Origin of the sequence: Ornatilinea apprima (genome assembly GCF_001306115.1) — a bacterium.
Classification (GTDB): domain Bacteria; phylum Chloroflexota; class Anaerolineae; order Anaerolineales; family Anaerolineaceae; genus Ornatilinea; species Ornatilinea apprima.
Map to the genome: position 1 here is coordinate 1 of NZ_LGCL01000043.1, position 56,756 is coordinate 56,756.

Genomic DNA, 56,756 nt, shown 5'->3' on the forward strand with positions numbered 1-56,756 from the left:
CGGCGACAACATCAACATGACCGCTGAACTGATCGTTCCGGTTGCGCTCGAGCAGGGTTCCAAATTCGCGATCCGCGAAGGCGGTCTGACCGTGGGCGCCGGCGTTATCACCAAGATTCTGGCTTAGTTAAGGAGAATCAGTCCCGGAACGGGCTGAGATAGAAAAATATGGCATCTAAGAAAAAAGATATCCGCCCGGTTATCACGCTGGCGTGCACGGAATGTAAAGAACGCAATTACACCACCGAGAAGAACCGCCGCAATGATCCGGGGCGCATGGAACTGAAGAAATACTGCTCGCGCTGCAAAAAACACACCCCGCACCGTGAGACCAAGTAAGTAACAATGCAACAATCATGTGGGGTGCACAGGCACCCCACATGCAGCATAGGCGAGTAGCTCAATTGGTAGAGCAACGGTCTCCAAAACCGTAGGTTGTGGGTTCGATTCCTGCCTCGCCTGCCTTCAGTCTTCTAGCGCCGTCCATCGAGGCGGCGTTTTAGACATAAAATAAAGGAGACACTGCCCGTGTCAGACAAAAACGAAACCAAAAAACCAAACCCGATCGCAAAGTGGTGGCGAGAAACCGTCGGCGAGCTTCGCAAAGTCACCTGGCCCACCACCCATGATGCCTGGCGGCTCACCAAGATCGTTTTGCTCACCATGGTCGTGATGAGCGCAATTCTTGGCGTTTTGGACTTTGTCTTTTCAAAGCTGGTCGGTCTGATCTTTGCATAATCGGCAAGCTTTTTGGATTGAGGTGGCATAATAATGGACGCTCACAGCGAATTCGATTCTGAATTCAACGAAGATGATATGACCTCCCACACCCCCGAATTGGATAACTTCGCGGATGACGTGGAAGGTCTCGACGCGTCCCAACGGGATGTATCGACGCTTTCAGATCATGAGGCACAACCTGAAGGTGAAGGAGACGACCGCTCTTGGTATGTCATTCACTGCTATTCGGGCTACGAAAACAAAGTGCGCCATAATCTTGAACAGCGCATTGAAACCATGGGAATGAAAGACAAAATCTTTGACGTGGTGATCCCCACCCAAGAAGAGATCGACGTCAAAGATGGCAAGCGCCGCGTGGTTGAACGCCATGTCTTCCCCGGCTATGTGCTGGTCAACATGGTCCTCACCGAAGAATCGTGGTATGTGGTGCGCAACACCCCCGGTGTAACCGGTTTTGTTGGCATGGGCAACGACCCCACTCCCCTGCGCCCCGAAGAGGTAGTCCAAATCCTCAAGCGCATGGAAGCCGAAGCGCCACACATCAAAGTTACCTTCAAAGTTGGCGAGCGCGTGCGCATTATCGACGGCCCATTCAACGATTTCCGCGGCACCGTTTCGGAAATCGACATGGAACGCACCAAGGTTCGTGTAATGGTCAATTTCTTCGGGCGTGAAACCCCCGTTGAATTGGACTTCTTACAAGTAGAAAAGTCGTAAACCAGCTTGCCGCCTGGCGAGCTGAGATTCGTGGGAGGGTGAAACCGCCCGCTAACACCACAAAGGAGATAAGTTGTGGCAAAAAAGTTAAAAGCAGTTGTCAAGTTGCAAATCACTGCCGGTAAAGCCAATCCGGCACCGCCCATTGGTCCTGCCCTGGCCGGGCATGGTATCAATATCATGGCTTTCTGCAAAGAATATAACGCCCGCACCCAAAACCGCATGGGCGAAATTATTCCCGCAGAAATCACCGTCTACACGGATGGTTCTTTCACCTTCGTGCTCAAATCTTCACCCACCGCGGTTCTGCTGCGCAAAGCGGCTGGCATCGAGCGTGGATCAGCCGTTCCCAACCGGGAAAAAGTCGGCAAAGTGTCCCGCGCCCAGGTGCGTGAAATCGCCGAAATCAAGCTGAAAGACACCAACGCCATTGATATTGAAGGCGCCATGCGCCAGGTCGAAGGGACCGCCCGCAACATGGGTATTGTTGTAGAAGATTAGTTAACAGTGGGAGGTCCTGTCTTTTCGGGGCCGTTACTACCACAAAGGAGCCGTAATGCCGAAACACGGAAAGAAATACTTAACCGCCCGCGAAAAACTCAACCCCGGGCAATACTATACCCCGCAGGAAGCCGTGGATCTGGTTAAACAAACCAGCACCACCAATTTTGACGCGACTGTGGAAGTTCACATGCGCATGGGCCTCGACCCGCGCCAGGCTGACCAGCAGGTGCGCGACGTGGTTGTTTTGCCCCACGGTTTGGGTAAAACGGTGCGCGTGCTCGTCTTCGCCCAGGGTGAAGGCGTTCAATACGCTGAACAGGGCGGCGCCGATTACATCGCCGACACGGACGAATGGATCAAGAAAATTCAGGATGGTTGGTTCGATTTCGACGTGGCCATCGCCACTCCCGATATGATGGGTAAAGCCGGCCGTCTGGGCCGTGTGTTGGGCCCCCGCGGTCTGATGCCGAACCCCAAAGCGGGCACCGTTGTGCAGCCCTCTGACCTGCCGCGTGTCATTCAAGAATCGAAAGCCGGTCGCGTTGAGTTCCGTCTCGACAAAACCGCCAACCTGCATGTGCCGATTGGCAAAGTGTCGTTCGATGCCGACAAACTGTACGAAAACCTGGCCGCGCTGATGGAAGCCATTAAGAAGGCTCGCCCCTCGGCTGCCAAAGGCTCGTACATCCGCCGCGTAACGGTTACCTCCACTATGGGCCCTGGCATTCGTGTGGATGCCAACCTTGCCCAAAGCATGGAAAATCGCGAATAATCGAGTATAATAGATGGGTTGGGCGCGCCCTTCTGCTTCAGAAAAATGCGCCCACAGAAATCAAAAAACTTTGGCTTCGCCCATGACAGCCGGTGCCGCAAGGCTTAATATCCAGCCCAGGTGAAGACGATCACTCAAAAAAGGCCGTGCTGCTTCAGCGCGCCTGTGAAAGTCTTTGCCTGGCATAGAACCAGACAAAGACTTTTTATTTCTAATTCTAAAAACGGAAGGAGGTGAAAACCCTTGGCATTCACCAAAGAGCAAAAACAGAAAATGGTGGCTGAATACAGCGAATTACTGCAAAAGAGCCAGGCCGTCTTCATCATCGAGCACGGCAAGATGAACATGAAAGAAATCGACACGTTCCGCGCGAAAGTGCGCGAGGCCGGTGGCGTGGCCCATATTTGTAAGAACACGTTGTTCACCATCGCCCTCAAAGAACAGGGCTACGAAGTCAAGTCGAAACTGGCTGGCACCTCGCTGGTCGGCTTCGCCCTGCAAGACGCCCCCGCTCTGGCCAAAGCTTTTGATGAAATTACCGCGAAATCAGAGATCTTTGCCCTGAAAAAAGGCTTCCTGGACAATAAGGAAATCAGCGCTCAGCAGATCAAAGCCCTTGCCGACCTGCCCCCGCTGCCTGTTATGCGCGCCACGCTGCTGGGCACCATCATGGCCCCCGCATCGCAATTGGTCCGCACCCTGGCCGAACCGGCTCGTGGTTTGGCCGCTGTTATCAAAGCTTACTCAGAAAAAGACAGCGCCCCCGCTGCTGCGTAAGCACCGTTTTTTGAACAAATGTAGTAACCAACTTTTACAAACAAACACCTGATAAGGAGTATTTACAATGGCTGATCTCGACAAAATTATTGAACAATTGAGCGCCCTCACCGTGCTCGAAGCTGCTGAACTGGTTAAGGCTCTCGAAGAGAAGTGGGGCGTTTCCGCCGCCGCTCCTGTGGCTGTTGCCGCCGCCGCCCCCGTCGCCGCCGCTGCCGAACCCGAAGAAGAAAAGACCGAGTTCGATGTCGTCCTCAAAGACGCTGGCCCCAAGAAAATCGAAGTCATCAAAGTCATTCGCCAGCTCACCAGCCTGGGCCTCGTGGAAGCCAAACAAATGGCCGAAACCGCTGGCTCCAAGGTCCTCACCGCCGTCAGCAAAGAAGCTGCCGCCGATGCCAAGGCCAAACTGGAAGCCGCTGGTGGCGTGATCGAACTCGCGTAGTTCTTTCAACCCCAAACAGCAAAGAAAATCCCCCGACAAAATCGGGGGATTTTTGTTATCGTTTCGCGGGCGTTGATTTTGCGGAAGAAGAACGCCTACATGGCTACGTTACGAACCTGGCGGATGACCATCACCACTTTACCCATAATGCGCACCTGTTTGGGGTTATCCACATAAATCGGCTGCATAGTGGGGTTCGCGGGCTGCAAGCGGATGCGGTCTTTTTCTTTGTAGAAGTACTTCAGCGTGGTCTCATCATTATCGTCCAGCCATACGGCCACCATTTCGCCGTTGTTGGCCTGCTGGGCGCGCTTCATAATCACAATATCACCGTCGTTGATCATCGCATCAATCATTGAATCGCCGTCCACTTCCAGCGCGAAGAGATCGTCCACATTCTCGCGCGGAGGGAGCAGGCTGCGGGCAATATCCACACCGCTTTCCGCGTCAAAATAGTTAAAATCCGAAGCGGGCATGGGCAGCGGCGCGCTGGCCACAATACGGCCCTGCAGCGGGATGGTGATGACATCGGTCAGCGTGGCGGCCACGCTCTTGGCAGCGCTCACCACCTTCTCACCCACAGAGGTGGGCAGGGGCTGCAGCAGGCGAATGCTGCGCGACACATGCGAATCGCGCTCAATGTATCCAAATTCTTCCAACTGCTTCAGGTAATAATCCACCAATGAGGTGGACTTCACCCCAATGCTTTCGCCAATCTGCCGGATGGAGGGCGAATACCCGGAATCTTCCTGAAATTTCTCCAGGTAGCGCATAATCTTCTTATGCCGCTCGCTCAGGCCGGCTTTCTTTCGTGCCATCATAAGACGCTCCTTATGTCCAGTTACCGCAAAATCAAACATTTGTACTACGAATATAATACACGAACATCCGTTCTGTGTCAAGCAGTTTTTTTCTACCCATAATCTCCTTTCCCTCCTTTTTTAACCAACTCTCATCCGCCAAATCTTGACGCGTGCGTAAGATATGCTATACTCCAGTAGAGTATATATCCCCTTGCCAAGGAGCGTTTTCTTCCATGCCTCTTTACCGATACCAATGTGAAGAATGCCTGTACGAATTTGAAAAACTGGTCTCTTACTCCGATTCCGACAAGCTTCCTCAATGCCCCAATTGTGAAAGCAACGCCACCCACAAGCAAGTAACCAGCTTTTCTTCCTTCGGTTTTTACTCGCCCAATTCATCTTCCAATTCAGGCTCTTGCGGCGGTAGTTCCAGCCGCTTTCGCTGAGGTTAAGCTCTATTGGGCTGCGGCGCAGCCCACCCAGTGTATATAACCGTATCCGATGAGGAGAAAATCAGGTGCAGCCGTGAAGATGCAAGACCCACAGGTTCAGAAGCAATTAATCAGCCGCCTGCGCCGCATCGAAGGTCAGGTGCGCGGCGTGCAAACCATGATCGACGAAAACCGCGACTGCCATGAGATCATGCAGCAAATGGCGGCCATCCGCTCGGCGGTGCAAAGCGCCAGCCAGGCCATGCTCGAAGAGTTCTCCGAGAACTGCCTCATCAACCTGGCCGGCACCGATGACCTGCAAGAGCGTAAGCTGCTGCTCAAAGATCTGATCGCCCTCATCGGTAAAGCCCCCTGATTCAAAACCCACAGAAAGAAGGACACCATGAGTTCAGCACAAGTGCGTTGGATTGGCGGCGGAAAATTTGTAGGCGTTGATTCCACCCAGCATTCCGTGGTCCTTTCCACCCCCTCCGAAGGCATCGGCATGAAGCCTTCGGAAATGCTCCTCGTCGCATTGGCCTCTTGTACCGCCGTGGACGTTGTCTCCATCCTCGAAAAGCGCCGCAAACCGCTGGCCTCTCTTGAAATCCAGGCAACCGGCGAGCAAGACGCCGACCCGCCCTGGCCGTTCCGCAAAATCCACCTCAAGTACATCCTCTCCGGCAAAGACATCACCCCCAAAGACGCCGAAACAGCCATTCAGCTCTCCGAAGAAAAATACTGCTCGGTGGCCGCCACGGTGCGGGGTGTGGCCGAAATCACCACCAGTTACGAGATTCTCCCTCTTTCCTAGCAGCTCTTCCTTATAAAGCATTGGTATAATCATGCCAGGTTTTCACAACTGGCATGATTTTTTATTGATGAGGAGAACAGCATCATGGCATATAACGGCGTATTGGCCCAATACGGCCACCTGATGGACCTGCCCGCCCACACCCTGCCCATCACCCTGCTGGAAGGCAACACCCCGCTCATCCCCATGCCCGGCCTGGCGGCCGAGTTGGGCGGTGGGTTTGAACTGTACGTCAAATTTGAAGGCCTCAACCCCACGGGCAGCTTCAAAGATCGCGGCATGACCGCCGCCGTCTCCGAAGCGGCCGGGCGCGGCGCCAAAGCCGTCATCTGCGCCTCCACCGGCAACACAGCCGCTTCCGCGGCCGCCTACGCGTCGCGCGCCGGTATGCGCGCCGTGGTCATCATCCCCGACGGCAAAGTGGCAACCGGCAAGCTGGCCGGCGCTATGGCCTACGGCGCAGAAGTTATTCAGATCAAAGGCTCATTCGACGACGCCCTTAATCTGGTGGTGCAGATCAGCCAACGCCACCCCATTGCCCTGGTCAATTCCCTTAACCCTTATCGCCTCGAAGGTCAAAAATCATCCGCCTTCGAAATTTGCGATACCCTCGGCGCCGCCCCCGATTGGCTCTGCCTGCCGGTGGGCAACGCCGGCAACATCACCTCCTATTGGATGGGCTTCCGGCAGTACAACACCCTCAAACAGAGCGGCCTGCCGCGCATTTTGGGAGTACAGGCCGAAGGCTCTGCCCCGCTGGTCATCGGCCACCCCGTAGAGCACCCCGAGACAGTCTGCACCGCCATTCGCATTGGCAAACCGGCCCGCGGTGAAGAGGCCCTGCAAGCCGCCGAAGAATCCAACGGGCGCATCATCGCCATGAGCGATGACGCCATTTTGGCTGCCCAGCGCCAGCTCGCCTCACACGGCGTGTGGGTCGAACCCGCCTCTGCCGCCGGGGTGTGCGGACTGGTCCACCAGATCCGCACCGGCCAACTGGACCCCAAAGGCAAGCGCATTGTTGCCATTTGCACCGGTCACGGACTCAAAGACCCCGATATCATCACCCGCCAGGCAGCCACCCCGCGCGCCCTGCCCGCCACCCTGGCCGCCATGGAAGAAGCCATCCTGGGAGAGCGCTAAATGAGCCTGCAGACTGTCAAAGTCAGCGTTCCGGCCACCACCGCCAACCTGGGCCCCGGATTCGACTGCCTGGGCGTGGCGCTGGACCTGTGGAACGAAGTAACCTTTTCCCTGCAAGGCAGCGGCATTCATGTGGAAGTTCAAGGCGAGGGCGCGGGTCTGGTGCCCGCCAGCGAACAAAACCTGGTTGCGCAGTCTTACCTGCAGTTTTGCGCCCTTAACGGCCTGCCGGCCCCCAGCGGGCTGCGCGTGGTCTGCCGCAATCACATTCCGCTTGGCTCAGGCATGGGTTCATCGGCCGCCGCTGTCGTCGCCGGAATGCTGGGTGCCAGCCAGCTCACGGGTGTTGGCGCCTCACCCGATAGCATCCTGGAATACGCCGATCAGATTGAAGGCCACCCCGACAACGCTGCCGCTGCTATCTATGGTGGGCTGGTGATCATCGCCGCCGGCGAACAACGCCTGCTCACCCGCCGCTACGACCTGCCCGAACTGCACGTTGCCGTTGCCCTGGGCGAAATTGACCTGCCCACCCGCGCCGCGCGCGCGGCGCTGCCCAAAAACGTCAGCCTGGCAGACGCCGTCTTCAATATCAGCCGCACCGCCCTGGTGGTCGAAGCCCTGCGCAGCGGCGACCTGGAACTGCTGGGGCAGGTCATGCAAGACCGCCTGCACCAGCCGTACCGCCTTCCGCTTATGCCGGGGGCTGCCCAGGTGATTGAGGCCGCCCTGCAGGCTGGCGCGCAGGCCGCCGCCATCTCGGGCGCCGGCCCCAGCCTGATCGCCTTCACCCGCCAACCAGCCGGGGCAGTGGCAAACGCCATGCAGCGCGCCTACCAGGATGCCGGAACCCCCGCGCGCGCCTTCGCTTTGCGCACCACCAACCTGGGCGCGCAAATTGAGTCTTAACCTCCGGACAGGCAGACGCTTATTGGAAAGCCGCTCAATCTGTGCAGCATGAGCTCAACAAACTACTAATCGGGGCGCAATACCTGCGCCCCGTCTTTGTTTATACCTGGGCGCCTGGCGGCAGCGCGCCTCAACGCTCACCAATATCCTCAAAAAAATACCCACTCTGGTCATAAAACCCCATAAAACCGGTAATAAACCCACAAACTTGGTTGACAAATCAACCGGCCTTCTTGTAGAATCGATTCAAGAGGGGGGCGGACAACCTCTCTCCCTGATCAGCCGCTCGCTCTGCGCAGCCGCGCCATGCCAGCGCCTGGCATGGATAATGCAACATAGCGCTTGACGGCTAAAAAGGGTTATGCTACCATGATTAGAAATGTTAAAAAGTGCGCCCAACTGCAAACCGTGCAGCCGCGCATCTCAGGAAGGAGAGCCTGCAATGTACAAGAAATCGTTAAGCCTTGTATTGGTTCTGATCGCATTCAGCCTGGTGTTCTCGGCCTGCACGCGCTCGGCATCCACCGCAACCACTGAGCCCAAAACCGGTGAAGATTCACCGCTGGGCCCCATTGCCACGCAACCCGACATCCTGCAAGAAGCCATCACGTCTGCCACGCAGAACGCCATGCAAACCCAGCAAGCCCAGGGGGTAACCCCTGCCGCAGATGTTACCGCTGCGCCTGCTGAAGCCACCACGGCCCCCACCGCAGCCCCCACGGCAACGTCGACCATGGCCGCCATTCCCACCCTCACCCGCCCGGCCACCTACACGCTGCAAAAGGGTGAATTCCCCTACTGCATCGCGCGCCGCTACAATGTCAACATTGCGGACCTGCTCAGCCTGAACGGCCTGGGCTCTGGCGCGGTGGTCAACCCCGGCACCACCCTCAAGATCCCTTCCAGCGGCACCTGGTCTGCCGGTGATCGCGCTCTCAAGAGCCATCCCGCCGACTACACCGTCAAAGCTGGCGATACCATCTACACCGTGGCCTGCGCCTACGGCGACGTAGACCCCAACGCCATCGCCATCGCCAACGGGTTGGAAGAGCCTTACACCCTCACTGCTGGCAAAGTCATCAAAATTCCGTAATCGCTGGCGCAAGGCTCTTCGCTGCATCCATTTGAACCCACAATCAGGCGGGAGAAATTCCCGCCTGCATTATTTTACCCTTGCGTCGCAATTTCTGATAAAATCAAATTAACGCACTACCGGCACCCGCCGAATCACAATTGCAGCACAAGGCAAGCGCACATGAAATTTACAATCACCGGCAGCCAAACCCATTATCGCGGGCGCGCGTTTAGCGTAGAAAAAGTGGATTTTACTCTCCCCGATGGCCGTCAGGCCAGCTACGACCTGGTGCGCCACAACGACAGCGTCTCCATTGTGCCAGTCGATGAGCACGGACGCATATTATTCGTCAGCCAATACCGCCTGGGCGCGGAAAATTTATTGTTAGAACTCCCCGCTGGTGTGGATGAAGACGGCGAAACCCCTGAGGCTTCTGCCGCACGCGAAATCCGCGAAGAAACCGGCATGGCCGCCGGAAAGCTGATCCGCCTGGGAGAATACTACCTGGCTCCCGGCTACTCCAGCGAATTAATGTATGCCTACCTCGCCACCGACCTCACCCCGGCCCCCTTACAGGCCGACCCCGACGAATTTTTACAGGTGAAAGCCATTCCCATCGAAGAGGCCTACGCGATGGCCCGCCGTGGAGAAATTCAGGACTCAAAAAGTCTGGCTGCCTTGCTGCTGGCTGAGCCTTACCTTCGCCCCGAAGCCTGATAGCTCCATTCCGACGCCAACAGAGCTTGCCGCACCGCTGCTTTCGCGCCGCCCATATAAAACACAAACCGCAGATGCTTTGTCTGAATTATGACAGGACGCATAGCATATTGTGATCTTTATAACTAAACGAAATGACGTTTTTCCGTTAAACTTCACTAGGTTTAATGTCTAGAAGTCTGCCTGTACGTTGGTTCAGCGTGGGCAGTTCACATGAAAGATTAACGAACCAGATGTTTGACGAAAATCTTTCTCATTATTTTCCCTCAGGAGTATTCAAATGACGCGTCAACTGACAACAATTGATGGAAATGAGGCCGTAGCCTACGTTGCCTACCGCCTCAACGAAGTGATCGCCATTTACCCGATCACCCCTTCCTCAAACATGGGTGAACATGCCGATGCCTGGTCTGCCGCCCGTGTGCGCAACATCTGGGGAACTGTCCCGCAGGTAACCGAAATGCAGTCTGAAGGCGGCGCGGCCGGAGCCGTGCACGGCGCTCTCACTACCGGATCGCTGACCACCACCTTCACCGCCTCTCAAGGCCTGCTGCTGATGATTCCCAACATGTACAAGATCGCCGGCGAACTGACCTCAACCGTCTTCCACGTCTCCGCCCGCTCGCTGGCCGCCCAGGCGCTCTCGATCTTTGGCGACCATTCCGATATCTACAGCGCGCGCAGCACCGGCTTCGGCTTCCTGGCTTCCGCTTCTGTGCAAGAAGCCCACGACATGGCCCTCATCAGCACCGCCGCCAGCCTCGAGGCGCGCATTCCCTTTGTGCACTTCTTCGACGGTTTCCGCACCTCGCACGAAGTCAGCAAAATAGAATTGATCCCCGAAGACGTGATGCGGCAAATGATCAACGACGAAGCCGTTGCAGCCCACCGCGCCCGTGGCCTTTCCCCCGACCGACCCGCCATGCGCGGCACCGCCCAGAACCCCGATGTCTACTTCCAGGGCCGCGAAACGGTTAACCCGTTCTACAACGCCTGCCCGGCGATTGTGCAAAAGGCCATGGATAAGTTTGCCGCCCTCACCGGCCGCAGCTACCACCTGTACGACTACTACGGCTCACCCGATGCCGAACGCGTGATCATCATTATGGCCTCTGGCGCCGAAACTGCCGAAGAAACCGCCAAATACCTGATGGAACGCGGAGAAAAAGTGGGTGTGCTGGTTGTGCGCCTCTACCGCCCCTTCGCGGTTGAAGCCTTCCTTAAGACTCTGCCGGCCAGCGTCAAAGCCATCGCCGTCCTCGACCGCACCAAAGAACCCGGCGCCACTGGCGAACCGCTTTACACCGATGTTGTTACCGCCATCGAAGAAGGCCTGGCCAACGGCACCACACCCTTCAAAACCATTCCCACCATTATCGGTGGCCGCTACGGTCTTTCCTCCAAAGAATTTACCCCCGGCATGGTCAAAGCCGTCTACGAAGAACTGGCCAAAGCCCAGCCCAAGAACCACTTCACCGTAGGTATCAACGACGACGTAACCCACACCAGCCTGGCGTACGACCCGCACTTCTCCATTGCCGCCCCCGAGACCAAACGTTGCGTCTTCATTGGCCTGGGCTCCGACGGCACTGTGGGCGCCAACAAAAACTCCATCAAAATCATTGGTGAAGAAACCGACTTCAACGCTCAGGGCTACTTCGTTTACGACTCGAAGAAATCCGGCTCGCTCACCGTTTCACACCTGCGCTTTGGTCCCAAACCGCTCAAAGCCCCTTACCTCATCCAGGAAGGCGATGCCGACTTTGTGGCCTGCCACCAGTTCACCTTCTTAGAGAAGCTCGACATCCTCAAATACGCCAAACAGGGCGGCGTATTCCTGCTAAACAGCATCTACGGGCCAGAAGAAGTGTGGGATCACCTGCCTCTCGAAGTACAGCAAGACATCATCGACAAGCAGCTCAAGTTCTACGTCATCGATGGCTACGAAGTGGCCAAGAATGCCAACATGGGCGGCCGCGTCAACACCATTATGCAGACCTGCTTCTTCGCCATCTCTGGCATTCTGCCGCGTGACGAAGCCATCGCGCAGATCAAGAAATCCATCAAGAAAACCTATGGCAAGCGCGGCGAGGCCGTTGTTCAGGCTAACTACAACGCCGTAGATAGCTCTCTGGCCAACCTCTTTGAGGTGAAAGTGCCCGAAAAAGCCACCAGCAGCTTCTCGCGCCGCCAACCGGTGCCCGCCAACGCCCCCGAATTCGTTAAAGACGTGTTGGGCAAGATGATGGTCTTTGAAGGCGACGACATCCCCGTCAGCGCCATGCCCATCGACGGCACCTACCCCACCGGCACCACCCAGTGGGAAAAACGCAACATCAGCCTCGAAATTCCGGTGTGGGAACCCGACCTGTGTATCCAGTGCGGTAAGTGCGCCTTTGTTTGCCCGCATGCCGTCATCCGCCAGAAGATTTACGAACCCGCCCTGCTCGAGAACGCCCCGGCCGCCTTCAAATCGGTAGACGCCAAGTTCAAAGAAATTCCCGGCATGAAGTTCACCATCCAGGTCTCTCCCGAAGACTGCACCGGCTGCGGTTTGTGCGTAGAAGCCTGCCCCGCCAAAGACAAAACCCAGGTGGGCCGCAAAGCTATTAATATGGCCGCCCAGCCGCCTCTGCGCGAGCAGGAAGTCAAAAATTGGGACTTCTTCCTGTCGCTTCCCAACCCCGACCGCACGCTCTTCAAGCACGACACGGTCAAAAACTCCCAGCTCTTGCAGCCCTTGTTTGAGTTCTCGGGCGCCTGCGCCGGCTGCGGTGAAACCCCCTACATCAAACTGCTCACCCAGCTCTTCGGCGACCGCATGGTCATTGCCAACGCCACTGGCTGCTCCTCCATCTACGGCGGCAACCTGCCCACCACGCCTTATTCGCAGAACAACGACGGCCGCGGCCCGGTATGGTCGAACTCTCTGTTCGAAGACAACGCCGAGTTCGGCATGGGCATGCGCCTCACCCTCGACAAGCAGCAAGAATACGCCCTTGAACTGGTTCAGCAGCTCTCCAGCGAAATTGGCGAAACCCTGGCCAGCGAACTGATCAACGCCGATCAAAGCACCGAAACTGGCATCGCCCAACAGCGCCAGCGCATCGCCGTGCTGAAAGACAAACTGGAAGCCCTCAAAGCCAAAGACAGCCGCGCTTTCCACCTGCTCACCCTGGCCGACGTGCTGGCCCGCAAGAGTGTTTGGATCCTCGGCGGTGACGGTTGGGCTTACGACATTGGTTACGGCGGTTTGGACCACGTTCTCGCCTCTGGCCGCAACGTCAATGTTCTGGTCATGGACACCGAAGTTTACTCCAACACTGGCGGCCAGTCCTCCAAAGCCACCCCGCGCGCCGCGGTTGCCAAATTTGCCGCCTCAGGCAAGGGCCTGCCCAAGAAAGACCTGGGCATGATCGCCATGTCTTACGGCTACATCTATGTCGCCCGCGTTGCCATGGGCTACAACGACACCCACACCCTGCGCGCCCTCCTCGAAGCCGACGCCTACGACGGCCCCTCGCTGGTGATTGCCTACTCGCACTGCATCAACCACGGTATCAACATGCGCAACGGCCTCGAACAGCAAAAACTGGCCGTCAACTCAGGCGCCTGGCCGCTCTTCCGCTACAACCCCAACCTGGCCGAAGAAGGCAAGAACCCCCTGCAGCTGGACAGCAAAGAGCCCAGCGTAGAGTTCAAAGACTACGCCTACAACGAAACCCGCTACCGCATGCTCGTCCAGTCCAACGAGGAACGCGCCGAAGTATTGATGAAAGAAGCCACGGCAGACGCCCGCAAACGCTGGAATCTCTACCGCCAGATGGCCGAAATTCAATATAATTCAGACGAGGAATAAGTAACTTTTTACCCTCGCGCTCATCTAAATTTAAGGATGAATAGAAAGAGAGGGAAAAACGTATGGTAGATCTAAGTTCAAAGTATATGGGGCTGCAGCTCAAGAATCCCTTGGTTGCTTCTGCCTCTCCATTATCGAAAAAAGTGGGTACCATCCGAAAACTGGAAGACCAGGGCATTTCGGCAGTGGTGATGTATTCGCTCTTCGAAGAGCAAATCAACCACGCCAGCCGCGAACTGGACTACTTCCTCAACCTCGGCACCGAGAGCTTCGCTGAAGCGCTCACCTACTTTCCCGAGATGCAAACCTACAATGTTGGCCCAGAGAATTACCTGGACCTGATTCGTAAAGCCAAAGAAGCCGTCCAAATCCCCATTATCGCCAGCCTCAACGGCATTTCAAGCGGCGGGTGGGTAAAATATGCCAAAAGCATCGAAGAGGCCGGCGCCGACGCCCTGGAACTGAACATCTACTTCGTACCTACCGCCACCGAAACAGACTCGCAGCAGTTGGAAGACGCCTACGTCAACCTGGTGTACGATGTCAGCGAGCAAATTCGCATTCCGCTGGCCGTCAAGATCAGCCCCTACTACACCGCCCTGCCGCATTTCCTCAGCCGCCTGGTGAAAGCTGGCGCAAAAGGTCTGGTTCTATTCAATCGCTTTTATCAACCAGACCTGGATATTGAGAACTTCGAAGTGCAGCCCAGCTTACACCTCAGCACGTCCGAAGATTTGCGCCTGCCGCTGCGTTGGATAGCCATCCTCTACGGGCGGCTCAATGCCAGCCTGGCGCTCACCAGCGGCGTTCACACCGCTCAAGACGCGGCCAAAGCCATTATGGCGGGCGCCGACGTGGCCATGATGGCCTCAGAGCTGGTGGAAAAAGGCCCGGGGCGCGTGAGTGAAATTCTGGTAGAACTGCAAGCCTGGATGGAAGGCAAAGAATACGCCTCCGTCAGCCAGATGCGCGGCAGCATGAGCCAGAAATCGGTAGCCCAACCAGCTGTATTTGAGCGAGCCAACTATATGAAAGCCCTCTCCACGTTTGACAACCGGCTCAAAGACTGACCTGTGTAAACAGCCAGCCAACAAGAAACACACCGCGCCCCTCTCTATTTGAGAAGGGCGCGGATCTTTAATACGAAAGCAGCCAACCAGCGTAATAAAAAACACCCCGCCGCAATTGGGCAGGGTGCTTTTCCTTTAATCCATCACAAAGAGCAGTGAAACAGCCGGGGAGCCTATTCCAAACCAACGAACTGAGAGCTGCCTTTTTTCTGCCGGTACACAATCCGGCCGCGGGTCAGATCATAAGGAGACATTTCCACGCGCACCCGATCTCCCAGCAAAATGCGGATGTAATACTTACGCATCCGGCCAGAAAGATAAGCAAGCACCTCGTGGTCATTGTCCAGGCGTACCTTAAACTGCGTACCCGGCAGCGCCTCAACAATTGTCCCCTCCACTAATACTTTATCCTCTTCTTTAGGCATTCACTCCTCCAAAATTCAAAACCTGCAATCCCCGGAACCCAGAAGCGAGCCGATTAGTGCTCAATCTGGCGGCGTTTGATCCGGCGAATCGCCTTCTTCTTCTCAACGCGTCGCAGTTCGCTTTTTGAAACGAACCAGCGTTTGCGTCGTACCGTGCTCAATACACCACTCTTCACCACTTTCTTGCGAAAGCGCTTCAGCAGTTGATCTTGAGACTCATTAGCTCGTAGAACGACTGTGGCCATGGAGTTTTCACCTCCCTTCGTGATCGGATTAAAGATTAAAAAACAAACTCGCTTGCAAGAGGCTGCAACCGAGTTCCGTAAAAGGGCTATGCTATCTCGCGTCCTTCCGTGCAATCGAGCCGCAACCTCCTATCATCTAATAAAAGAAAAACCTTCACAGTGATAGCAAAGAAATTATACCCGACCCTGCCGTAATTGTCAAATTGCTGCGGAGAAGGACGGTGGGGTACAAGACCAGGCAGAGGGAAATAATAAAAGTCTCTTGGCAATGACCTACTCTCCCAGGGGGTCGCCCCCCAAGTACCATCGGCGCTGGCGACCTTAACTACCGGGTTCGGAATGTTACCGGGTGTACCCTCGCCGCTCCAATCACCAAGAGACTTTATTTTACTATGCCTTGGTTCGAATAATGTTGTAGTCCTTCTCGTTGCGAAAAGTCCCGCGTTCTCCACATCACGTAGAAGCCCTCGGTCATTAGTACAGCTTAGCTCAACGCATTGCTGCGCTTACACACGCTGCCTATCAAACAGGTAGTCTACCTGTGACCTTACTCCCTTACGGGATCACAGGGATCTTATCTTGAGGCGAGTTTCCCACTTAGATGCTTTCAGCGGTTATCTCTGCCAGACGTAGCTACTCAGCGATGCCGTTGGCACGACAACTGACACACTAGAGGTCTGTCCACCCCGGTCCTCTCGTACTAGGGGCAGCTCCTCTCAAATCCCTTACGCCCACAGCGGATAGAGACCGACCTGTCTCACGACGGTCTGAACCCAGCTCGCGTACCGCTTTAACGGGCGAACAGCCCGACCCTTGGGACCTTATCCAGCCCCAGGATGCGATGAGCCGACATCGAGGTGCCGAGCGAGGTCGTCGATGTGAACTCTTGGACCTCACCAGCCTGTTATCCCCGGGGTAGCTTTTGTCCGGTAAGCCACGGCCCTTCCACTCAGTACCGTGGGATCACTAAACCCGACTTTCGTCTCTGCTCGACGCGTTGGTCTTGCAGTCAAGCTCCCTTATGCTTTTGCACTCTCCGGCTGGTTTCCATTCAGCCTGAGGGAACCTTTGGGCGCCTCCGTTACCTTTTAGGAGGCGACCGCCCCAGTCAAACTGCCCACCTGACACGGTCCCCTACCCGGTTCACGGCGTAGGGTTAGGGTCTAAACATGATCAGGGTGGTATTTCACCGATGTCTCCACCGAGGCTGGCGCCCCAGTTTCTCAGACTCCCACCTATCCTACACAAATCATGCCCAAACTCAATGTCAAGCTGCAGTAAAGCTCCACGGGGTCTTTTTGTCCTGCTGCGGGTAGGCCGCATCTTCACAGCCATTTCAATTTCACCGGGTCCTTCGTTGAGACAGTGCTCTGATTGTTACACCGTTCGTGCGGGTCGGAACTTACCCGACAAGGAATTTCGCTACCTTAGGACCGTTATAGTTACGGCCGCCGTTCACCGGGGCTTCGGTTCAAAGCTTCGCTTGCGCTAACCTCTCCCCTTAACCTTCCGGCACTGGGCAGGTGTCAGCCCCTATACATCGTCTTTCGACTTTGCAGAGACCTGTGGTTTTGTTAACCAGTCATCAGAGCCTGGTCACTGCGACCACCCAGAGCTACCAGTTTCCTGTCACCCTAGATGGTACCCCTTCTCCCTAAGTTACGGGGTTAATTTGCCTAGTTCCTTAACGAAGGTTCTCCCGATCGCCTTGGTATTCTCTACCCGTCTACCAGTGTCGGTTTGCGGTACGGGCACCCAAATTTCATCGCTTAGAGGCTTTTCTTGGCAGCAAGGCTCAACTCACTTATGCCTCATGGGCTCGCCACCATACCTCAACTCAGTCCACGGATTTCCCTGTGGTCCTCTTCGTCTGACGTATGATGCACCTGCACAACCATTCGCAGGCTGGCCTACCTCGCTGCGTCCCCCCATCGCTCCATCTGGGTGGTTCCGGAATGTTGACCGGATGTCCATCGCCTACGCCTTGCGGCCTCGGCTTAGGGCCCGACTAACCCGACGCGGAACAACCTGGCGTCGGAAACCTTAGACTTACGGCGAAAACGATTCTCACGTTTTTTACGCTACTCATGCCTACATTCTCACTTCTGCCCGCTCCAGCCGTCCTTTCGGTCGACCTTCACCGCTGGCAGAACGCTCCCCTACCGCCCAAGCTTGCGCTCAGGCCCATGGCTTCGGTACTAAGCTTAGCCCCGTTAAATTTTCCGCGCAGGATCACTTGACCAGTGAGCTATTACGCACTCTTTAAAGGGTGGCTGCTTCTAAGCCAACCTCCTGGTTGTTTCTGTAACCCCACATCGTTTCCCACTTAGCTTAGATTTTGGGACCTTAGCCGATGATCTGGGCTGTTTCCCTCTCGACTACGAAACTCATCTCCCGTAGTCCGACTGCCATGCTGTCGAGCACCGGCATTCGGAGTTTGATTGGGTTTGGTAAGCTCTAAGCCCCCTAGCCCATTCAGTGCTCTACCTCCGATGCTTATCACATGACGCTAGCCCTAAAGCTATTTCGGGGAGAACAAGCTATCTCCAGGTTCGTTTGGCATATCACCTCTAACCACAGCTCATCCCCTAACTTTGTAACGTTAGTAGGTTCGGGCCTCCACGAGCGTTTAAACTCGCTTCACCCTGGCCATGGTTAGCTCACCCGGTTTCGTGTCTAATCCTTGCGACTCCACGCCCTATTCAGACTCGCTTTCGCTACGGCTTCGGGTGTATCTCCCTTAACCTCGCCACAAAGATTAACTCGTAGGCTCATTCTCCAAGAGGCACGCCGTCAGGCTTAGCGGTGCGCACCCGGATCTCTCCGGAGCACCAACCCGCCATTAGCCCTTCGACTGCTTGTAAGCTTATGGTTTCAGGTTCTATTTCACTCCCCTCACCGGGGTACTTTTCACCTTTCCCTCACGGTACTTGTGCACTATCGGTCGCCAAGTGTATTTAGCCTTGGAGAGTGGACTCCCCAGCTTCCTGCCGGATTAGCGTGCCCGGCAGTACTCAGGGTACCCGATGGAGGCAATTGGATTTCGTTTACAGGACTCTCACCTTCTTTGGTTGGCTTTCCCACACCATTCTACTATCCACTTGCTTGGTAACTCCATGTATCGGGCCCTACAACCCCGGCCTGCATGCAGACCGGTTTGGGCTTTTCCCCGTTCGCTCGCCACTACTGAGGGAATAATCTCTTTTCCTCTGGGTACTTAGATGTTTCAGTTCCCCAGGTTCCCTTCATCAACCTATGTGTTCAGTTGACGATACTGTGAGTTTGTCACAGTGGGTTTCCCCATTCGGATATTCCCGGTTCTAACGCCTGTTCACGGCTCACCGAGACTTTTCGCAGTGTCCCACGTCCTTCTTCGGCACTTGGCGCCAAGGCATCCACCATAAGCCCTTAGTAGCTTCTGTTCGTGATGCGGAGAACGCGATTCTTTTCGCTTTCTCTACCTTCATTTCGTTTCTTTTCTTACTTCATCTTTCGGCTTATTGAAAGATTCTTGGCCTACAACACTATTCTCTTTTTAAGGTTCTGTTTCACCGGTTGACCGGCTCTGTGTACCGCCACCGCTTCCGCTGGCTCCACACACTGCCTCTCAACTCTATTTCTTTAGACAATCCGACCCGGCTCTCCCGCCGGGCCGCGTTTTTCCTCACTCCCGTACGGTTCTTTCGCTACTTCCCTTTACTCTCCGCAGCTCGCCGCAATCTTCTGTCCTTTTCTTTTGTCTTCCCGCCCCCCCCCTCCACAACCCTGTGGAGATGAGGGGGCTCGAACCCCTGACCTCTGCCTTGCAAAGGCAGCGCTCTCCCAGTTGAGCTACATCCCCTTCCTCTGCACCTGTGGGCCTTTCAGGACTCGAACCTGAGACCTCGCCCTTATCAGAGGCGCGCTCTAACCAGCTGAGCTAAAGGCCCCCACACCTTACCAACTGAAGAGTGATAGGAAATCCTGTCCTGCCAATTTCGCCTCTCAGCACCGCGCTGATTGGTCTTTTTTCTCTTTTTCTTCAGAGTAGAACCTCCGCCCTCAGGCTTCGGCTCAGCTCTCCTTAGAAAGGAGGTGATCCAGGCGCACCTTCCGGTACTCCTACCTTGTTACGACTTCGTCCCAGTCACCGACCCCACCCTCGGCGGCTCTCTCCCTTGCGGGTTAAGATACCGACTTCAGGTGTTGCCAGCTCCCATGACGTGACGGGCGGTGTGTACAAGGCCCGGGAACGTATTCACCGCAGTATGGCTGACCTGCGGTTACTAGCAACTCCATCTTCATGCAGGCGAGTTGCAGCCTACAATCTGAACTGAGGCCAGCTTTTACGGATTGGCTCCACCTCGCGGTTTCGCAACCAATTGTACTGGCCATTGTAGCGTGTGTGTAGCCCAGGACATAAAGGCCATGCTGACTTGACGTCATCCCCACCTTCCTCCGGCTTAAGACCGGCGGTCCCGCGTGACACGTATAACACACGGCGAGGGTTGCGCTCGTTAGCGGACTTAACCGAACATCTCACGACACGAGCTGACGACAGCCATGCAGCACCTGTGTTGGCTCCCCGAAGGGTCGGTCCCTTTTCAGTTCTCTACCACCAACATGTCAAACCCTGGTAAGGTTCTTCGTGTAGCATCGAATTAAACCACACGCTCCGCTGCTTGTGCGGGCCCCCGTCAATTCCTTTGAGTTTTAACCTTGCGGCCGTAGTCCCCAGGCGGTAGACTTAACGCGTTTGCTCCGGCACTGATGGATTTGAACCCACCAACGCCAAGTCTACATCGTTTACAGCTAGGACTACCGGGGTCTCTAATCCCGTTTGCTACCCTAGCTTTCGCGTCTGAGCGTCAGTTGCGGGCCAGGAGGCCGCTTTCGCCACTGGTGTTCCTCCGGATATCTACGCATTTCACCACTACACCCGGAATTCCACCTCCCTCTCCCGCACTCTAGCTCGGCAGTTTTGAACGACCTCTCCCAGTTAAGCCGGGAGCTTTCACATCCAACTTGCCGTGCCGCCTACACGCGCTTTACGCCCAGTAAATCCGGATAACGCTCGCCTCCTACGTTTTACCGCGGCTGCTGGCACGTAGTTAGCCGAGGCTTATTCTGAGGGTACTGTCCTTCCTCATCCCCTCAAAAAGTGTTTTACAACCCGAAGGCCTTCTTCACACACGCGGCGTTGCTGCTTCAGGCTTTCGCCCATTAAGCAATATTCCCTACTGCTGCCACCCGTAGGTGTCTGGACCGTGTTTCAGTTCCAGTGTGGGGGGCCACCCTCTCAGGTCCCCTACCCGTCATCGCCTTGGTAAGCCTTTACCTTACCAACTAGCTGATGGGACGCAGGCCCCTCCCAAAGCGGATTGCTCCTTTTTTTCATGAGGCCTCTAATCCTCATGACTTCATACGGTATTAGCAGTCCTTTCGAACTGTTATCCCGTTCTTCGGGGCAGGTCACCAACGCGTTACTCACCCGTTCGCCACTAAGAAGTCACCCGAAAGCAACTCCTCCGTTCGACTTGCATGTATTAGGCACGCCGCCAGCGTTCATCCTGAGCCAGGATCAAACTCTCCGCATAAATTTCTCCACCGCTTTCACAGTGGTTCGTTTCTCGGATTTACTCTAAAATTGACAGGGCTTCTGTCTTTCCTATCACTCTTCAATTGTTAAGGTGCGTTCTGTTGTTGGGTCGAAGATTCTAAACCCTCACAACTGTATTGTCAAGGGCAATTCGCGATCAATTTTGAAATTGACCACTGGCTTATTGCCTGGCTTTCGCCTTGAAAACGCCCGCGTGGGGCGAAATTCACACAATAAAAGTCTCTTGGCAATGACCTACTCTCCCAGGGGGTCGCCCCCCAAGTACCATCGGCGCTGGCGACCTTAACTACCGGGTTCGGAATGTTACCGGGTGTACCCTCGCCGCTCCAATCACCAAGAGACTTTATTTTACTATGCCTTGGTTCGAATAATGTTGTAGTCCTTCTCGTTGCGAAAAGTCCCGCGTTCTCCACATCACGTAGAAGCCCTCGGTCATTAGTACAGCTTAGCTCAACGCATTGCTGCGCTTACACACGCTGCCTATCAAACAGGTAGTCTACCTGTGACCTTACTCCCTTACGGGATCACAGGGATCTTATCTTGAGGCGAGTTTCCCACTTAGATGCTTTCAGCGGTTATCTCTGCCAGACGTAGCTACTCAGCGATGCCGTTGGCACGACAACTGACACACTAGAGGTCTGTCCACCCCGGTCCTCTCGTACTAGGGGCAGCTCCTCTCAAATCCCTTACGCCCACAGCGGATAGAGACCGACCTGTCTCACGACGGTCTGAACCCAGCTCGCGTACCGCTTTAACGGGCGAACAGCCCGACCCTTGGGACCTTATCCAGCCCCAGGATGCGATGAGCCGACATCGAGGTGCCGAGCGAGGTCGTCGATGTGAACTCTTGGACCTCACCAGCCTGTTATCCCCGGGGTAGCTTTTGTCCGGTAAGCCACGGCCCTTCCACTCAGTACCGTGGGATCACTAAACCCGACTTTCGTCTCTGCTCGACGCGTTGGTCTTGCAGTCAAGCTCCCTTATGCTTTTGCACTCTCCGGCTGGTTTCCATTCAGCCTGAGGGAACCTTTGGGCGCCTCCGTTACCTTTTAGGAGGCGACCGCCCCAGTCAAACTGCCCACCTGACACGGTCCCCTACCCGGTTCACGGCGTAGGGTTAGGGTCTAAACATGATCAGGGTGGTATTTCACCGATGTCTCCACCGAGGCTGGCGCCCCAGTTTCTCAGACTCCCACCTATCCTACACAAATCATGCCCAAACTCAATGTCAAGCTGCAGTAAAGCTCCACGGGGTCTTTTTGTCCTGCTGCGGGTAGGCCGCATCTTCACAGCCATTTCAATTTCACCGGGTCCTTCGTTGAGACAGTGCTCTGATTGTTACACCGTTCGTGCGGGTCGGAACTTACCCGACAAGGAATTTCGCTACCTTAGGACCGTTATAGTTACGGCCGCCGTTCACCGGGGCTTCGGTTCAAAGCTTCGCTTGCGCTAACCTCTCCCCTTAACCTTCCGGCACTGGGCAGGTGTCAGCCCCTATACATCGTCTTTCGACTTTGCAGAGACCTGTGGTTTTGTTAACCAGTCATCAGAGCCTGGTCACTGCGACCACCCAGAGCTACCAGTTTCCTGTCACCCTAGATGGTACCCCTTCTCCCTAAGTTACGGGGTTAATTTGCCTAGTTCCTTAACGAAGGTTCTCCCGATCGCCTTGGTATTCTCTACCCGTCTACCAGTGTCGGTTTGCGGTACGGGCACCCAAATTTCATCGCTTAGAGGCTTTTCTTGGCAGCAAGGCTCAACTCACTTATGCCTCATGGGCTCGCCACCATACCTCAACTCAGTCCACGGATTTCCCTGTGGTCCTCTTCGTCTGACGTATGATGCACCTGCACAACCATTCGCAGGCTGGCCTACCTCGCTGCGTCCCCCCATCGCTCCATCTGGGTGGTTCCGGAATGTTGACCGGATGTCCATCGCCTACGCCTTGCGGCCTCGGCTTAGGGCCCGACTAACCCGACGCGGAACAACCTGGCGTCGGAAACCTTAGACTTACGGCGAAAACGATTCTCACGTTTTTTACGCTACTCATGCCTACATTCTCACTTCTGCCCGCTCCAGCCGTCCTTTCGGTCGACCTTCACCGCTGGCAGAACGCTCCCCTACCGCCCAAGCTTGCGCTCAGGCCCATGGCTTCGGTACTAAGCTTAGCCCCGTTAAATTTTCCGCGCAGGATCACTTGACCAGTGAGCTATTACGCACTCTTTAAAGGGTGGCTGCTTCTAAGCCAACCTCCTGGTTGTTTCTGTAACCCCACATCGTTTCCCACTTAGCTTAGATTTTGGGACCTTAGCCGATGATCTGGGCTGTTTCCCTCTCGACTACGAAACTCATCTCCCGTAGTCCGACTGCCATGCTGTCGAGCACCGGCATTCGGAGTTTGATTGGGTTTGGTAAGCTCTAAGCCCCCTAGCCCATTCAGTGCTCTACCTCCGATGCTTATCACATGACGCTAGCCCTAAAGCTATTTCGGGGAGAACAAGCTATCTCCAGGTTCGTTTGGCATATCACCTCTAACCACAGCTCATCCCCTAACTTTGTAACGTTAGTAGGTTCGGGCCTCCACGAGCGTTTAAACTCGCTTCACCCTGGCCATGGTTAGCTCACCCGGTTTCGTGTCTAATCCTTGCGACTCCACGCCCTATTCAGACTCGCTTTCGCTACGGCTTCGGGTGTATCTCCCTTAACCTCGCCACAAAGATTAACTCGTAGGCTCATTCTCCAAGAGGCACGCCGTCAGGCTTAGCGGTGCGCACCCGGATCTCTCCGGAGCACCAACCCGCCATTAGCCCTTCGACTGCTTGTAAGCTTATGGTTTCAGGTTCTATTTCACTCCCCTCACCGGGGTACTTTTCACCTTTCCCTCACGGTACTTGTGCACTATCGGTCGCCAAGTGTATTTAGCCTTGGAGAGTGGACTCCCCAGCTTCCTGCCGGATTAGCGTGCCCGGCAGTACTCAGGGTACCCGATGGAGGCAATTGGATTTCGTTTACAGGACTCTCACCTTCTTTGGTTGGCTTTCCCACACCATTCTACTATCCACTTGCTTGGTAACTCCATGTATCGGGCCCTACAACCCCGGCCTGCATGCAGACCGGTTTGGGCTTTTCCCCGTTCGCTCGCCACTACTGAGGGAATAATCTCTTTTCCTCTGGGTACTTAGATGTTTCAGTTCCCCAGGTTCCCTTCATCAACCTATGTGTTCAGTTGACGATACTGTGAGTTTGTCACAGTGGGTTTCCCCATTCGGATATTCCCGGTTCTAACGCCTGTTCACGGCTCACCGAGACTTTTCGCAGTGTCCCACGTCCTTCTTCGGCACTTGGCGCCAAGGCATCCACCATAAGCCCTTAGTAGCTTCTGTTCGTGATGCGGAGAACGCGATTCTTTTCGCTTTCTCTACCTTCATTTCGTTTCTTTTCTTACTTCATCTTTCGGCTTATTGAAAGATTCTTGGCCTACAACACTATTCTCTTTTTAAGGTTCTGTTTCACCGGTTGACCGGCTCTGTGTACCGCCACCGCTTCCGCTGGCTCCACACACTGCCTCTCAACTCTATTTCTTTAGACAATCCGACCCGGCTCTCCCGCCGGGCCGCGTTTTTCCTCACTCCCGTACGGTTCTTTCGCTACTTCCCTTTACTCTCCGCAGCTCGCCGCAATCTTCTGTCCTTTTCTTTTGTCTTCCCGCCCCCCCCCTCCACAACCCTGTGGAGATGAGGGGGCTCGAACCCCTGACCTCTGCCTTGCAAAGGCAGCGCTCTCCCAGTTGAGCTACATCCCCTTCCTCTGCACCTGTGGGCCTTTCAGGACTCGAACCTGAGACCTCGCCCTTATCAGAGGCGCGCTCTAACCAGCTGAGCTAAAGGCCCCCACACCTTACCAACTGAAGAGTGATAGGAAATCCTGTCCTGCCAATTTCGCCTCTCAGCACCGCGCTGATTGGTCTTTTTTCTCTTTTTCTTCAGAGTAGAACCTCCGCCCTCAGGCTTCGGCTCAGCTCTCCTTAGAAAGGAGGTGATCCAGGCGCACCTTCCGGTACTCCTACCTTGTTACGACTTCGTCCCAGTCACCGACCCCACCCTCGGCGGCTCTCTCCCTTGCGGGTTAAGATACCGACTTCAGGTGTTGCCAGCTCCCATGACGTGACGGGCGGTGTGTACAAGGCCCGGGAACGTATTCACCGCAGTATGGCTGACCTGCGGTTACTAGCAACTCCATCTTCATGCAGGCGAGTTGCAGCCTACAATCTGAACTGAGGCCAGCTTTTACGGATTGGCTCCACCTCGCGGTTTCGCAACCAATTGTACTGGCCATTGTAGCGTGTGTGTAGCCCAGGACATAAAGGCCATGCTGACTTGACGTCATCCCCACCTTCCTCCGGCTTAAGACCGGCGGTCCCGCGTGACACGTATAACACACGGCGAGGGTTGCGCTCGTTAGCGGACTTAACCGAACATCTCACGACACGAGCTGACGACAGCCATGCAGCACCTGTGTTGGCTCCCCGAAGGGTCGGTCCCTTTTCAGTTCTCTACCACCAACATGTCAAACCCTGGTAAGGTTCTTCGTGTAGCATCGAATTAAACCACACGCTCCGCTGCTTGTGCGGGCCCCCGTCAATTCCTTTGAGTTTTAACCTTGCGGCCGTAGTCCCCAGGCGGTAGACTTAACGCGTTTGCTCCGGCACTGATGGATTTGAACCCACCAACGCCAAGTCTACATCGTTTACAGCTAGGACTACCGGGGTCTCTAATCCCGTTTGCTACCCTAGCTTTCGCGTCTGAGCGTCAGTTGCGGGCCAGGAGGCCGCTTTCGCCACTGGTGTTCCTCCGGATATCTACGCATTTCACCACTACACCCGGAATTCCACCTCCCTCTCCCGCACTCTAGCTCGGCAGTTTTGAACGACCTCTCCCAGTTAAGCCGGGAGCTTTCACATCCAACTTGCCGTGCCGCCTACACGCGCTTTACGCCCAGTAAATCCGGATAACGCTCGCCTCCTACGTTTTACCGCGGCTGCTGGCACGTAGTTAGCCGAGGCTTATTCTGAGGGTACTGTCCTTCCTCATCCCCTCAAAAAGTGTTTTACAACCCGAAGGCCTTCTTCACACACGCGGCGTTGCTGCTTCAGGCTTTCGCCCATTAAGCAATATTCCCTACTGCTGCCACCCGTAGGTGTCTGGACCGTGTTTCAGTTCCAGTGTGGGGGGCCACCCTCTCAGGTCCCCTACCCGTCATCGCCTTGGTAAGCCTTTACCTTACCAACTAGCTGATGGGACGCAGGCCCCTCCCAAAGCGGATTGCTCCTTTTTTTCATGAGGCCTCTAATCCTCATGACTTCATACGGTATTAGCAGTCCTTTCGAACTGTTATCCCGTTCTTCGGGGCAGGTCACCAACGCGTTACTCACCCGTTCGCCACTAAGAAGTCACCCGAAAGCAACTCCTCCGTTCGACTTGCATGTATTAGGCACGCCGCCAGCGTTCATCCTGAGCCAGGATCAAACTCTCCGCATAAATTTCTCCACCGCTTTCACAGTGGTTCGTTTCTCGGATTTACTCTAAAATTGACAGGGCTTCTGTCTTTCCTATCACTCTTCAATTGTTAAGGTGCGTTTTTGAGGCATTCGCTTTTTATAACAACCTATACAGACAAAACCGCCGATGCTCTCTGTGTGTTTCATTAGAGGTAACACCGGCCCGTGTTGTGACAACCTTGTTTGTTACTTTGCTTCAAGATTATCTGAGGTTGTTATCGATCTGCTTTCGCGAGATCGCTCTTTGCTTTCGAGGTTTTAATTTTACCGCAGATTTACTCGTTGTCAAGGTTTTTTGTCAAGAGATTTTTCAATCTCTTTTCTCATTTTTTTACTGCTTTCCTTAACCGATCACCTGCAGATTTGCCTGCGATGTCTCATATTTTGTTGTTTCGTTTGCCCGTCTTTCGGGCGAAACGGCCGTGTTTCACGCGGCGAAGACGAATTATACAGCACTACCCATATATGTCAAGGGAATTCGAAAAGAGATTTTCATATTGGTTTTTATGCCGTTTTCACCGCTCCCACAGCCCCAATCACGCCTCAATTCCGGCTCTTTCTCCCCCTGCGCGCCTTTCATCAAACTCACCCCTCCCACCCCTTCAGGTTAATCCGCTGAATCCGATAATGTTTAACGGATTATTTATTGCGCTTTTATTCAAATTTTGCGCGGCCCGCATTATTGTTAATCTGTCTGAAGTTTCATTACCCCCATCGCTGCTCTCATCCGCCTTGCCGTCAGATTGCAACAATTTTTTTACGATGTCTTTCTGGCGGCATATGCGTCTGATATTTAATCTAAACCTGCCCGAAGCGCATATTCGGGCGATTATATCTGAGCACTGCGGTCCTTTCACTTTATCCATTCACTTCTCTCAACCGCGCTGCATTTACCTATTGCAAAGAAAGGATTCTAAACTCTATGAATAATCCCAATGCCAAAGCCGCGCGTACGTTAAGCTGGAACAACCTCAATATTCGCGCCAAATTTATCTCTATCTTCATTCTCACCATCCTGGCAGCTGTCATCTCATTAACCGTTTTTTCTTATTTCAGCATTACCAGCAGCACCACCCGCCAGAGCGGCGAATCAATGATTATGCTCAGCCGCGACGCCGGCGAGCGCGCCGCGCTGATCATCCAGCAAAGCGCATCCAATTTAGAGGTACTGGCCCTCTCGCCCGACATTGTTGATGCGGTCAATACTGCCAACCGCCAGTATGCCGGCCTGAGCGAAGAACAAATTACACAGAGAGACGAGGCCTGGCAAAACAACGACCCTTCCATTGAAGACACCGTCCGACAAATTGAACAAAACCAGATCAGCAATCGCCTGCGCGATTACATGCGCATTTTTCCTGAGAATGTGGAAGTATTTGCCACCGGCTCACGCGGGCTCAATATCGCCATGAGCGCCCGCACCGGCGATTTTCTGCAGGCCGGCGAAGACTGGTGGGAACAAGCCAAAAACTCCCGCTCCACCTTCATCAGCGACGTGGAGCTGGATGCCAGCTCTGGCACATACGCCATTAACATCGCCACCCCCATTCAAGATGCCGGCGAGGTAATTGGCGTCTTACGCACCACGGTGGATGTTTCCATTGCCTTCAGCACCCTCTCGCAGATCAAAATTGGCGAAACCGGCGCGGCCGCCCTCGTTGACCGCAACGGCACCCTCCTTTATACCGATAACGCAGATCTGCTCATGCAAACCGCCCCCGATTGGCTGCTCAACTTCATCACCGATGCCAGCGGCTGGAGCCAAACCCTCACCGACCTCAATGGCAACCCCGCCGTGCTCTCTTACTACAAGCTCACCGGCAAGAACGCCAACGCCCTCGGCTGGACCCTCGTTCTGGATCAGGACCTCAGCGAAGTAAACCAGACCGTCCGCAACATTCTGATCAATAACGCCATCATCGCCGTGGTGCTGATGCTGCTGCTGGGCGCGGTGGGCATTACCTTTGCTAACAGCATCACCCGCCCTCTGGCGATGATGAGCCAGTCCACCGCCTCTTTGTCGCGCGGCGAGATTGACCAGCAGACCGACAGCGCTGCCAAACAGAAAATTGCCCAACGCGGAGATGAAATTGGCGTTCTGGGTCAAAGCATCCTCGGCCTGGAAAACTACTTCCTCAACATGGCCGAAACCGCCCAACAAATCGCGCGCGGCAACCTCACCGCCCAGGTTCAACAGCATTCCAGTCATGACGTGCTTGGCCGCGCCTTTCAGGAGATGAGCGAAAACCTGCGCGAGCGGGTTACTCAACTAAACCGCGTAGCCAACGACCTCGGCGACGCCGCCAAAGAACTGGCCAGCGCCTCGCACCAGGCCGGTCAGGCCACCTCGCAAATCGCATCCACCATCCAGCAGGTGGCACACGGCATCACCCAGCAGTCCGACTCGGTATCCACCACTTCCTTCTCCGTCGAGCAGATGACGCGCACCATCGAAGGCGTGGCCAAAGGCGCGCAAGACCAGGCCTCCGCCGCCGCCCGCGCCTCGCTGGTTACCGGGCAGCTTTCCAACGCCATCCAGCAGGTGGCCGGCAACGCCCTGGCCGTTACCGAAAACGCTAAAAATGCCGCCAAAGCCGCCTCAGACGGCCAATCCAAAGTGGAAAAAACTGTCCAGGGCATGCTTTCCATCCGCGATTCCGTTGAACAATCCGCCAGAACCATTGAAGAAATGGGCACCCGTTCCAACCAGATCGGCATGATCGTCGACACCATTCAAGACCTGGCCTCGCAGACCAATCTGCTGGCGCTCAACGCCGCCATTGAAGCCGCCCGCGCCGGCGAGCACGGCAAAGGTTTTGCGGTGGTAGCCGACGAAGTGCGCAAGCTGGCCGAAAGCTCGGCTGCCGCCACCCGCGAAATATCCACCCTCATCGCCGGCATCCAGGCCACCGTCAAAGACGCCATCGCCACCATGCAGCAGTCCAGCCAGGAGGTTGCCCAGGGCGTAGAGCAGGCCACCGCTTCGGGCCAGGCGCTGACCGACATCCTGCGCGCCATCAGTGACGTGCAGCAGCAGGCCGAACAGGCCGCCGCGGCCGCCGAGCAGATGAACGCTGCCTCCAGCGACCTGGTCAATGCCGTCGACACCGTTTCGGCCGTCATCGAAGAAAACACCGCCGCCACCGAAGAAATGTCGGCCTCGTCCAACGAAGTCTCCATGGCCATTGAAACCATCGCCTCCATCTCCGAAGAGAATTCCGCCGCCGTTGAAGAAGTCTCCGCCTCGGCTGAAGAAATATCCGCACAGGTAGAAGAAGTATCTGCCGCGGCTCAATCCCTCTCCAACCTGGCCGGCGAGCAGCGCACCATTATGCAGCACTTCCAGCTCTAAACCCGCGGCGCATGGCCGCATCATGGGCGCGCCGTCCTCCCCGGCGCGCCCATTTCTTTTCTTCTCCACCCGGAACCTTTTCCTCATCCGAATCGTCTCCTTCCTTAAGTACATTCAATCCCACCCGTCCAGCCGGGCTGAACGCCGCTTTGTATCCGGCCGCCAGCATTGGTATAATCAAGATCAATGAACAGCACCTACCCGCGGTCGCAGAGCCGCATCCAACCCCAACAAATCCTGGTTGTCGCCCTCACCGGCGCGGCTCTCTTCTTTGCCGCCCTGGTTGCCGCGCTGATCGGTTTTGAGCTGCTCTACACCGGGCGCATCTACCCCGGCGTCAGCGTGGCCGGCGTCGACGTGGGCGGTCTCAACCCCGAAAAAGCCGCTGCCAAAATCACCCAACAGTTCACCTACCCTTCCACCGGCAAGCTGGTGCTGAGCGGTGAGCAGCTCTGGCTCACCACCCCTGGTGAAATGGGGCTTTACCTCGACCCCGAAACCTCGGCTCAAAACGCCCTGCGCATTGGCCGCAGCGGATCCATCTTCTACCGCCTGACCGAACAGTTCGAGACCTGGTATTACCACCGCGACCTGCCCCCCGCGCTGATCTTCGACCAGCGCCGCGCCCACGACTTTCTTACCCGCCTTTCCGAGCAGACCAACATCCCCGTGGTGGAACCCTCCATTCGCCTGGACGGCACCCAGGTGGTAGTGGAAACCGGCCAGCCCGGCCGCCGCCTCAACATCGACACCACCCTGGCCATGCTCACCGCCCAGATGAAAACCCTGCAAGACGGCATCATTCCCCTGCTGATCGAAGAGATCCGCCCCACCATCCCCGACGTAACCCAGCAGGCCCAGCTGGCCCAAACCATGCTCAGCCAGCCGCTCACCATCAGCCTGCCAGCCAACCAGCCCAACCCTCAGGGCCCGTGGGTCATAGAGCCCGCCGACCTGGCCAAAATGTTGGAGTTTGAGCGCGTGGTCGATGGCCCCCAATCCGCCTACCGCATCCATCTCGACCCGCTGCAACTGGCCGCCAAGCTGCAAGAGATCGCCCCCAAAATCCGCACCTACCCGCAGAACGCGCGCTTTATCTTCAACGATGACACCCGCGAGCTGGAGGTCCTCCAGGCGGCTGTCATCGGGCGCGAGCTTAACCAGGCCGCCAGCCTGCAGCAAATTCAAGACAAAGCCCTGGCCGGCGAACACAACATTGAGTTGGTGCTTAACCTCACCAACCCCGCCGTCACCGACGACGTAAAAGGCAGTGACATCGGCATCACCGAGCTGGTGCATTCCGAAACATCCTTCTTCTACGGCTCTTCAGCCTCGCGCGTGCAAAATATTATTGCCGCTTCCAGCCGCTTCCACGGCCTGCTGGTGGCCCCCGGCGAAACCTTCTCCATGGCCAACGCCCTCGGCGACATCAGCCTGGATAACGGCTACGCCGAAGCCCTCATCATCTACGGCGACCAGACCATTCAGGGCGTTGGCGGCGGCGTATGCCAGGTGAGCACCACCCTCTTCCGCGCCGCCTTTTTTGCCGGGTTCCCCATCAACGAGCGCCACGCCCACGCCTACCGCGTTTCTTACTACGAAAAAATCGCCGGCAATATCCGCGACAACAACCTGGCCGGCCTGGATGCCACCGTTTATGTGCCGGTGGTAGACTTCAAGTTCACCAACGACACCCCCTACTGGCTGCTCATGGAAACCTACGTCAACCCCTCTTACAGCTCGCTGGTCTGGAAATTCTACTCCACCAAAGACGGCCGTAGCGTGGATTGGGAAACCACCGGACCCATCAACATTGTTGAAGCCCCAAAACCGCGCTACATTGAAAACCCCGAATTGGAAAAAGGCGAAGTCAACCAGATCGACTGGGAAGCCGAAGGCGCCGACATCACCGTCAAACGCACCGTGCTCAGAGACGGCCAGGTGTACCTGCAAGACACCTTCAACACCCACTACCAGCCCTGGCAGGCCGCCTACGAATACGGCCCCGGTACCGAAGGTTACCCTCCTGAAGAAGACAACCAAGAAGATTAACCCCTCAGAAACCAGGCCCAATGGCGTTTTTGCCGGTGAAGGGGTGCGCCACCCCGCGCCCGACAAGTCTCTCCCCTTTTTCCGCCTCATGGTATACTTGACAAAATTGCCGCATTGTGCCTGAATGTGAATTACGGAGAAGAAGATGGTAAGCAAGTTACTACTGGAAATGCTGCGCTGTCCGGTTTGCGTGCGCGAAGAAAAAGGCCTGCTCGACTTCTACAAAGAGAGCTGGCTCGTCTGCCAGGATTGCGGGCGGAAATACCCGGTCGTCGAAGATATTCCCGTCATGCTCATTGAAGAAGGCGACAAATGGGTCAGCACCCCCGTGGAAAGCCTGCCCGTTCCGCCGCCCAGCATGGACTGACCCCACCCATCTTCCAAACCGCTGCTATGAAGAAAACCGCGCTGTAGTTGTGGTATTTTTCTTGCAACAACCAACAGCGTGTCAATCAGAATCACCGGTTTAGAATGGTCAAAAAACTATGGATCGAACTCAGCAAATTCGTATGAAAAGAAAACCCCGCCAGTTGGATCGTCTCACCATTATCCTGCTGGCTGCTTTCGGCGTTGTCGCGCTCATTACCGCCGTACTGGCGTTCGTTGTCGTGCGCAACCTGGTCAACTCCTGGGAGATGACCGACCTGCCCGGCTCGCCGCAAATCAACGCTGCCGACCCCAATCTGCCTGCCACCTCCGGCGATGCCTCCATCCCCATGCAGGCCGCTGAAGGCCCCATTGCTGAGCCTTGGGACGGCGCCAGCCGCATCAGCGTGTTGGTGATGGGCCTCGACTACCGCGATTGGGAGTCCGGAGAAACGCCGCGCACCGACACGATGATTCTTCTCACCCTCGATCCCACCACCCGCACCGCCGGCATGCTCTCCATCCCGCGCGACATGTGGGTAGAGATCCCCGATTTCGATCACGGCAAAATCAACACTGCCTACTATCTCGGTGAAATCTACGACATTCCCGGCGGCGGACCGGCCCTGGCCATGGAAACCGTTGAAGGTTTCCTCGGTGTGCCGATCAAATACTACGCCCAGGTCGACTTCTCGGCTTTTGTGCGATTCATTGATGAAATTGGCGGCCTCAAAATCAATGTACCCGAAGAAATCAAAGTCGATCCCATTGGCCCCGGCAACACCGTCATTCTCGAGCCCGGCGTGCAGATTCTGCCCGGTGACGTAACCCTGGCCTACGCCCGCGCGCGCTACACCGAAGGCGGCGACTTTGACCGCGCCAGCCGCCAGCAGCAGGTCATCATGGCTGCCCGAGACCAGATCCTCAGCCTCAACATGTTGCCCACCCTCATCACCAAAGCCCCCAAACTGTATGCCGAGATCTCCAGCGGCATCAGCACCAACCTCTCCCTCGATCAGGTGATCAAGCTGGCCAACCTGGCCCTGCAGGTCGACCCCAACAACATCAAACGCGGCATCATCGGCCCCGACGTGGTAATGAACAGCAAATCGCCGGATGGTCTGGATATTCTCATCCCCATCCCCGATGAAATTCGCATGCTGCGCGACGAAATCTTCGCCGACTCCGGCTCGGCCATGCCCATCGCCGCCCTCACCGACGATCCCGCCAACCTGGTCCAACAAGAAGCCGCGCGCATTTCGCTGCAAAACGGCTCGCAAACGGTGGGCCTGGCGGCCAACACAGCCGAATACCTGCGCGGGCAGGGGCTTAACATCGTGGAAGAAACCAATGCCGACAGCATCTACGACGCTTCTGCCATTATCGTCTACAACGGCAAGCCCTACACTGTGCAGTATCTGGCCGATATGATGGGCGTAACCACCGCCAATATCTACAACCGTTACGACCCCAACGCCCCGGTGGACATCGCCGTCATCCTGGGCAACTCCTGGGCAAGCAATTACTCCAATCTTCCGCAGTAAGCGCTCCACTTCTTAACAAATCACAGCGCGAGGAAAACCTCGCGCTGTGTTCTTTTCTACCGGGGAAAAACTGCTGCTAGCGCAGTCCAAACACCAGCCGCCAGCCGCCAGCCCCTCCCGACTCGCACACCTCGCTTTTCAAATCATTCACCGCTTCACCGGCTCTACCCACCCGCAGGCTGTAGACTTCATTTTCAGCCATTTCAAAATCAGCATATCCGCTGCTGATCTGCGGGTGCAGACCGGTATAGAAAGTGTTGCTGCCGCTCGCCCAGGTGATGTTCACCGGCACGCCGCCGCGCGGCTGCCCCTGAGCATCGCGCACTTCAATTTCAATCCGCGGCGCGCCATCGTCATCACACAGTGCTTCCTGCTCCAGCAAAACATACGGCGCGTCTTCCCAACCGCTGGAAGCAGCCGTTGGGCGCGGTGTGAAGGTGGCCTGCGGTGTTGCCGGCGCGCGGGTTTCCGCTTGCGCGCCTTCTGTGCCGGCCGCCTCTGGCGTGCCGGGGGTGAAAGCCGCTGGCGGCGTGGGCGTGCTGACCGCCAGGGTCGCCGCCTGGGCCGTCTGAGTGGCGGGCATGCTCTGCAGCGCCATCGAAAGATCGACCAGCGCCTGGGCGTCTTGCGCCTGCCCGCCCGCCGAGAGCTGCATTTCCGCCTGGTTGCGCAGCGCCAATGCCGGGTTCTCGTCGCCCAGCAGCGCCAGGCGCGCGGCTGCCCGCCCAAAATCTTTATTCGCCTGGTACCCCAGCGCAATCATGCTGCGGTAAACCGCCTGCTCGGTAGGCTCAAGCGCGCGCGGCGAAGCATCGGTGAACTGCGCCGGCTCCAGCAGCCAGGCATACACCAGACCCATTGCCAGGCCCATCACCAGCCCGGTGAACAGGTACCACGGTCCGCGCGGCTGGTTCATGGTGTGACTCCTTCCTCTTGCAGGGGCATCCAATTTTGAAGCGCGGCCGCCAGGCTGCCCATCAAATCCAGGTCGGCGCGCGCGTACCCCATTTCGCTGCCCTCAATGATCGCCTGCTGCACATAGCGAATCACCGGCTCATTTCCCAAAAAGCTCAATTGTTCCGCCGCTTTGGCCGGGTCGCCATCTTTGGCAAACACCTCGGCCGTCATCAGCACATAATCCGTCCGATAATCCGAACGCAGCTGCCGCGCCGAGACGTCGGTGTAGTTGAGCGGACGCACCACCCAACCGTAGACCAGCCCCCCCGCCAGTCCAATCACCAGGCTCACCATAAACCAAAAAATTCGCGCGCTTCGCAAGGCGGTTACCCTTTCATCATCGGAATTTTGATCCCATGCCGTTTGGCGGCCGCGACAGCCTCGGGGTATCCGGCATCCACATGCCGCGCCACCCCCATGCCGGGGTCCGTCGTCAGCACGCGCTTTAACCGCCGCGCCGCTTCGGGCGTGCCGTCGGCCACAATCACCTGCCCGGCGTGCTGGCTGAAGCCAATCCCCACCCCGCCGCCGTGATGGAAGGAGACCCACGTCGCCCCGCCAATCGCGTTAACCAGCGCGTTGAGGATCGGCCAGTCGCTGACCGCGTCGGTGCCGTCGAGCATGCCTTCCGTCTCGCGGTTTGGCGAGGCCACCGAACCGGCGTCCAAATGGTCGCGCCCAATCACAATCGGCGCTTTCAAGCGCCCGTCGGCCACCATCTCGTTGAACTTCAAGCCGGCCAGGTCGCGCTCGCCGTAACCCAGCCAGCAGATGCGGGAAGGCAGCCCCTGGAAAGGCACTTTCTCGCGCGCCATTTTCAACCAGCGGTGCAGGTGCTCGTCCTGCGGGAACAATTCCATCACCGCCTCATCCGTGCGGTAGATGTCCTCCGGGTCGCCCGAAAGCGCCACCCAGCGGAACGGCCCCTTGCCCTCACAGAACAGCGGGCGAATGTAGGCCGGAACAAAACCGGGGAAATCGAAGGCGTTCTTCACGCCATGATCATACGCCCGCTGACGTAAATTATTGCCGTAATCAAACACTTCCGCGCCCATGCGCTGCAGCGCCAGCATCGCCTCGATATGGCGCGCCATTGAATCCAGCGAGCGCTGCTCGTATGCTTTAGGGTCGCGCTCGCGCAGTTCGGCGGCTTCTTCCACACTCATCCCGGCCGGCACATAGCTCATCACATCATGCGCCGGGGTCTGGTCGGTTACCACATCGGGCACCACGCCGCGCGCCGCCAGCTCCGGGAAAATCTCGGCCGCGTTGCCGATCAGGCCAATCGAGCGCGGAATCTGCTGGTCGCGGGCTTCTTCCACCAGGGTCATCGCCTCTTCCAGCGTATCCACCACCACATCCACATAACCGATCTCCTGGCGGCGCTGGGCGCGGGCCGGGTCCACTTCCACCACCAGCCCCACTCCCTCGTTCATTGTAATCGCCAGCGGCTGCGCGCCGCCCATGCCGCCCAGGCCGGCCGTCAGCACAAACTTGCCCCGCAAAGAGGGCCAGCCGCGCTGCACCGCCAGCGAAGCCAGCGTCTCGTAGGTACCCTGCAAAATACCCTGCGTGCCAATATAAATCCACGAACCGGCTGTCATCTGCCCGTACATCATCAGCCCTTTGGCAGCCAGCTCATCAAAATGCGCCTGGGTGGCCCAATGCGGCACCAGATTGGAATTGGCAATCAACACCCGCGGCGCGTCGGCGTGCGTCGTAAACACCGCCACCGGCTTGCCCGACTGCACCAGCAGCGTCTCATCGTTTTCCAAATTCTTCAGGCTCTCCAAAATCGCGTCAAAGGCTTCCCAACTGCGCGCCGCCCGGCCTTTTCCGCCATACACCACCAGATCATCCGGCTTCTCCGCCACTTCAGGGTCCAGGTTGTTTTGAATCATGCGGTAAGCGGCCTCGGTGAGCCACGACTTGCAGGTTAGCTGCGTTCCGCGTGGAGCGCGCACCGTTCGAGCACCAGACATATCCACCTCCGATATCAGGTTTAAGGGGAAAGCCCTCTGTTCGATTATACGCTCCCGCTTAAAAATCGGCAAATTGCAGCGCAGGCTATTTACCCCTTGCCTGCCTCGCAGGGATGCGGTTTCCATCCCACGGCGTTGGCCTTATCCGTTATACTTAATAAAATCCGCGTGACTGGAAAGGCAGGAAACCATGCGCATTTATCTCTCCCTCCAATACCATCCAGACCAGCGCAACCGCCCCTGGATTGAAGAAATCTCCACCATGCTCAGCGAAATGGGCCACACCACCTTTTGCCCCGCCCGCGACATTCAAGATTGGGGCGGCGTGCGCCCCAGCCCCGCTGAATTTATGCAGCGCGTCTTTACCGAAATTGCCGCATCCAATGCACTGCTCATTGACCTGACCGAAAAAGGCGTGGGCATTGGCATTGAAGCCGGTTTCGCCCATACCCGCAGCATTCCCATCATCACCGTCGCTCAAACGGGCTGCGATATCTCGCGCACCCTGCAGGGCATTTCCAGTAAAATTTACTGGTACGATTCCACCGCCGACCTGCGCCGCTTTTTCGACACCGTTTTCGCACAATGAGCCATCCCCTCGCCCATAATTCACCCTCTCCCCGCTCAGAATACCCACAAACCGTATCCTGGCTGCTGCGCCTCACGCTGTGGGGGCTGATGTTAGCGGCCGGTTGGATGGTCTTCTCTCAGTGGGAGCAGATTCCACACCTGCCCCTGTTCCTGTATGGTGGCGTGGTATCGGTCTATCTGATTGCCGAACGGCGCGCCTACCGCGGCTCACCGCAGAACAGCACCCGCGCCAACGATGCTTTGCGCTACTGGCTGGCTTTTTTCTATTACCTCATTTTGCTGGGAGCCCCTCTGTTCTATACCTTTCAGCCGCGCTTCAACCTGGTTTTCAGCCTTGCAGGCGCGCTGCTGGCGCTGGCCGGAACAGCCCTGCGTGTTTGGAGCGTTGCCACCCTGGGATCCAGCTTCAGTGGGCATATTGAAACCTGGCCAAACCAGGCGCTGGTCACCAGCGGCCCATACCGCTTTATTCGCCATCCCGCTTATGCTGGCAGCATTTTACAGACCATCGGGCTGCCTCTGATCCTCAACGTCTGGCCGCTGCTGTTGGGTTGCGCGGTTTTACTCGCGCTGTTTGTGCGTCGTATCCAGCTGGAAGAAATCTTCCTCAACCGCGAATTTCCTGGCTATCAGCACGCCATGCAGTCCATTCCACGCCTTATCCCTGGCATCTGGTAGGCGGGGTTCTCCCATTTCATCCTTCGCCCTCCATCCCTGCGCCCCGGCGGCGGGGGGCGGCCGCTTAATCTTCCCCCAAACTCCAAAATCTCATCTATAATTAATCTAACGTATTCCTTTGACTGGAGAAAAACAATGACCAAGAAAATCCTGGTCGCCTATGCGACCTATACCGGATCCACCGCCGGCGTTGCTGAACGCATTGGACAGACCCTCACCAGCGCAGACGTTACCGCCGAGGTTAAACCCGTCGATCAGATAACTTCTCTCGATGGCTACGACGCCGTCGTGGTGGGCAGCCCCGTCCGCGCCGGACAATTGCACAAAGACATGCTCGCCTTTCTGGGCGCCCGGCAGCCCCAACTGGCCGCCCTGCCCGTGGCCTACTTTGTCGTCTGTATGTCGATGAAAGAAGACACCCCCGAACAGCGCTGCGAAGCGGATGCCTACCTCAACGCCGCCCGCCAGGCCGCCCCCGGCGTGCAGCCCATATCGGCTGGTCTCTTCGCCGGCGCGATTGATATGAAGAAACTCGCCTTTCCGCTGCGCCTGATTATGAAGGCCATGAAAGCCGAACCCGGTGACTACCGCGACTGGGAAAAGATCGACGCCTGGGTGCGCGAAATCCAGCCCAAACTGGTGGCCTGATGACCCTGCCCACCCCGCCGCTGCTTAAACCGGCCCGCCTGCAGCCCGGCGACATGCTTGCTGTGGTCAGTCCTTCTTTCGGCGCGGCGGGTCTATTCCCTCACCGCCTGGAGATGGGCCTGCGCCAAGCCGAAGAAATGGGATTCAAGGTCAAAGTCATGCCCAACGCGCGCGGTGTGATGGGCGCGGTTTCGGGCACACCCCAGCAGCGCGCGGACGATCTGCACGCCGCCTTTCTTGACCCCGAAGTGAAAGCCATTATCGCCGCCATCGGCGGCAACCACTCCAATCACCTGCTGCCCCTGCTCGACTTTGACCTCATTCGCGCCCACCCCAAAATCTTCATGGGGTACTCGGATATCACCGTGCTGAACGTGGCCATTCACCGCCGCACCGGCCTGGTCACCTTCAACGGCCCGGCCTTCATCACCGACTTTGCCGAATACCCGGCCATGTTCGATTACGCCCGCGATTCCTTCCAGCGCACCCTTTGCGCGGCGCAGGCTCCAGGGCAAATCCAGCCCGCCGCCGCGTGGACCGATGAGTTCCTGGACTGGGCCGAGAAAAAAGACCTGCAACGCGCCCGCCTCATGCAGCCCTCCCCCGGCTGGACGTGGCTCAAACCCGGCGCGGCCGAAGGCTGGCTGATCGGCGGCTGCATTGAATCGCTGGAACACCTGCGCGGCACCGCCTTCTGGCCTGATTTTGAAGGCGCGCTGCTCTACCTGGAAACCTCCGAAGAAAAACCCACCCCCGCCCAGGTCGACAGCATGCTGATGGATTACGAAAACATGGGTATCTTTGACCGCATCGCCGGGCTGCTGGTGGGCCGCCCCATGCTCTACTCGGAGGAAGAGAAGCAGCAGCTCCGTGAGGTGATTTTAGAGCGCACCCGTGCCTATCACTTCCCCATCATTAGCGACATGGACTTCGGCCACACCGCGCCGCTCTTTATTTTGCCCAACGGCTGCCGCGCCCGCGTCGACAGTCAGGCCCGGCGTTTTGAAATTTTGGAAGCCGCCGTTTCGGCTTAAGAAAGGCGCGTATGTTCACCCGACTCTCCCAGGCCCTCGACCGCCTCGCCGCCCGCTCTAACATGATCGTCTTTGGGCTGCTGTTTCTAATCACCTTTTTTATCTTCATTCCCTCGGCCTCGCGCCGCATCGAACAGGCCAGCGGGCAGCCCGCCGATCTTCTGGACATGCGCCTGGCCTACACCCCCGCCCAGGCCCAATCCGTTTTCGACGCTCTCGGCGAGGCCGGCCGCGACGCCTACGCCCATTTCAGCATGTCCGCCGACCTGGTCTTCCCCCTCGTTTACGGCCTGCTCTTCAGCACCGGTCTGGTGTACCTCTACCGCCCATCTCTAGTGGAACACCCGGCCCGCTTTTCCCCCGTCTTCCTGCCCCTGCTGGCCATGCTCTTTGACTACCTGGAAAACTTTACCCTGGTGGCCTGTCTGGCTAACTACCCCACCCCCGACCCGCTCATGCTGCAGGCCGCCAGTCTCTTCACCACCACCAAATGGGCATTTCAGGCCGCCACCTTTGCCGCTGCCGCCTGGGGTCTGTATCAACTTTTGCGCAGCCGGCGCGCCGCGCGCCGGTAAGATTGGGAGGTGAAGCCATGCCCTGGCTGAATCATCTTTCCGGCGATCCCCTCACCTGGCTGCTCGAGCCAGAGGAGCCCGCCGCGCGTTTTCTCGCCTTGCGCGACCTGCAAGACCTGCCCGAAGACCACCCCGACTGCCAGACAACCCGCGCCGCCGCCCACCAGCAGGGACCCATCCCCGCCATTCTGGAGCAGATGAACCCCGAAGGGTACTGGATCGAGCCAGGCGGCGGTTACAACCCCAAGTATCGTTCCACCGTCTGGTCGCTCATCCTCCTCGCCCAGTTGGGCGCCTCCGCCCGCCTGGACGAACGCATCCAGCGCGCCTGCGCCTACCAGATCGACCACAGCCTCAGCCCCAACGGTCCGTTTGGCGGCTCGCCCAATGCCCCCTCCAGCACCGTCGACTGCCTGCAGGGCAACCTGTGTTGGGCGCTGGTGCGCCTGGGCTGCCGGGACGAGCGCCTGAACAAAGCCTACGAGTGGATGGCGCGCAGCGTTACCGGGGAGGGCGTCGCCCCGGCCAGCGAGCGCGACGCGCCCCTGCGCTACTACGCCGGCAAATGCGGCCCCAACTTCGCCTGCGGCGCCAACGACAAACAATCCTGCGCCTGGGGCGCGGCCAAGGTGATGCTGGCCTTCAGCGTCTGCCCGCCGCAAGCCCGCACCCCGCTGGTCGAGCGCGCCATTCAGCAGGGCATCGACTTTCTCTTCAGCGTCGACCCGGCCACCGCCGCCTACCCCAGCGGCTACACCGGCAAGCCCAGCACCAGCTGGTGGAAGTTCGGCTTCCCGGTCTTCTACATTACCGACATTCTGCAAATTGCCGAAGCCCTGGCCGCCCACGGCTGCGCCAAAGACCCGCGCCTGGCCAACACCCTGCAGCTCATCCTCTCCAAACAGGGCGCGGACGGGCGCTGGTCATTGGAATATGATTATCGCGGCAAAACGTGGCTGGAATGGGGCGAGAAAAAGCAGCCCAACAAATGGGTTACCCTGCGCGCCCTGCGCGTGATCAAAGCCGCTTTCGATTAACCCGGCGGCAGCTACGCTCCTTGCGATGCCAGCGCCAAAGGCAGCCCCAGCGCCAGCGCCCGGTAGCCTTCTACCCCGCGCAGCAGGTCCTCCACCGCCAGGTACTCGTCCGGCACGTGCGCCTGCTCAATGTCCCCCGGTCCAAAGATCAGCGCCGGCAGGCCCATTTCACCCGCCGCCGTGCTGGCGTTGGTGCAGTACGGCACCGCGTGCGGCCGCGGATCAATCCCCGCCCCCTCCAGCGCGGATACCGCACCGCGCACCCAGGCCGAATCGGGCGGCATGTGCCAGCCAGGGTGAAAATCGGGCGCGCGCAACACGCGCCCGGTGTAGGTTTCAAAACTGACCTCTTCCACCGCCAACTCCCAGCCCGGAACATCGGCCAGCGCGCGCCGGTACTCACCCAGCACGCTCTCTTCCGTCTCACCCAGCACCAGCCGCCGGTCGTAGACTACCTGGCAGGCGTGCGGCAGGGTCGAAGACAGGGGCGGCAGCGGCTCAGACTGGATGAACAGCGGCGCCATCACCCCGCGGCCCAGCCAGGCGTCCTCCGGCAGCGGCAGGCTCTCCACCCGCCGCACAATCTCGGCCGCCTTGATCAGCGCATTCTCACCCAACTGCGGCGTGGAAGAATGCGCCGCCCGCCCGCGCGCCCAAAACACAATCCGCGCCCGGCCTTTTTGCCCCATCGCCAGGCGGCAGCCGGTCGGCTCGCCCACCACCACTCCCTGCGGTTGCAGCGCCTCCAGCGCGTGGCGCAAGCCGGCCCCCTCCAGAGTCTCTTCGCCCACGCTGCCCACCGCGAACAAACTGCCGCGGATCTGCGCCCGCTCCAGGCTGCCCAGCGCCGTGATCAAAGCCGCCAGCGAGCCTTTCGTGTCTGCCGCCCCGCGCCCGTAGACCTTTCCATCGCGCAGCGCCGCCCCAAAGGGGTCTACGCTCCAATCCTCACGCCGGCCCATCTCCACCACGTCCATGTGCGCCTCAAACACCAGCCGCGGGCCCGGCAAATCTCCGCGCCGCTCGCCGATCACATTTCCCACCTCGTCCCGCCACACGCGGTCAAACCCCAGGCGCAGCATCTGCGCCTCCACCACCGCGGCAGCCGCCGCCTCTTGCCCGCTTAAGCCGGGGGCCTGCACCAGCCGCCGCAGCAAATCCACCGCCTCATTTTGTGGTTCCACGCTCAATCCCATGCGCCACCTCCATTTCTGATCACCCTCATCATACAAAGCGCCCCAGCCCGCCGCAAGTGCCTTCAATCACCCAATCTCCATGAACGGCCTCCGCGCGGCTGTAATTCTCCAAATCGCACCCTTAATGGAATTTTTTATCCTTTCTTTATGGGTTACTCCCCCCTTCGCACCGATAACATTAACAAAACTCGATCCATGAGGTCTGTTTATGCGCGCAAATGACTCGTCCTTAAATAAGAAACGGGCATTCTTCCAATCCTGGAATGCAAAAATATTATTGTTTGGCGTCCTCACCGCCTTCCTGCCCTTGCTGGCTCTGGGCAGCATCTCATACTTCAGCGCCCAAACCGCCCTGCAAGATGCCTACACCCAGCAAATGCAGGGTAAATCCGACATCATCAACCAGGATGTGAACACCTGGCTGGAGGAACAGGTTACCTATGTGCGTCTGCTGGCCTCCAATGCCGCTTTGCAAACCCTTTCTGAAGGCCAGTACGTGCCCGTCCTGGAAGAAGCGCTAGCCACCAATCCCAATCTCAGTTTTTTGATCGTCATCTCGCTGGAAGGCAAAGAACTCTACAACTCGGCCAATACCGGCGGGGCAGCAAACCTGCAAGACCTCTCTGACCGGCCTTACTTCCTCGCGGCCAAAGCCGGGGACATTTTTATTAACGACCCGGTGGTTTCGCGCACCACCGGCAAGGCCGTGTTTGTCATCTCCGCGCCCATTATCAAAGATGGAAAGGTCATCGCCGTACTGGCCGCCCCCATGCGGGTTGAAACCGTCAATCAGATGATCGCCTCGGCGTATAACGGTGAAACCGGTGAAGCTTACATTATCAATTCCAAGGGCGTTTTCTTAACCCCCTCGCGCTTTGCCGAAGAACTGAAAGCCAGCGGCGTGGAGAAGTGGGACGTCCTGCAGCTCTCCACCGACTCGCTGGCTGCCCAGCGCGCCATTGCCGGAGACTCGGGCGTGGAGGTGTACCCGAATTACCTTGGCAATCAGGTGCTGGGCGCGTTTTCTCCCCTTCAGATTCGCAACGCCCAGTGGGCCTTGATCATCGAGCAGGAGACCAGCGAAATCTACCAGCCCATCACCCGCCTGCGCAATTTGCTCATGCTGCTCACCCTGGTCTTCCTGGTAGTGGTCGTTGCTGTCAGCCTCTTTATCAGCCGCCGCATGACCCGTCCCATTCTCGCCATCTCTCAGGCCACGCAGCAACTCGCCCAGGGCGACCTTAACCAGCAGATGACCCTGCGCGGCAAAGATGAAATTGGCAGCATGGCCGATGCCTTTCGCCATCTGATCGAATATATGACCGAAATGGCGCAAACAGCCGGCGCCATCGCCCAGGGAGACCTCACCGCTGAAGTCACCCCGCGCGGCGCGCAAGACCAGTTGGGCCAGGCCTTTCAGCGCATGGTGACCAACCTGCGCGGGCAGATCTCTGCCCTGGCCAGCTCAGCCTCTGACCTTGAAACAGCCTCCGGCGAACTGTCGCATGTCTCGCACCAGGCCGGGCAGGCCACGGGGCAAATCGCTGCCACCATCCAGCAGGTCGCCCGCGGCACCAGCCAGCAGTCCGAATCGGTTGCTCAAACCGCCACCTCGGTTGACCTCATGGCGCGCACCATTGATAAAGTGGCCCGCGGCGCGCAGGAACAGGCCCAGGCCGCGGCCGTTGCCTCCGAAGTAACCAGCCAGATCTCCCGCACCATCGAGCAGGTCTCCGGCAACGCCCAGGCGGTTACCCAGCAAGCCAGCATAGCCGCCAGCGCCGCCTCCGATGGCCAGCAGCAGGTCGAGCAGACCATTCAGGGCATGCTCTCCATTCGCTCCTCGGTGGAACAATCCGCCCAGGCCATCGAAGAGATGGGCCGCCGCTCAGACCAGATTGGCGTGATTGTGGAAACCATTCAAGACATCGCCTCGCAGACCAACCTGCTGGCGCTCAACGCCGCCATTGAGGCCGCCCGCGCCGGCGAACACGGCAAGGGCTTTGCCGTGGTGGCCGACGAAGTCCGCAAACTGGCCGAGCGTTCTGCCGCTGCCACCCGCGAAATTTCCGCCCTCATCGCCGGTATCCAGTCCACCGTTTTGCAGGCCGTGCAGGCGATGCGCCAGTCGGGGCAGCAGGTAGCTCAGGGTGTTGACCAGGCTAACGCATCCGGGCAGGCGTTGAATGCTATTTTAGATGCCGTCCACGCCGTTACCCAGCAGGCCGAACAGGCCAACCAGGCCGCCCGCCAGATGAGCGCTGCCTCCAACGAGCTGGTCAGCGCCGTCGACTCGGTCTCTTCCGTGATCGAAGCCAACACCACCGCCACACAAGAAATGTCTAGCTCCTCCACCCAGGTTTCGCAAGCCATCGAGAATATCGCCGCCGTGTCAGAAGAAAATTCAGCCGCCGTCGAAGAAGTCTCAGCTTCTACCGAAGAGATGAGCGCCCAGGTGCAGGAAGTCTCGGCCGCCGCCCAATCGCTGGCCGGGCTGGCCGAACAGCTCAACCAGATCGTCCAACAGTTCCGCGTGTAAAGCGCGGCGTCCCACAGCAGGCGCAACCACCACACAACGTGAGATCCATTCCAATCGCTCCCCCAATTTCGGCAAAACACCAAAATTGGGGGAGCGCCATTTGATTCAACATTACATATTCGATACGCTTTCAAGCATTTGCCATATCCCATACGCAAATTCTCTCCCCCGAAACTCGCCAGATTACCAGTGTGCCGTACGCCGATCTGAGGTACTATTGGTATAGCGCCGTTCAACGGGAACGGCCGCCAGTCCCTTTACCACCTTAAGGAGGTTCCCTTATGAGTGTCCTGATTGGTATCATTGTTGGATTCGGGGCCTGGTTTGTTCTGCGCTACGTTCTCACCGCCTTCTACACAGTCGACCAGAACGAACGCGCCGTTAAAACCATCTTTGGCCGGGCAGAGCGCCTGGGCGACACCATGACCGCCGACTCTGCTCTGGGCGAAACCCTCACCGACGAACACAAACAGCGCTACAACTACCCGATGGTGCGCGTCATTCCCCCCGGCGGGCCCTACCTGAAATGGCCCTGGGAACGCATCTACAAGGTATCGGTTGCCACGCAGACCATCAACATGGCCTACGACCCCGACGACCCCAACGCCAACTCACGCGGCACCTTACTGGAAGCCGTCACCAAAGACCAGCTCAACACCGGCCTCACCGGGCAGATCCGCTACCGCGTGGCTGAGAGTAACCTGTATGCCTATCTCTTCGGCGTCAAGCAGCCCATCTCGCACGTGATGGGGTATTTCGTCTCCGTGCTGCGCGAGCGCATCGCCAGCTTTGAAGCCCCGCCCCCCGCGCCGAACGCCGAAGGCGAAATCAGCAACGTCAGCGGCGTCTCGATCAACGACCTGCGCAAAAACCTGCGCGACCTGAACGAGCACATGGAACGCGAATGCGCCACCTCTGCCGCGCGCTACGGTATCATCCTGGACGCGTCTCTCATCACCGGCATCGACCCGCCCGCCGAGGTGGAAGTGGCCCTGGCCGCCATTAACACCGCCCACAACCAGGTCTCGTCCGATATCAGCCTGGCCCAGGCCGCGGCCGACCAGAAGATTGTCCAGTCCAAGCGCGCCGTGGAGATCGAAACGCTCAACGCCCAGGCCGAGGTGGAACCCCTGGTAGCCCTGGCCGATCAGCTTCAAGCATTAAAGAAGAGCGGCAAAGGCGCCTTGCAGTCATACCTGCGCAACGTGCGCCTGCGTCTGTTTGACCATGCTGAAAACATTGTGCGCGAGGTGGAATCATGAGCGATTTTATGCAATTTCTCTTTGCCGCCGCGATCACATTTATGGCCATGTGGTTGGTGATGCCCATTTTTCTCTTTCTGCTGCGCCGCATTGGCCTCTACACGATTGTACAAGAGGGCACCTGCCAGGTTTTCATTCTCTTCGGGCGTGTGATCGGCATTCTGCGCGAGCCTGGCTTGCACATTTTGCCCTTCAAGCTCGGCCTCAACGCCTTTCTGGTTAACTGGCTGGGCAACCGCCGCGTGTTGGATATGCGCCTCGACCAGCAGTACCTGCGCAGCAACCCGGTCAACTCCGAAGAAGGCGCGCCGATGGGCGTTGGCATCTGGTATGAAATGTACATCAGCGACCCGGTTGCCTACCTCTTCAAAAACGTTGACCCGCGGGGATCACTGGCCGCCAACGTCAGCAACGCCGTGGTGCGCTCGCTCAGCAACATGCCTCTCGAAAATATGCTCATCAACCGCCACTATATGAGCCACGCCGTGCGCGAAGAAGTATCGCCGCGCTCGCACGAATGGGGTTACAAGCTGGGTTCGGTTTACATCCGTAAAGTTCACTTCCGCGACGCGGGCATGATCCACCAAATCGAAGCCAAAGTCGTCAACCGCCTGCGCCAGGTAACCTCGGCCATCAAGCAAGACGGCGCCAACCAGGTGAACATTATCACCAGCACCGCCGAGCGCCTGGCCGCCGTGGAATTTGCCAAAGCGGCCGCCATTCGCCCGCGCATCCTCGGCGAGGCGATGAAAGCTATCGCTGAAGACCCGGAAATCTCCAACGTGATGTTCGAAATTCTGGAAACGCAGCGCATTCTGGAAAGCAAGAGCAAACTCACTCTTGTTCCCCCGCGCAGCGAACTGCTTACCCAGCTCATCGCCGCGCGCAAGCCGGAATAAGCCGCTTCACCCCCCTGTTCGTCTGATCTCAACCCCCGCCCTGCGCGGGGGTTGGCGCTTAAGAAGGGCGAATCATCGCCTCCAGCGCCGCCAGCACCCGCGCGCGGGTATCCGCGTCTGGCGCGGCCAGCCCAAACAATTCCACCAGCCACAGCCCATCCACCGCCAGGCGCACAATCGCTGCCGTGGTCGGGTCAATTCCGTCGTCTTCCAGCAGGCGCACCCATTCGCCAAAGCTCTCTTGCATGGGCGCCAGCAGAGCCGGGTTGGTGGCCACCGCCGCCAGCAGTCCCGAACTCATCCGTGGAACGCGCTGCCGGTCTTCATAAGTGGTCTGCAGGTACGCGCGCGTCCAGCGCCCGGGCGCGTCTTCTGGCTGCTGACGCGCCGCTTCGTTCAAGTCGCGGGTAAATACCTCCAGGTAATAGCGGATCATTCCTTCAATCAGGGCTTCTTTGCTGGGAAAGTGATACAGCAGCCCGCCTTTGCTGATCCCCGCTTCACGCGCGGTTAAGTCGAGGGTCAGCCGCTCAACCCCTTGCTGTTGAACAATACGGCTGGCAGCATCCAGAATGGCTGTGCGCGTGTTCTCGCCTGACTTTGGCATGAGTCATTACCTCCAACATTCAGAATATGTTATAATTATACCGTCCAGACGGTATAAATAAAAAGCATCTTGCTGCTCGCGGGCCACGCAACCACAGTCCGCCGCATGACCGCCTGCGCACAGTAAAGGAAAAAACAATGTACAATCATACCATTCATATCACCCAGGCCGACGCCGCTAAATTACGCGACCTGATTCGCGACACCCACATTCCCGGAGAGGCCCTCAACCCGCACCTGGCAGCGCTCAATGCCGAGCTTGACCGCGCGGTGATCATCGACTCGCGCGAGATTCCCGCCGACGTCATCACCATGAATTCCCAGGCCCACCTGGAAGACATGGAAACTGGCGAGGAAATGCATTTCTCGCTCGTCTTCCCGGAGAGCGCCGACAGCCAGCAGGGCAAAATTTCCATTCTCGCCCCGGTTGGCACCGCCACGCTGGGCTACCGTGCCGGTGATGTGTTCGAAATGCAAACGCCCGGCGGTGTTCGCAAACTCAAAATCGTGCGCGTGCTCTACCAGCCCGAAGCCTCAGGCGACGAATAAGCCGCTATTCGTCAAGTAACCGGGCCGGAATGATGGAATTCATTCCGGCCCGTTGATTATAGGCGAACATCCCCTGCGGCTCTCAAAGCGCAGCAAAATAAGGCGCGCGCTTTCAAAGCTGGCTTAGTCCGCCACATAGATTTTATATTGCTCCGGCACCGGCAGGCTGCCCTCCCACACCACCGAGCGGAAATCATCCGGCGAGGTGTTGCCTTCCGAGTTGATCAGCAGCACCTGTGAATCGCGGTCCAGGTGCAGCGCCTCGCGCAGCCGCCGCGCGCCTGCGTATTCCATGATGTACATCAGCGCGCCCAGGGTAACGGCCCCCGACTCGCCCGAAATCAGAAAAGGATCACCGCGCAACGGCACGCTGTACACGCGCATGCCCTTGGCGGCCACATAGTCCGGGCAGGCAGCGAACACATCCGCGCAGTCGTACAAAATCTTCCAGGCAATCGGGTTGGGGTCGCCGCACGCCAGGCCGGCCATAATGGTATCCAGGCTGCCTTCCACATTGTAGGGCTTGCCGTCGCCGATCAACGCCGAGCGGTACAAGCAGGCCGCTTTGGTGGGTTCCACCACCACCGACCACGGCCGCTCTGCGCCGAATAAGTTATAGTAAAACCCAATTGTCGCCGCCGCCAGCGAGCCCACCCCGGCCTGCACCAGCACATGGGTTGGTTTCGACAGCCCCTGCCCGGCCAGCTGCTCTTGCGCCTCGCTTAACATGGTGGTGTAGCCCTGCATCACCCACTGCGGAATCTCTTCATAGCCTTCCCAGGCCGTATCCGAGACCACCTGCCAGCCGTGCTGCTGCGCGTCCTGGTACACCTGGCGCACCGCGTCGTCGTAATTGCCGTCTACCACCACCACTTTGGCGCCCACCCCTTCAATCGCCTGAATGCGCGATCGGGAGGTGAGTTTGTGCACATAAATGATGGATTTGAAGCCCATCTGCGCCGCCGACCAGGCCACACCGCGCCCGTGATTGCCGTCTGTGGCCGCCGCGAAAACAATGTCGCCCAACTGCTCGCGCAGCGATCCGCCCAGCACCTTAAAAGAGCGCAAATCCAGGCGCACCGATTCATCTTTGACCCAAATGCCGCCCACGCCAATGCGATCAGCCAATCGCGGCAGGCTCTTTAAGGGGCTCATGCGGTAGCCCGGAATCTGCTGGTGAAACTGGCGCACGTGCCGGGTTACTTCCAGCGGAATAACCTCAGCCGCCGAGCTAACCGTCTGCAGACCACGCGCCCGGCTGTTCATCACCCATTCAATCGGTTTTTCGACACTCATTTCCATCCATCCTTCCATCACGGTTTTTGATCAGGGCGGCGGAAGAGCGAATTTTTATTGTACCGTCCAGACGGTATAATTATAACACCAACCCGCCAAGAAATAAACCCTCTCGCCGCATCCATCTGCGCCGTCCGGTCAGGCAGATTCCGCGCAAGTGCCTGTCAAAAATCGAGTAGTTGGGGTATGCTTGAGCTTTCCACCAACCCACAAAGCGAGCTTCTGATGCCCATTCTGGAAACCGAGCGCCTCAGCCTGCGCGCGCTGACCCCCGAAGACGCGCCCTTCATCCTTGAACTCTTCAACGACCCCGAGTGGCTTAAATACATCGGCGACCGTGGGATTCGCACCCTGCAAGACGCGGCCAATTACATTCTCAATGGTCCCATAAAAATGAGGGCGCAGCACGGCGTGGCCCTGCACCTGGTCGAATTGAAAGGCCAGAATACCCCCATCGGAATGTGCGGGCTGATTAAACGCGACACCCTGGAAGATATTGACCTGGGCTACGCCTTTTTACCCGCCTACCGCGGTCAGGGCTACGCGTATGAAATCTCGCGCGCCGTGCTGGCCTACGGGCAAGAGACCTTTGGCCTCCAGCGCGTGGTAGCCATCATCGACCCGCGCAACCAGCGCTCTGCTCACCTGCTGGAAAAGCTGGGTTTTGCCTACGAAAGCACCTTTCCGCTGGGCGGCGACCCGAATCTGGTCGTGGCGCTGTACGCGATTGCGCTAACCCCCTTAAATTAAAAAGCGACAACCGGGCATGGGGCAATTCATACCCGGTTGGTGGTTTTCATCCCACATTCGGTTATTGAACGATCTGCTTGCGGCGGCCCAACAACGCGGCCGCGGCCAACCCCAGCGCCAGCAGTAGGAACAGCTGCGGCGTTGCACTTTTCTCACTCAAACCCATAAAATCCAGGCCCGGCGTAAAATGCATTGGGCCGATGTACCACAGCAAGATATAAACTATCTCAAAGGCCTTGCTGCCGCCCGTCCACACGCCCAGCGCCAATGCCAGAGAAGGGATAAAAACCGCACCAGCCAGCAGGGCTGTCAGCGCGGGCAAATCTCCGATAAAGATTAAGCGCGCGGCTACTCCGCCAGCCATCAGCAGGGTAACAATCAATCCGGCCAGCCAGATCACCGGCAGCTGGCGGGTAATGGGGCGCGCGGTGGAAAAGACAATCTGCCCGGTCTGGTGGCGCGCCTCGCGGCAGCCCATCCCAGACCAGATCAACACCGGCCATGCCCAGGCCGCCAGCAATACGTTATGGGCGTCTGTGACGGGCATGGTCAGCGGCGAAATGATCAACCCAACCGCCACCAGATACCACCACCAGGGCTGTCCCTTAAGCATCAGGCGCAGCTCAGCTTGCAAACGGCGGCCGAAGGTGAAGCCAGCCGCTCCGCGGAGCGAAGTAAGCTGCACCGGGGGCTGCTGAGCGGCGGCGATGGCAGCGTGCTGCTCCACTTTCTGCGGCGCGGATTTGGGTTTGCCAACACGCATCCGCTCCCGCGCGGGATCAAAACGGGTAAAAAACAGCGCCGAAATCAGCACAATGATCAAGGCGATCACCGCCCATAGCAAGCGGGTGGCGATCAAAGTGGGTGTCCATTCGAGGCCCGGCCAGAAAAACGTCTGCGTGGCCACTTCTGGGCCGGCTTCCAGGCTAAACCCGCTCACATAACCTGGGTACATCGCTTTCACTGCCGTGGTCATGCTGGGCATGAAAACGTAAATACCCAGTGGGTCAAATTCCGGCCAGTGCTGGCTCAACCATTCCAAAGAGGCCGTCAGGCCAAAGATCCACAGGAAGAAGTACAGCACATTGCCCAGCCCACCACGCAGCCAGGAGATGGCTTCAAACAATACCGCCAGCGCGGCGGTGAAGGCCATCATGGGCAGGCTGATCAACAACATCGGCGCCAGCAGTGCCCACAAATCGATCTGCGGAACTTCACGCTGGATCAACTGCATCAGCACCGCGCCCAGGCAAAGCACCCCCACCAGCACACTCAATACGGCAAAGTTGCTCAACCACTTGCCTAATACGTACTGCGGGCGGGTGAGCGGTGTGGTGGCCATGATTTGCCCCACCCCGGTGCGCTGATCGCGCTCAATGCTGTTTTTTATCACGTAAAAGCCGAACAGGCTTAAAAAGGTGGTGATGACCAGCGACATCATGCTGCCCACCCAGGCCGAATTATATACACCGCGGTATTGGTCCAGAGCCAGGCTGACCTGGCCGATATTGACCGAGTAGCCCAAAAAGATCACCAGGCACAGCGTGACCAGAAAAGCGTACCCGCGGGCGCGCTCTAGAAAATCCGCCCGCGCGATGTGAATAAAAGTGCGCAATGTTTTCATTACGAATGCGCTCCCATGCCCACACGATGCAGATAGACGTCTTCCAGGCTGGGGGCAATGGCTTGCGCCTCAGCAGACGGGGCGCGCTCGCTGACCACCCGCACCTGCACTCCCTCTACGCGGCGGATGGCGCCGCTGACGCGGAAGTTCTGTTTGAGCGCGGGCAACTCAGCCGATGGCACTACCCATTGCCAGACCTTGCCGTCCAGCATGCGCAGCAAATCTTCCGGCGCGGCGCGATCCAACAATTGGCCCTGGTTGATCAATACAATATCCGTGGCAATGGCTTCCACATCGGAGACGATATGAGTGGAAAGCACAATAATGCGCTCTCCGGCCAGGTCGGCCAATAAATTGCGGAAACGCACGCGCTCTTCCGGGTCCAAGCCCACGGTAGGCTCGTCCACAATCAGCAGCTGCGGGTCGTTGAGCAGCGCCTGGGCGATTCCCACCCGCTGGCGCATACCGCCCGAATACCCGCCCAGCGGACGGCGCGCCGCTTCGGTCAGGTTGACCACCTGCAGCAGTTCATCAATGCGACGGCGGGCCGCTTTCCCATCCAGTCCCTTGATCGCCGCCATGTATTCCAAAAATTCCAACGCGCTCAAATTGGGGTATACGCCAAAGTTTTGCGGCAGGTATCCCAGCACGGCGCGCAGCGCGTCCGGTGACTTGACCACGTCCACCCCGTTCCAGGAGATGCTGCCGCGCGTCGGGCGGGTGATGGTGGCCAGCATGCGCATCAGCGTCGATTTTCCCGCGCCATTGGGTCCCAGCAGGCCTAAAACGCCCGCGCCTAGTTCCAGGTTAAAGTCTTTAAGCCCCCACACACCGGCGCGATACTGTTTGCTTAGATTTTCAATGTGTAAATTCATGCAGTCCCTTCCTGGTAAGCGTTTCCTGTTGTTTCCCGCCACATAGCATGGCGCATTTTTTTGTCGACCGCTTAGCTATGTACGCAAGTTCGGTGGACGGGTTGCAAAATGGAAAGATAGACACGAAAACGCGCCTTCCGGTTTGGAAGGCGCGTGATTTGCACTGGCAGCACCTCTATTTTCCGCTGGGCAGCAGCAGAGGGCTGTCTTCCAGCGAGGTAACGTAGATGGTGTTACCACGGCTTTTCTCCAGGCTTTGCAGCATGCGCAGCTTATAGAGCGCCGGGTTGTTCTCCATTAACTTGGCGGTGTTGGCGAGGCTGCGCAGCGCGGCGCTTTCTCCACGGGCGCGCTCCAGGGCGGCTTTGCCCTCCTGCCGCGCGTTGACCACCTGGGCGAAGATGTTACGCAGCTCGCCGGGGAACATAATGTCTTTCACCGCCACCGATTTCAGTTCCAGCCCCAGCTCTTCGGCAGCCGCGCGGGTCATCTCCAGCAGCCGCGCGCCCATCTCACCACGCACCGCCAGCAGCGTCTCGATTTGCGTCTGGCCCACCAGATCGCGCAGACCGGTCTGTACCAGCAGATACAGCTCATCCAGGTGACTGGCCGAACTGACCGTGGCGCGGTAGGCATCCGCAACCCGGTAGCGCAGCCCCAGGCTCACCCGGATACTCACATTATCCTCGCTCAGCACTTCCTGGCCCTGAATGGTGATGGTGCGCGAGCGCAGGTCGACCGTCTCCACCCGGTGGGTCAGCGGGAAAAAGGCATACGCCCCCGGCTGCAGCAGGCGTTTGAAACGCCCATTGACGAACAACAAGCCGCATTCATATTCATACACCACCACCCGCGCGCGCCGGTATCCCAGCACGAACGCGCCAGCCAGCAGCGCCAAAAACAAGACCGCAATCACGCCATACAGGATTTCGTTCATCATTCCCCCTATTCAATGTTGAAAAAACGGATTCAGAAAAATAACTACCGCCAAAGCCCTTCCAGACGTCTCGCGGAGGTGTGAACCTGCAGGGCGGTCTGCCTGTTGGCGAAGAACCTTGGGGTAGCAATGAGACGGATTTCTCAGATCCAAATCAGGATCTTAAAAAAACAGGACCAGGTGAGAGAATCTTACCTGGCTGCGTCATCCCCTCGCGGAGAATAATAGCACAAAATCCCTATTTTGTCCAGGGTTTGGGAACATGAATTTTTGACAATGATTCTCCTCTTCACCCATCGGGTCGCGCTGGCGGCGCGGGGATGGGGCTTTCACACAACAACGCCGCCCACCCGGCAAGCCCAATTTGGGCGGACAGCTGTCCGCCCCTACCGAAGAACCCGAAACCACAATTCCCCGGTAGGGGCGCAACACCCACCGAGCGAGTGTTTGGCTTTGCGCCCGTGTTTTATAGCAGGCACGCCAAAAAACTGGGGAGTATGACTTCTTCACCCGTCCCTGCATCGCGGGGATGAGGTCTTTTGTCGCATTGGTGGGTTTCGGGCGGGTTGAGATGCGTTCGAAAAAAGGCTTGCCTGCCCCCCTCCACCGCACCCTACCCGTTAACGAATTGTGAGCACCGTTCTTCTACCCGTCCCTGCAGCGCGGGGAAGGGTCGCGGCACAGCCGCGGGGATGGGGGAATCGAGGTCACTTTGCCCTTGCCAGCTTCCCCTGGCAGGCGATACAATTCCCTTCAGAAATCCCACCCCCAAAGGAACCATCATGATCACCTGTCCCTGGTGCGGAACCAGCTTCCTGTCTTTCAAGCCCAATTGCACCAACTGCGGCGGCCCCATGCCCCTACCGGCCCCCGAGCGGCCTTCCGGCGCGGCGATCCTGCCGCCGCCCGCCCCGCCGCGCCCCATCTCTGACCGGTATGTGTGGAAACTGGTGCTGGTCGACGGCTGGGCTATCGCCGGTTTTGTGTTCAGCCTGTTGGGCGCGATCTTCTCCGTCATCGGCCTGGCGCTGACGCTGGGGGTGATCACCGCCTTCGTTGGCATTCCCTTCGCGCTGTTGGGGCTGGTCTTCCTGGGCGGCGGCGTCGCCCTGGCCTTCTGGCGCTACACCGAAAAGCAGAAAATCGTCAACGTGCTCAAATGGGGCAGCGCCGCGCTGGGCGTCATCAACACCGTCGAACAGAATTTCACCGTGCGTATCAACCAGCGCCATCCCTGGCAGATCGATTACCAGTTCCAGAGCGGCGGGCAAACCCTGAACGGGCAGGTCAGCACACTCAGCCAGCCGGGACCGCAGTTCCAGCCCGGCCAGCAGGTCTATGTGCTCTACATGCCCGGTGAGCCGCAGCTCAACGCCCTTTACCCGCATCCCTGATCTCACATCTCGACATTAAAACAAGCAGGGGTCGCCTGATCTACACGGCGAACCCCGCATTTTAATTTGGATACGCGTGCGTTAATCTTCTTCCACGCTGCGGAAGAACAGTACCGCCAGGACGATTGCCGCCACGCTGGTTACCACAAACGTGCCCACGAAAATCACCATCACCTGGGGCGGCAGGCTGATCCCCGCCGCGGACTGGAAAATGGTTTGCGAGATCACCACCAGGCCGATAAAAATATTCATCAGCAGCATGATCGCCGCCAGAACGTAGCCAATCGGCCTGCGCTGCAGCAACCGAATGCCGGCCAGGTACGCCACCGGGGTGATCAGCCCAATATCCAGCACGGTGGTAATTTCGGTGGTGTAGGTCGCCAGGGTCTCAGGGAACTGGCCGGTGGTGAGAAAATTGATCACATCCAGCAGCCACACAAACACCGACAGCCCGGCGATGAACATAAAAATGGCAATCGCCTTGTGCGGCATGCGGCTGGTTACATGGGCGGCCAGCGCCGGCTTGTCCAGGCTGGCGATGGCCTCAATCAGCGCGAAGAAACTGGCAGAAAAACCCAAAATATAGACCAGCAGCATGGGATTATAGGCCGTGCCCAACGCCAGCGAAGCCATATTGTAAAGAAAGTAAGTTAGCGTGCCTGCCAGCAGCAGCCGCCCGCGCCGTGAGCCTTTGGCGTTGGCGATGATGGCAAACACCAGCAGCGGGAAGGCGATGAAAGCGGTCACCGCGTCGCCGCCGCGAAAAATCGGCGCGCGGAAGTACGCATCAAAGCGGTACAGACCCTGCCCCCACAGCTCCACCTGCGTGCCGTGCACCGACGTTACCGTAAAGGGGCTGCCCTCCGCCGGCCAAAACAGCCCCGCCAGGGCGGCTGCCAGGCCTAACAGGCCTGCCAGCACCGATAGGATGGTCAGGGTGCGCGAAGAAGTTTTCATTTCGAATCACTGATCTCCAGTTTTGAATAATGTCTTTAATTTCAACATTCCCATCATACCCGCGGTATGCATAAAGACACACTATCCAACTGGGTAGTATCGGATGAAAAAATCGAATATTCCTCCAACGGAATCAGGTCAATCACACACGATTACATCCGCCAGCGCCACGCAGTTGCGTCCAGATTGTTTGGCCTGGTACAGCGCCTGATCGGCCTGGGCCAGCAGAGTCTCAATGGTCAGCTCATCCGTCTTCTGCCCGCAAGACAGCGCCACACCAAAACTGGCGGTGATGGCAATCTCCCCACCTTGCACGGGGATTCGCAGGGGCTGTCCAAAAAGTAGAGGACAGCCCCTTTACATTTTTAAAAAGCAATGATTCAATAAAGGAATGAGAAGAAAACAAGCCCACCCCGTGTTTAAGCCCTATGTAATGAACCAGGTAGCGCTGCT

General features: G+C 57.7%; 47 protein-coding genes, 5 tRNA genes and 6 rRNA genes. 34 read left to right on the top strand and 24 right to left on the bottom strand.

What is annotated here, in order from left to right:
* From ADN00_RS17855 to rplL, 9 genes are all read left to right on the top strand, one after another.
* Window positions 1–127: EF-Tu C-terminal domain-related protein (locus ADN00_RS17855; protein ID WP_456238514.1), on the top strand; the 127-nt coding region annotated here is incomplete at its 5' end.
* 41 nt (window positions 128–168) lie between these two features.
* Window positions 169–339 (top strand): 50S ribosomal protein L33, encoded by a 171-nt coding sequence (rpmG, locus tag ADN00_RS17860; RefSeq protein WP_075064378.1) that lies wholly within the window; start codon window positions 169–171, stop codon window positions 337–339.
* Between the two features lie 50 nt (window positions 340–389).
* Window positions 390–462 (top strand) — tRNA-Trp (locus ADN00_RS17865).
* 66 nt (window positions 463–528) lie between these two features.
* A complete protein-coding gene (gene secE / locus ADN00_RS17870) occupies window positions 529–738 on the top strand; it encodes a preprotein translocase subunit SecE (protein ID WP_160317563.1) in 210 nt (69 codons plus the stop codon).
* Window positions 739–771: 33 nt separating this feature from the next.
* A complete protein-coding gene (gene nusG, locus ADN00_RS17875) occupies window positions 772–1,458 on the top strand; it encodes a transcription termination/antitermination protein NusG (protein WP_407944725.1) in 687 nt (228 codons plus the stop codon).
* 75 nt (window positions 1,459–1,533) lie between these two features.
* On the top strand, window positions 1,534–1,959 hold the full coding sequence (gene rplK, locus ADN00_RS17880; RefSeq protein WP_075064379.1) for a 50S ribosomal protein L11: 426 nt from the start codon (window positions 1,534–1,536) through the stop codon (window positions 1,957–1,959).
* Between the two features lie 55 nt (window positions 1,960–2,014).
* Window positions 2,015–2,734, top strand: coding sequence for a 50S ribosomal protein L1 (rplA, locus tag ADN00_RS17885; protein ID WP_075064380.1), 720 nt, complete (start codon window positions 2,015–2,017; stop codon window positions 2,732–2,734).
* A gap of 243 nt (window positions 2,735–2,977) precedes the next feature.
* Window positions 2,978–3,511: a 50S ribosomal protein L10 gene (gene rplJ / locus ADN00_RS17890; RefSeq protein WP_082390396.1), complete on the top strand. Its 534-nt coding sequence runs from the start codon at window positions 2,978–2,980 to the stop codon at window positions 3,509–3,511.
* A gap of 67 nt (window positions 3,512–3,578) precedes the next feature.
* Window positions 3,579–3,956, top strand: coding sequence for a 50S ribosomal protein L7/L12 (gene rplL, locus ADN00_RS17895; protein ID WP_075064381.1), 378 nt, complete (start codon window positions 3,579–3,581; stop codon window positions 3,954–3,956).
* Window positions 3,957–4,051: 95 nt separating this feature from the next.
* Here rplL and lexA read toward each other — a convergent pair whose 3' ends face one another.
* Window positions 4,052–4,777 (bottom strand): transcriptional repressor LexA, encoded by a 726-nt coding sequence (gene lexA, locus ADN00_RS17900; RefSeq protein WP_160317564.1) that lies wholly within the window; start codon window positions 4,775–4,777, stop codon window positions 4,052–4,054.
* 215 nt (window positions 4,778–4,992) lie between these two features.
* Between lexA and ADN00_RS17905 the strand changes: the two genes are divergently transcribed.
* From ADN00_RS17905 to ADN00_RS17945, 9 genes are all read left to right on the top strand, one after another.
* Window positions 4,993–5,205, top strand: a complete 213-nt coding sequence (locus ADN00_RS17905; protein WP_075064382.1) for an FmdB family zinc ribbon protein — start codon at window positions 4,993–4,995, stop codon at window positions 5,203–5,205.
* A gap of 85 nt (window positions 5,206–5,290) precedes the next feature.
* Entirely contained in the window at window positions 5,291–5,566 is a 276-nt protein-coding gene (locus tag ADN00_RS17910) for a metal-sensitive transcriptional regulator (protein ID WP_075064383.1), read from the top strand.
* A 27-nt stretch (window positions 5,567–5,593) separates the two neighbouring features.
* The gene (locus tag ADN00_RS17915) at window positions 5,594–6,004 is read left to right on the top strand and encodes an OsmC family protein (RefSeq protein WP_075064384.1); all 411 of its coding nucleotides are present in this window, start codon (window positions 5,594–5,596) and stop codon (window positions 6,002–6,004) included.
* A gap of 84 nt (window positions 6,005–6,088) precedes the next feature.
* On the top strand, window positions 6,089–7,147 hold the full coding sequence (gene thrC / locus ADN00_RS17920; protein WP_075064385.1) for a threonine synthase: 1,059 nt from the start codon (window positions 6,089–6,091) through the stop codon (window positions 7,145–7,147).
* On the top strand, window positions 7,148–8,056 hold the full coding sequence (thrB, locus tag ADN00_RS17925) for a homoserine kinase (protein WP_075064386.1): 909 nt from the start codon (window positions 7,148–7,150) through the stop codon (window positions 8,054–8,056).
* Window positions 8,057–8,498: 442 nt separating this feature from the next.
* Complete coding sequence (locus ADN00_RS17930; RefSeq protein ID WP_075064387.1) at window positions 8,499–9,149, top strand: LysM peptidoglycan-binding domain-containing protein; 651 nt, start codon at window positions 8,499–8,501, stop codon at window positions 9,147–9,149.
* A 162-nt stretch (window positions 9,150–9,311) separates the two neighbouring features.
* Window positions 9,312–9,848, top strand: coding sequence for an NUDIX hydrolase (locus ADN00_RS17935; RefSeq protein ID WP_075064388.1), 537 nt, complete (start codon window positions 9,312–9,314; stop codon window positions 9,846–9,848).
* 280 nt (window positions 9,849–10,128) lie between these two features.
* Entirely contained in the window at window positions 10,129–13,707 is a 3,579-nt protein-coding gene (gene nifJ, locus ADN00_RS17940; RefSeq protein WP_075064389.1) for a pyruvate:ferredoxin (flavodoxin) oxidoreductase, read from the top strand.
* 62 nt (window positions 13,708–13,769) lie between these two features.
* Window positions 13,770–14,777, top strand: a complete 1,008-nt coding sequence (locus ADN00_RS17945) for a dihydroorotate dehydrogenase-like protein (RefSeq protein ID WP_075064390.1) — start codon at window positions 13,770–13,772, stop codon at window positions 14,775–14,777.
* A gap of 173 nt (window positions 14,778–14,950) precedes the next feature.
* Here ADN00_RS17945 and infA read toward each other — a convergent pair whose 3' ends face one another.
* The 12 genes from infA to ADN00_RS18005 form a co-directional block, all read right to left on the bottom strand.
* Entirely contained in the window at window positions 14,951–15,202 is a 252-nt protein-coding gene (infA, locus tag ADN00_RS17950) for a translation initiation factor IF-1 (RefSeq protein ID WP_075064391.1), read from the bottom strand.
* A gap of 53 nt (window positions 15,203–15,255) precedes the next feature.
* The gene (rpsU, locus tag ADN00_RS17955; protein WP_075064392.1) at window positions 15,256–15,447 is read right to left on the bottom strand and encodes a 30S ribosomal protein S21; all 192 of its coding nucleotides are present in this window, start codon (window positions 15,445–15,447) and stop codon (window positions 15,256–15,258) included.
* Window positions 15,448–15,707: 260 nt separating this feature from the next.
* A 5S ribosomal RNA gene (gene rrf / locus ADN00_RS17960) occupies window positions 15,708–15,824 on the bottom strand.
* A gap of 78 nt (window positions 15,825–15,902) precedes the next feature.
* A 23S ribosomal RNA gene (locus ADN00_RS17965) occupies window positions 15,903–18,869 on the bottom strand.
* A gap of 346 nt (window positions 18,870–19,215) precedes the next feature.
* Window positions 19,216–19,288 (bottom strand) — tRNA-Ala (locus ADN00_RS17970).
* 14 nt (window positions 19,289–19,302) lie between these two features.
* A tRNA-Ile gene (locus ADN00_RS17975) sits at window positions 19,303–19,376 on the bottom strand.
* A 138-nt stretch (window positions 19,377–19,514) separates the two neighbouring features.
* Window positions 19,515–21,023, bottom strand: a 16S ribosomal RNA gene (locus ADN00_RS17980).
* Window positions 21,024–21,267: 244 nt separating this feature from the next.
* Window positions 21,268–21,384 (bottom strand): 5S ribosomal RNA (gene rrf / locus ADN00_RS17985).
* Window positions 21,385–21,462: 78 nt separating this feature from the next.
* Window positions 21,463–24,429 (bottom strand): 23S ribosomal RNA (locus ADN00_RS17990).
* 346 nt (window positions 24,430–24,775) lie between these two features.
* A tRNA-Ala gene (locus ADN00_RS17995) sits at window positions 24,776–24,848 on the bottom strand.
* A 14-nt stretch (window positions 24,849–24,862) separates the two neighbouring features.
* Window positions 24,863–24,936, bottom strand: a tRNA-Ile gene (locus ADN00_RS18000).
* A 138-nt stretch (window positions 24,937–25,074) separates the two neighbouring features.
* Window positions 25,075–26,583 (bottom strand): 16S ribosomal RNA (locus tag ADN00_RS18005).
* The 16S, 23S and 5S rRNA genes sit together here with 4 tRNA genes alongside, the layout of an rRNA operon.
* A gap of 942 nt (window positions 26,584–27,525) precedes the next feature.
* Between ADN00_RS18005 and ADN00_RS18015 the strand changes: the two genes are divergently transcribed.
* The 4 genes from ADN00_RS18015 to ADN00_RS18030 all read left to right on the top strand — a co-directional run bounded on the left by ADN00_RS18015 (window position 27,526) and on the right by ADN00_RS18030 (window position 33,917).
* The gene (locus ADN00_RS18015; protein ID WP_075064394.1) at window positions 27,526–29,955 is read left to right on the top strand and encodes a methyl-accepting chemotaxis protein; all 2,430 of its coding nucleotides are present in this window, start codon (window positions 27,526–27,528) and stop codon (window positions 29,953–29,955) included.
* A 186-nt stretch (window positions 29,956–30,141) separates the two neighbouring features.
* Window positions 30,142–32,007: a VanW family protein gene (locus ADN00_RS18020; protein ID WP_075064395.1), complete on the top strand. Its 1,866-nt coding sequence runs from the start codon at window positions 30,142–30,144 to the stop codon at window positions 32,005–32,007.
* Between the two features lie 145 nt (window positions 32,008–32,152).
* A complete protein-coding gene (locus ADN00_RS18025; protein ID WP_075064396.1) occupies window positions 32,153–32,374 on the top strand; it encodes a Trm112 family protein in 222 nt (73 codons plus the stop codon).
* 142 nt (window positions 32,375–32,516) lie between these two features.
* Window positions 32,517–33,917: an LCP family protein gene (locus ADN00_RS18030; RefSeq protein ID WP_075064397.1), complete on the top strand. Its 1,401-nt coding sequence runs from the start codon at window positions 32,517–32,519 to the stop codon at window positions 33,915–33,917.
* Window positions 33,918–33,993: 76 nt separating this feature from the next.
* Here ADN00_RS18030 and ADN00_RS18035 read toward each other — a convergent pair whose 3' ends face one another.
* The 3 genes from ADN00_RS18035 to hutU are packed head-to-tail and all read right to left on the bottom strand — an operon-like array spanning window position 33,994 to window position 36,856.
* Entirely contained in the window at window positions 33,994–34,833 is an 840-nt protein-coding gene (locus ADN00_RS18035; protein WP_075064398.1) for a hypothetical protein, read from the bottom strand.
* The gene (locus ADN00_RS18040; protein WP_075064399.1) at window positions 34,830–35,195 is read right to left on the bottom strand and encodes a hypothetical protein; all 366 of its coding nucleotides are present in this window, start codon (window positions 35,193–35,195) and stop codon (window positions 34,830–34,832) included. The genes ADN00_RS18035 and ADN00_RS18040 overlap by 4 nt, the downstream gene beginning before the upstream one ends.
* A 5-nt stretch (window positions 35,196–35,200) precedes the next feature.
* Window positions 35,201–36,856 carry a urocanate hydratase gene (gene hutU, locus ADN00_RS18045; RefSeq protein WP_075064400.1) on the bottom strand — a complete coding sequence of 552 codons (1,656 nt, stop codon included), beginning with the start codon at window positions 36,854–36,856 and terminating at the stop codon, window positions 35,201–35,203.
* Window positions 36,857–37,046: 190 nt separating this feature from the next.
* Here hutU and ADN00_RS18050 point away from each other — a divergent pair, with 190 nt between their 5' ends.
* The 6 genes from ADN00_RS18050 (at window position 37,047) to ADN00_RS18075 (ending at window position 41,419) form a co-directional block, all read left to right on the top strand.
* Window positions 37,047–37,445, top strand: coding sequence for a PLP-dependent aminotransferase family protein (locus ADN00_RS18050; RefSeq protein ID WP_075064401.1), 399 nt, complete (start codon window positions 37,047–37,049; stop codon window positions 37,443–37,445).
* The gene (locus tag ADN00_RS18055) at window positions 37,442–38,125 is read left to right on the top strand and encodes a methyltransferase family protein (RefSeq protein ID WP_075064402.1); all 684 of its coding nucleotides are present in this window, start codon (window positions 37,442–37,444) and stop codon (window positions 38,123–38,125) included. Before ADN00_RS18050 ends, ADN00_RS18055 begins: the two co-directional genes overlap by 4 nt.
* 135 nt (window positions 38,126–38,260) lie before the next feature.
* Window positions 38,261–38,773: a flavodoxin domain-containing protein gene (locus tag ADN00_RS18060; RefSeq protein ID WP_075064403.1), complete on the top strand. Its 513-nt coding sequence runs from the start codon at window positions 38,261–38,263 to the stop codon at window positions 38,771–38,773.
* On the top strand, window positions 38,773–39,807 hold the full coding sequence (locus ADN00_RS18065; RefSeq protein WP_075064404.1) for a S66 family peptidase: 1,035 nt from the start codon (window positions 38,773–38,775) through the stop codon (window positions 39,805–39,807). The genes ADN00_RS18060 and ADN00_RS18065 overlap by 1 nt, the downstream gene beginning before the upstream one ends.
* Window positions 39,808–39,818: 11 nt before the next feature.
* Complete coding sequence (locus ADN00_RS18070; protein WP_075064405.1) at window positions 39,819–40,382, top strand: hypothetical protein; 564 nt, start codon at window positions 39,819–39,821, stop codon at window positions 40,380–40,382.
* Window positions 40,383–40,399: 17 nt separating this feature from the next.
* Entirely contained in the window at window positions 40,400–41,419 is a 1,020-nt protein-coding gene (locus ADN00_RS18075) for a prenyltransferase/squalene oxidase repeat-containing protein (RefSeq protein ID WP_075064406.1), read from the top strand.
* An 11-nt stretch (window positions 41,420–41,430) separates the two neighbouring features.
* Here ADN00_RS18075 and ADN00_RS18080 read toward each other — a convergent pair whose 3' ends face one another.
* Entirely contained in the window at window positions 41,431–42,681 is a 1,251-nt protein-coding gene (locus tag ADN00_RS18080; protein ID WP_152966412.1) for a M20/M25/M40 family metallo-hydrolase, read from the bottom strand.
* A 142-nt stretch (window positions 42,682–42,823) separates the two neighbouring features.
* On the opposite strand from ADN00_RS18080, the gene ADN00_RS18085 reads away from it, so the two are divergent.
* The 3 genes from ADN00_RS18085 to ADN00_RS18095 all read left to right on the top strand — a co-directional run bounded on the left by ADN00_RS18085 (window position 42,824) and on the right by ADN00_RS18095 (window position 47,315).
* Window positions 42,824–45,154: a methyl-accepting chemotaxis protein gene (locus ADN00_RS18085; RefSeq protein WP_075064408.1), complete on the top strand. Its 2,331-nt coding sequence runs from the start codon at window positions 42,824–42,826 to the stop codon at window positions 45,152–45,154.
* Window positions 45,155–45,435: 281 nt separating this feature from the next.
* Complete coding sequence (locus ADN00_RS18090) at window positions 45,436–46,416, top strand: SPFH domain-containing protein (RefSeq protein ID WP_075064409.1); 981 nt, start codon at window positions 45,436–45,438, stop codon at window positions 46,414–46,416.
* Complete coding sequence (locus ADN00_RS18095; protein ID WP_075064410.1) at window positions 46,413–47,315, top strand: SPFH domain-containing protein; 903 nt, start codon at window positions 46,413–46,415, stop codon at window positions 47,313–47,315. Before ADN00_RS18090 ends, ADN00_RS18095 begins: the two co-directional genes overlap by 4 nt.
* A gap of 58 nt (window positions 47,316–47,373) precedes the next feature.
* Here the strand turns inward: ADN00_RS18095 and ADN00_RS18100 are convergent, their stop codons facing one another.
* Window positions 47,374–47,922, bottom strand: coding sequence for a TetR/AcrR family transcriptional regulator (locus ADN00_RS18100; protein ID WP_075064411.1), 549 nt, complete (start codon window positions 47,920–47,922; stop codon window positions 47,374–47,376).
* A gap of 137 nt (window positions 47,923–48,059) precedes the next feature.
* Between ADN00_RS18100 and rnk the strand changes: the two genes are divergently transcribed.
* Entirely contained in the window at window positions 48,060–48,470 is a 411-nt protein-coding gene (gene rnk, locus ADN00_RS18105; RefSeq protein ID WP_075064412.1) for a nucleoside diphosphate kinase regulator, read from the top strand.
* Window positions 48,471–48,593: 123 nt separating this feature from the next.
* On the opposite strand, the gene ADN00_RS18110 is transcribed toward rnk, so the two are convergent.
* Window positions 48,594–49,766, bottom strand: a complete 1,173-nt coding sequence (locus ADN00_RS18110) for a diaminopropionate ammonia-lyase (protein WP_075064422.1) — start codon at window positions 49,764–49,766, stop codon at window positions 48,594–48,596.
* A gap of 225 nt (window positions 49,767–49,991) precedes the next feature.
* On the opposite strand from ADN00_RS18110, the gene ADN00_RS18115 reads away from it, so the two are divergent.
* The gene (locus tag ADN00_RS18115; protein WP_075064423.1) at window positions 49,992–50,516 is read left to right on the top strand and encodes a GNAT family N-acetyltransferase; all 525 of its coding nucleotides are present in this window, start codon (window positions 49,992–49,994) and stop codon (window positions 50,514–50,516) included.
* A 61-nt stretch (window positions 50,517–50,577) separates the two neighbouring features.
* Here ADN00_RS18115 and ADN00_RS18120 read toward each other — a convergent pair whose 3' ends face one another.
* The 3 genes from ADN00_RS18120 to ADN00_RS18130 all read right to left on the bottom strand — a co-directional run bounded on the left by ADN00_RS18120 (window position 50,578) and on the right by ADN00_RS18130 (window position 53,952).
* Window positions 50,578–52,140: an ABC transporter permease gene (locus ADN00_RS18120; protein ID WP_075064413.1), complete on the bottom strand. Its 1,563-nt coding sequence runs from the start codon at window positions 52,138–52,140 to the stop codon at window positions 50,578–50,580.
* Window positions 52,140–53,015, bottom strand: a complete 876-nt coding sequence (locus ADN00_RS18125; RefSeq protein WP_075064414.1) for an ABC transporter ATP-binding protein — start codon at window positions 53,013–53,015, stop codon at window positions 52,140–52,142. The genes ADN00_RS18120 and ADN00_RS18125 overlap by 1 nt, the downstream gene beginning before the upstream one ends.
* A gap of 175 nt (window positions 53,016–53,190) precedes the next feature.
* On the bottom strand, window positions 53,191–53,952 hold the full coding sequence (locus ADN00_RS18130) for a slipin family protein (protein ID WP_075064415.1): 762 nt from the start codon (window positions 53,950–53,952) through the stop codon (window positions 53,191–53,193).
* A 782-nt stretch (window positions 53,953–54,734) separates the two neighbouring features.
* Between ADN00_RS18130 and ADN00_RS18135 the strand changes: the two genes are divergently transcribed.
* Window positions 54,735–55,346 carry a hypothetical protein gene (locus ADN00_RS18135; protein WP_075064416.1) on the top strand — a complete coding sequence of 204 codons (612 nt, stop codon included), beginning with the start codon at window positions 54,735–54,737 and terminating at the stop codon, window positions 55,344–55,346.
* Between the two features lie 81 nt (window positions 55,347–55,427).
* Here ADN00_RS18135 and ADN00_RS18140 read toward each other — a convergent pair whose 3' ends face one another.
* Together ADN00_RS18140 and ADN00_RS18145 are read right to left on the bottom strand one after the other, a co-directional pair.
* The gene (locus ADN00_RS18140) at window positions 55,428–56,303 is read right to left on the bottom strand and encodes a hypothetical protein (protein WP_075064417.1); all 876 of its coding nucleotides are present in this window, start codon (window positions 56,301–56,303) and stop codon (window positions 55,428–55,430) included.
* 138 nt (window positions 56,304–56,441) lie between these two features.
* On the bottom strand, window positions 56,442–56,618 hold the full coding sequence (locus ADN00_RS18145; RefSeq protein ID WP_082390408.1) for a GGDEF domain-containing protein: 177 nt from the start codon (window positions 56,616–56,618) through the stop codon (window positions 56,442–56,444).
* Window positions 56,619–56,756: the final 138 nt, after the last annotated feature.

Bases quoted from the DNA above. Each gene is read 5' to 3' on its own strand.
- ADN00_RS17930 (WP_075064387.1), top strand. From the start codon at position 8,499: ATGTACAAGAAATCGTTAAGCCTTGTATTGGTTCTGATCGCATTCAGC.
- ADN00_RS18120 (WP_075064413.1), bottom strand. From the start codon at position 52,140: ATGAAAACATTGCGCACTTTTATTCACATCGCGCGGGCGGATTTTCTA.
- ADN00_RS18030 (WP_075064397.1), top strand. From the start codon at position 32,517: ATGAAAAGAAAACCCCGCCAGTTGGATCGTCTCACCATTATCCTGCTG.
- thrB (WP_075064386.1), top strand. From the start codon at position 7,148: ATGAGCCTGCAGACTGTCAAAGTCAGCGTTCCGGCCACCACCGCCAAC.
- ADN00_RS18115 (WP_075064423.1), top strand. From the start codon at position 49,992: ATGCCCATTCTGGAAACCGAGCGCCTCAGCCTGCGCGCGCTGACCCCC.
- ADN00_RS18055 (WP_075064402.1), top strand. From the start codon at position 37,442: ATGAGCCATCCCCTCGCCCATAATTCACCCTCTCCCCGCTCAGAATAC.
- thrC (WP_075064385.1), top strand. From the start codon at position 6,089: ATGGCATATAACGGCGTATTGGCCCAATACGGCCACCTGATGGACCTG.
- lexA (WP_160317564.1), bottom strand. From the start codon at position 4,777: ATGATGGCACGAAAGAAAGCCGGCCTGAGCGAGCGGCATAAGAAGATT.
- ADN00_RS17905 (WP_075064382.1), top strand. From the start codon at position 4,993: ATGCCTCTTTACCGATACCAATGTGAAGAATGCCTGTACGAATTTGAA.
- rnk (WP_075064412.1), top strand. From the start codon at position 48,060: ATGTACAATCATACCATTCATATCACCCAGGCCGACGCCGCTAAATTA.
- ADN00_RS18085 (WP_075064408.1), top strand. From the start codon at position 42,824: ATGCGCGCAAATGACTCGTCCTTAAATAAGAAACGGGCATTCTTCCAA.
- rpsU (WP_075064392.1), bottom strand. From the start codon at position 15,447: ATGGCCACAGTCGTTCTACGAGCTAATGAGTCTCAAGATCAACTGCTG.
- ADN00_RS18135 (WP_075064416.1), top strand. From the start codon at position 54,735: ATGATCACCTGTCCCTGGTGCGGAACCAGCTTCCTGTCTTTCAAGCCC.
- ADN00_RS17945 (WP_075064390.1), top strand. From the start codon at position 13,770: ATGGTAGATCTAAGTTCAAAGTATATGGGGCTGCAGCTCAAGAATCCC.
- ADN00_RS17935 (WP_075064388.1), top strand. From the start codon at position 9,312: ATGAAATTTACAATCACCGGCAGCCAAACCCATTATCGCGGGCGCGCG.
- ADN00_RS18110 (WP_075064422.1), bottom strand. From the start codon at position 49,766: ATGAGTGTCGAAAAACCGATTGAATGGGTGATGAACAGCCGGGCGCGT.
- rplA (WP_075064380.1), top strand. From the start codon at position 2,015: ATGCCGAAACACGGAAAGAAATACTTAACCGCCCGCGAAAAACTCAAC.
- hutU (WP_075064400.1), bottom strand. From the start codon at position 36,856: ATGTCTGGTGCTCGAACGGTGCGCGCTCCACGCGGAACGCAGCTAACC.
- ADN00_RS18125 (WP_075064414.1), bottom strand. From the start codon at position 53,015: ATGAATTTACACATTGAAAATCTAAGCAAACAGTATCGCGCCGGTGTG.
- nifJ (WP_075064389.1), top strand. From the start codon at position 10,129: ATGACGCGTCAACTGACAACAATTGATGGAAATGAGGCCGTAGCCTAC.
- ADN00_RS18015 (WP_075064394.1), top strand. From the start codon at position 27,526: ATGAATAATCCCAATGCCAAAGCCGCGCGTACGTTAAGCTGGAACAAC.
- infA (WP_075064391.1), bottom strand. From the start codon at position 15,202: ATGCCTAAAGAAGAGGATAAAGTATTAGTGGAGGGGACAATTGTTGAG.
- ADN00_RS17915 (WP_075064384.1), top strand. From the start codon at position 5,594: ATGAGTTCAGCACAAGTGCGTTGGATTGGCGGCGGAAAATTTGTAGGC.
- ADN00_RS18035 (WP_075064398.1), bottom strand. From the start codon at position 34,833: ATGAACCAGCCGCGCGGACCGTGGTACCTGTTCACCGGGCTGGTGATG.
- ADN00_RS18050 (WP_075064401.1), top strand. From the start codon at position 37,047: ATGCGCATTTATCTCTCCCTCCAATACCATCCAGACCAGCGCAACCGC.
- ADN00_RS18130 (WP_075064415.1), bottom strand. From the start codon at position 53,952: ATGAACGAAATCCTGTATGGCGTGATTGCGGTCTTGTTTTTGGCGCTG.
- ADN00_RS18020 (WP_075064395.1), top strand. From the start codon at position 30,142: ATGAACAGCACCTACCCGCGGTCGCAGAGCCGCATCCAACCCCAACAA.
- rpmG (WP_075064378.1), top strand. From the start codon at position 169: ATGGCATCTAAGAAAAAAGATATCCGCCCGGTTATCACGCTGGCGTGC.
- ADN00_RS18025 (WP_075064396.1), top strand. From the start codon at position 32,153: ATGGTAAGCAAGTTACTACTGGAAATGCTGCGCTGTCCGGTTTGCGTG.
- ADN00_RS18140 (WP_075064417.1), bottom strand. From the start codon at position 56,303: ATGAAAACTTCTTCGCGCACCCTGACCATCCTATCGGTGCTGGCAGGC.
- ADN00_RS18065 (WP_075064404.1), top strand. From the start codon at position 38,773: ATGACCCTGCCCACCCCGCCGCTGCTTAAACCGGCCCGCCTGCAGCCC.
- ADN00_RS18075 (WP_075064406.1), top strand. From the start codon at position 40,400: ATGCCCTGGCTGAATCATCTTTCCGGCGATCCCCTCACCTGGCTGCTC.
- ADN00_RS18090 (WP_075064409.1), top strand. From the start codon at position 45,436: ATGAGTGTCCTGATTGGTATCATTGTTGGATTCGGGGCCTGGTTTGTT.
- ADN00_RS17910 (WP_075064383.1), top strand. From the start codon at position 5,291: ATGCAAGACCCACAGGTTCAGAAGCAATTAATCAGCCGCCTGCGCCGC.
- ADN00_RS18070 (WP_075064405.1), top strand. From the start codon at position 39,819: ATGTTCACCCGACTCTCCCAGGCCCTCGACCGCCTCGCCGCCCGCTCT.
- ADN00_RS18095 (WP_075064410.1), top strand. From the start codon at position 46,413: ATGAGCGATTTTATGCAATTTCTCTTTGCCGCCGCGATCACATTTATG.
- nusG (WP_407944725.1), top strand. From the start codon at position 772: ATGGACGCTCACAGCGAATTCGATTCTGAATTCAACGAAGATGATATG.
- ADN00_RS18100 (WP_075064411.1), bottom strand. From the start codon at position 47,922: ATGCCAAAGTCAGGCGAGAACACGCGCACAGCCATTCTGGATGCTGCC.
- ADN00_RS18060 (WP_075064403.1), top strand. From the start codon at position 38,261: ATGACCAAGAAAATCCTGGTCGCCTATGCGACCTATACCGGATCCACC.
- rplL (WP_075064381.1), top strand. From the start codon at position 3,579: ATGGCTGATCTCGACAAAATTATTGAACAATTGAGCGCCCTCACCGTG.